At 60.7% G+C, this 57,671-nt stretch carries 49 protein-coding genes, 2 tRNA genes and 3 pseudogenes (2 of these 54 only partly in view); 17 read left to right on the plus strand and 37 right to left on the minus strand.

What is annotated here, in order from left to right:
* Positions 1–402: the 3' portion of a DMT family transporter gene (locus tag V8689_RS26900; protein ID WP_150073421.1), read on the plus strand. It extends 486 nt beyond the left edge of the window; the window shows 402 of its 888 coding nt (coding positions 487–888); the start codon falls outside the window, past its left edge; its stop codon occupies positions 400–402.
* 96 nt (positions 403–498) lie between these two features.
* Here the strand turns inward: V8689_RS26900 and V8689_RS26905 are convergent, their stop codons facing one another.
* Positions 499–1,389 carry an esterase/lipase family protein gene (locus V8689_RS26905; RefSeq protein WP_056782775.1) on the minus strand — a complete coding sequence of 297 codons (891 nt, stop codon included), beginning with the start codon at positions 1,387–1,389 and terminating at the stop codon, positions 499–501.
* A 176-nt stretch (positions 1,390–1,565) separates the two neighbouring features.
* Here V8689_RS26905 and V8689_RS26910 point away from each other — a divergent pair, with 176 nt between their 5' ends.
* A complete protein-coding gene (locus V8689_RS26910) occupies positions 1,566–2,096 on the plus strand; it encodes a ferritin-like domain-containing protein (protein WP_003188119.1) in 531 nt (176 codons plus the stop codon).
* A 113-nt stretch (positions 2,097–2,209) separates the two neighbouring features.
* On the opposite strand, the gene V8689_RS26915 is transcribed toward V8689_RS26910, so the two are convergent.
* Positions 2,210–4,276 carry an AsmA family protein gene (locus V8689_RS26915; RefSeq protein ID WP_056782774.1) on the minus strand — a complete coding sequence of 689 codons (2,067 nt, stop codon included), beginning with the start codon at positions 4,274–4,276 and terminating at the stop codon, positions 2,210–2,212.
* Positions 4,277–4,633: 357 nt separating this feature from the next.
* Between V8689_RS26915 and V8689_RS26920 the strand changes: the two genes are divergently transcribed.
* Positions 4,634–4,954: a hypothetical protein gene (locus V8689_RS26920; RefSeq protein WP_003188116.1), complete on the plus strand. Its 321-nt coding sequence runs from the start codon at positions 4,634–4,636 to the stop codon at positions 4,952–4,954.
* A gap of 151 nt (positions 4,955–5,105) precedes the next feature.
* Entirely contained in the window at positions 5,106–5,738 is a 633-nt protein-coding gene (locus V8689_RS26925) for a TetR family transcriptional regulator (RefSeq protein WP_003188114.1), read from the plus strand.
* 5 nt (positions 5,739–5,743) lie between these two features.
* Here the strand turns inward: V8689_RS26925 and V8689_RS26930 are convergent, their stop codons facing one another.
* On the minus strand, positions 5,744–6,250 hold the full coding sequence (locus tag V8689_RS26930) for a C40 family peptidase (protein ID WP_056782773.1): 507 nt from the start codon (positions 6,248–6,250) through the stop codon (positions 5,744–5,746).
* Positions 6,251–6,590: 340 nt separating this feature from the next.
* Here V8689_RS26930 and ureE point away from each other — a divergent pair, with 340 nt between their 5' ends.
* The 5 genes from ureE to V8689_RS26955 all read left to right on the plus strand — a co-directional run bounded on the left by ureE (position 6,591) and on the right by V8689_RS26955 (position 10,181).
* The gene (ureE, locus tag V8689_RS26935; RefSeq protein WP_056782772.1) at positions 6,591–7,091 is read left to right on the plus strand and encodes an urease accessory protein UreE; all 501 of its coding nucleotides are present in this window, start codon (positions 6,591–6,593) and stop codon (positions 7,089–7,091) included.
* Positions 7,088–7,762 (plus strand): urease accessory protein UreF, encoded by a 675-nt coding sequence (locus V8689_RS26940; RefSeq protein ID WP_056782771.1) that lies wholly within the window; start codon positions 7,088–7,090, stop codon positions 7,760–7,762. The genes ureE and V8689_RS26940 overlap by 4 nt, the downstream gene beginning before the upstream one ends.
* A gap of 14 nt (positions 7,763–7,776) precedes the next feature.
* Positions 7,777–8,391: an urease accessory protein UreG gene (gene ureG / locus V8689_RS26945; protein ID WP_003188109.1), complete on the plus strand. Its 615-nt coding sequence runs from the start codon at positions 7,777–7,779 to the stop codon at positions 8,389–8,391.
* Positions 8,392–8,413: 22 nt separating this feature from the next.
* Positions 8,414–8,986, plus strand: a complete 573-nt coding sequence (locus V8689_RS26950) for a HupE/UreJ family protein (protein ID WP_056782770.1) — start codon at positions 8,414–8,416, stop codon at positions 8,984–8,986.
* A gap of 85 nt (positions 8,987–9,071) precedes the next feature.
* Positions 9,072–10,181 carry an AGE family epimerase/isomerase gene (locus V8689_RS26955; protein ID WP_056782769.1) on the plus strand — a complete coding sequence of 370 codons (1,110 nt, stop codon included), beginning with the start codon at positions 9,072–9,074 and terminating at the stop codon, positions 10,179–10,181.
* A gap of 109 nt (positions 10,182–10,290) precedes the next feature.
* Here the strand turns inward: V8689_RS26955 and V8689_RS26960 are convergent, their stop codons facing one another.
* From V8689_RS26960 to amaB, 9 genes are all read right to left on the minus strand, one after another.
* On the minus strand, positions 10,291–11,196 hold the full coding sequence (locus tag V8689_RS26960) for a cation diffusion facilitator family transporter (protein WP_003188105.1): 906 nt from the start codon (positions 11,194–11,196) through the stop codon (positions 10,291–10,293).
* Between the two features lie 172 nt (positions 11,197–11,368).
* Positions 11,369–12,136, minus strand: coding sequence for an SDR family oxidoreductase (locus tag V8689_RS26965; protein ID WP_005784288.1), 768 nt, complete (start codon positions 12,134–12,136; stop codon positions 11,369–11,371).
* Positions 12,137–12,958: 822 nt separating this feature from the next.
* Entirely contained in the window at positions 12,959–13,675 is a 717-nt protein-coding gene (locus V8689_RS26970; protein ID WP_003188103.1) for an ABC transporter ATP-binding protein, read from the minus strand.
* On the minus strand, positions 13,672–14,547 hold the full coding sequence (locus V8689_RS26975) for an ABC transporter ATP-binding protein (RefSeq protein WP_003188102.1): 876 nt from the start codon (positions 14,545–14,547) through the stop codon (positions 13,672–13,674). Before V8689_RS26975 ends, V8689_RS26970 begins: the two co-directional genes overlap by 4 nt.
* Positions 14,544–15,821 carry a high-affinity branched-chain amino acid ABC transporter permease LivM gene (livM, locus tag V8689_RS26980; protein ID WP_003188100.1) on the minus strand — a complete coding sequence of 426 codons (1,278 nt, stop codon included), beginning with the start codon at positions 15,819–15,821 and terminating at the stop codon, positions 14,544–14,546. The genes V8689_RS26975 and livM overlap by 4 nt, the downstream gene beginning before the upstream one ends.
* Before the next feature lie 2 nt (positions 15,822–15,823).
* Positions 15,824–16,738, minus strand: coding sequence for an ABC transporter permease subunit (locus tag V8689_RS26985; RefSeq protein ID WP_003188099.1), 915 nt, complete (start codon positions 16,736–16,738; stop codon positions 15,824–15,826).
* Between the two features lie 220 nt (positions 16,739–16,958).
* Entirely contained in the window at positions 16,959–18,095 is a 1,137-nt protein-coding gene (locus tag V8689_RS26990) for a branched-chain amino acid ABC transporter substrate-binding protein (protein WP_032893805.1), read from the minus strand.
* A 374-nt stretch (positions 18,096–18,469) separates the two neighbouring features.
* Entirely contained in the window at positions 18,470–19,753 is a 1,284-nt protein-coding gene (gene amaA / locus V8689_RS26995; protein ID WP_056782768.1) for an L-pipecolate oxidase, read from the minus strand.
* Positions 19,754–19,926: 173 nt separating this feature from the next.
* A complete protein-coding gene (gene amaB / locus V8689_RS27000) occupies positions 19,927–21,417 on the minus strand; it encodes an L-piperidine-6-carboxylate dehydrogenase (RefSeq protein WP_056782767.1) in 1,491 nt (496 codons plus the stop codon).
* A gap of 153 nt (positions 21,418–21,570) precedes the next feature.
* Here amaB and V8689_RS27005 point away from each other — a divergent pair, with 153 nt between their 5' ends.
* The 3 genes from V8689_RS27005 to nadE all read left to right on the plus strand — a co-directional run bounded on the left by V8689_RS27005 (position 21,571) and on the right by nadE (position 24,713).
* Positions 21,571–22,461 carry a LysR family transcriptional regulator gene (locus tag V8689_RS27005; protein WP_056782766.1) on the plus strand — a complete coding sequence of 297 codons (891 nt, stop codon included), beginning with the start codon at positions 21,571–21,573 and terminating at the stop codon, positions 22,459–22,461.
* A gap of 206 nt (positions 22,462–22,667) precedes the next feature.
* Positions 22,668–23,882, plus strand: coding sequence for a nicotinate phosphoribosyltransferase (gene pncB / locus V8689_RS27010; RefSeq protein ID WP_003188094.1), 1,215 nt, complete (start codon positions 22,668–22,670; stop codon positions 23,880–23,882).
* Between the two features lie 3 nt (positions 23,883–23,885).
* Complete coding sequence (nadE, locus tag V8689_RS27015; RefSeq protein ID WP_056782765.1) at positions 23,886–24,713, plus strand: ammonia-dependent NAD(+) synthetase; 828 nt, start codon at positions 23,886–23,888, stop codon at positions 24,711–24,713.
* A gap of 136 nt (positions 24,714–24,849) precedes the next feature.
* Here the strand turns inward: nadE and azu are convergent, their stop codons facing one another.
* On the minus strand, positions 24,850–25,296 hold the full coding sequence (gene azu, locus V8689_RS27020) for an azurin (RefSeq protein WP_056782764.1): 447 nt from the start codon (positions 25,294–25,296) through the stop codon (positions 24,850–24,852).
* 333 nt (positions 25,297–25,629) lie between these two features.
* On the opposite strand from azu, the gene V8689_RS27025 reads away from it, so the two are divergent.
* A complete protein-coding gene (locus V8689_RS27025; RefSeq protein WP_005784271.1) occupies positions 25,630–25,812 on the plus strand; it encodes a hypothetical protein in 183 nt (60 codons plus the stop codon).
* 146 nt (positions 25,813–25,958) lie between these two features.
* Here the strand turns inward: V8689_RS27025 and V8689_RS27030 are convergent, their stop codons facing one another.
* From V8689_RS27030 to rnr, 15 genes and pseudogenes are all read right to left on the minus strand, one after another.
* Positions 25,959–26,849, minus strand: a complete 891-nt coding sequence (locus V8689_RS27030) for a transglutaminase family protein (RefSeq protein ID WP_056782762.1) — start codon at positions 26,847–26,849, stop codon at positions 25,959–25,961.
* Positions 26,849–29,335, minus strand: coding sequence for a circularly permuted type 2 ATP-grasp protein (locus V8689_RS27035; protein WP_056782761.1), 2,487 nt, complete (start codon positions 29,333–29,335; stop codon positions 26,849–26,851). Before V8689_RS27035 ends, V8689_RS27030 begins: the two co-directional genes overlap by 1 nt.
* 158 nt (positions 29,336–29,493) lie before the next feature.
* On the minus strand, positions 29,494–32,784 hold the full coding sequence (locus V8689_RS27040) for a DUF2126 domain-containing protein (protein WP_056782760.1): 3,291 nt from the start codon (positions 32,782–32,784) through the stop codon (positions 29,494–29,496).
* Between the two features lie 187 nt (positions 32,785–32,971).
* A complete protein-coding gene (locus V8689_RS27045; RefSeq protein ID WP_314691347.1) occupies positions 32,972–33,136 on the minus strand; it encodes a hypothetical protein in 165 nt (54 codons plus the stop codon).
* Positions 33,137–33,174: 38 nt separating this feature from the next.
* A pseudogene (locus tag V8689_RS27050) lies at positions 33,175–33,291 on the minus strand (NAD synthetase); the annotation flags it as partial.
* A 165-nt stretch (positions 33,292–33,456) separates the two neighbouring features.
* Positions 33,457–33,906 (minus strand): hypothetical protein, encoded by a 450-nt coding sequence (locus V8689_RS27055; RefSeq protein WP_056782759.1) that lies wholly within the window; start codon positions 33,904–33,906, stop codon positions 33,457–33,459.
* Positions 33,903–34,835, minus strand: a complete 933-nt coding sequence (locus V8689_RS27060) for an NAD synthetase (RefSeq protein ID WP_434520654.1) — start codon at positions 34,833–34,835, stop codon at positions 33,903–33,905. The genes V8689_RS27055 and V8689_RS27060 overlap by 4 nt, the downstream gene beginning before the upstream one ends.
* Before the next feature lie 202 nt (positions 34,836–35,037).
* Positions 35,038–37,341: a YgiQ family radical SAM protein gene (locus tag V8689_RS27065; protein ID WP_003188080.1), complete on the minus strand. Its 2,304-nt coding sequence runs from the start codon at positions 37,339–37,341 to the stop codon at positions 35,038–35,040.
* Positions 37,342–37,525: 184 nt separating this feature from the next.
* A complete protein-coding gene (gene dnaB / locus V8689_RS27070; protein ID WP_003188079.1) occupies positions 37,526–38,923 on the minus strand; it encodes a replicative DNA helicase in 1,398 nt (465 codons plus the stop codon).
* 110 nt (positions 38,924–39,033) lie between these two features.
* Positions 39,034–39,480, minus strand: coding sequence for a 50S ribosomal protein L9 (gene rplI, locus V8689_RS27075; protein ID WP_003171376.1), 447 nt, complete (start codon positions 39,478–39,480; stop codon positions 39,034–39,036).
* Between the two features lie 18 nt (positions 39,481–39,498).
* A complete protein-coding gene (locus tag V8689_RS27080) occupies positions 39,499–40,392 on the minus strand; it encodes a hypothetical protein (protein WP_032893827.1) in 894 nt (297 codons plus the stop codon).
* Between the two features lie 36 nt (positions 40,393–40,428).
* Positions 40,429–40,659, minus strand: a complete 231-nt coding sequence (gene rpsR / locus V8689_RS27085; RefSeq protein WP_002551829.1) for a 30S ribosomal protein S18 — start codon at positions 40,657–40,659, stop codon at positions 40,429–40,431.
* Between the two features lie 29 nt (positions 40,660–40,688).
* A complete protein-coding gene (rpsF, locus tag V8689_RS27090; protein ID WP_056782758.1) occupies positions 40,689–41,108 on the minus strand; it encodes a 30S ribosomal protein S6 in 420 nt (139 codons plus the stop codon).
* Between the two features lie 324 nt (positions 41,109–41,432).
* Positions 41,433–42,194, minus strand: a complete 762-nt coding sequence (rlmB, locus tag V8689_RS27095) for a 23S rRNA (guanosine(2251)-2'-O)-methyltransferase RlmB (RefSeq protein ID WP_003188074.1) — start codon at positions 42,192–42,194, stop codon at positions 41,433–41,435.
* Positions 42,191–44,818, minus strand: coding sequence for a ribonuclease R (gene rnr / locus V8689_RS27100; RefSeq protein ID WP_003188072.1), 2,628 nt, complete (start codon positions 44,816–44,818; stop codon positions 42,191–42,193). The genes rlmB and rnr overlap by 4 nt, the downstream gene beginning before the upstream one ends.
* 224 nt (positions 44,819–45,042) lie before the next feature.
* On the opposite strand from rnr, the gene V8689_RS27105 reads away from it, so the two are divergent.
* The 4 genes from V8689_RS27105 to V8689_RS27120 all read left to right on the plus strand — a co-directional run bounded on the left by V8689_RS27105 (position 45,043) and on the right by V8689_RS27120 (position 48,093).
* Positions 45,043–45,129: transfer RNA gene (locus V8689_RS27105), tRNA-Leu, on the plus strand.
* Positions 45,130–45,283: 154 nt separating this feature from the next.
* A tRNA-Leu gene (locus tag V8689_RS27110) sits at positions 45,284–45,370 on the plus strand.
* 144 nt (positions 45,371–45,514) lie between these two features.
* A complete protein-coding gene (locus V8689_RS27115; protein WP_003188071.1) occupies positions 45,515–46,540 on the plus strand; it encodes an extracellular solute-binding protein in 1,026 nt (341 codons plus the stop codon).
* Positions 46,540–48,093: an ABC transporter permease gene (locus V8689_RS27120; RefSeq protein WP_056782756.1), complete on the plus strand. Its 1,554-nt coding sequence runs from the start codon at positions 46,540–46,542 to the stop codon at positions 48,091–48,093. The genes V8689_RS27115 and V8689_RS27120 overlap by 1 nt, the downstream gene beginning before the upstream one ends.
* Before the next feature lie 108 nt (positions 48,094–48,201).
* Here the strand turns inward: V8689_RS27120 and V8689_RS27125 are convergent.
* From V8689_RS27125 to miaA, 9 genes and pseudogenes are all read right to left on the minus strand, one after another.
* Positions 48,202–48,717: pseudogene (locus tag V8689_RS27125) on the minus strand (methyl-accepting chemotaxis protein); the annotation flags it as partial.
* 390 nt (positions 48,718–49,107) lie between these two features.
* Positions 49,108–49,800 (minus strand): annotated as a pseudogene (locus V8689_RS27130) (methyl-accepting chemotaxis protein); the annotation flags it as partial.
* Positions 49,801–50,275: 475 nt separating this feature from the next.
* Positions 50,276–51,565: an adenylosuccinate synthase gene (locus V8689_RS27135; protein ID WP_003188067.1), complete on the minus strand. Its 1,290-nt coding sequence runs from the start codon at positions 51,563–51,565 to the stop codon at positions 50,276–50,278.
* A 54-nt stretch (positions 51,566–51,619) separates the two neighbouring features.
* Positions 51,620–52,807, minus strand: coding sequence for an ATP phosphoribosyltransferase regulatory subunit (locus V8689_RS27140; protein WP_003188066.1), 1,188 nt, complete (start codon positions 52,805–52,807; stop codon positions 51,620–51,622).
* 293 nt (positions 52,808–53,100) lie between these two features.
* Positions 53,101–53,967 (minus strand): protease modulator HflC, encoded by an 867-nt coding sequence (gene hflC / locus V8689_RS27145; protein WP_003188064.1) that lies wholly within the window; start codon positions 53,965–53,967, stop codon positions 53,101–53,103.
* The gene (gene hflK / locus V8689_RS27150; protein WP_032893838.1) at positions 53,967–55,142 is read right to left on the minus strand and encodes an FtsH protease activity modulator HflK; all 1,176 of its coding nucleotides are present in this window, start codon (positions 55,140–55,142) and stop codon (positions 53,967–53,969) included. The genes hflC and hflK overlap by 1 nt, the downstream gene beginning before the upstream one ends.
* 96 nt (positions 55,143–55,238) lie before the next feature.
* A complete protein-coding gene (gene hflX / locus V8689_RS27155) occupies positions 55,239–56,540 on the minus strand; it encodes a ribosome rescue GTPase HflX (RefSeq protein ID WP_003188061.1) in 1,302 nt (433 codons plus the stop codon).
* 12 nt (positions 56,541–56,552) lie between these two features.
* Complete coding sequence (gene hfq / locus V8689_RS27160; RefSeq protein ID WP_003188059.1) at positions 56,553–56,813, minus strand: RNA chaperone Hfq; 261 nt, start codon at positions 56,811–56,813, stop codon at positions 56,553–56,555.
* 94 nt (positions 56,814–56,907) lie between these two features.
* Positions 56,908–57,671, minus strand: the 3' portion of a protein-coding gene (miaA, locus tag V8689_RS27165; RefSeq protein ID WP_434520655.1) for a tRNA (adenosine(37)-N6)-dimethylallyltransferase MiaA. Its footprint extends 208 nt past the window's final position; only the last 764 of its 972 coding nucleotides appear in the window; its start codon lies beyond the right edge, outside the window — the gene reads right to left on this strand; its stop codon occupies positions 56,908–56,910.

The raw sequence follows: 57,671 nt of genomic DNA on the forward strand, positions 1-57,671 counted from the left end.
GCGGTCTACAGCACCCTGCTGAAAAAGTGGCAGCTGCGCCTGCCGCCGTTGGTGCTCCTGTATTTGCAGGTGCTGGTGGCGGTGGTGGTGCTGTTTCCGCTGTACCTGTTCTCGGCCAAGGCAGGGCTGGGTTGGGCGAATATTCCGCTGGTGCTGTATGCGTGCCTGCTGGCGTCGATGCTGGCGCCGTTGGCGTGGATGCACTCGGTGAAGACACTGGGGCCAAGCCGTACCACGCTGTTTTTCAACCTGCTGCCGTTGATTACCGCGCTGATTGCCGCGCTGGTGCTCAAGGAAGAGCTGGCGCTGTATCACTTGGTGGGCGGTTTGCTGACCTTGGGTGGGGTGATTTTGTCGGAGCGTTGGACCACGCCGGTTGGCCGCAGGGTCAGTGTGGCCTGAGCCATCGCTATCGCAGGCAAGCCAGCTCCCACAGGGGAATGCATTCCAAAGGTGGGAGCTGGCTTGCCTGCGAAGAACGATAACGCGGTTCCCCGATTAAACCCCGGCCGCCTTCAGCCGCCGGGCATGCTCGACAAACAAGCGGATCGGCTCAGCCCCCTTGCCCACCAGCCCCAGGGATTGGTTGACGATATCGAAGTGGTCCAGGGCGTAGTCATCGCCGATCACCGTGCCCAGGTGTGAGCTGTAACGCCCGACCAGGCCGTCACACTGACCCTTCTCCCGCACAAAGCTGCGGGCGAACCAGCGGCAGCTGCGATTTGTCCCATCCAGCAAGTTGCGCCCGCGGTCGGTCTTGCCCGGCTGCAAGGTGCCGGACCACGAGTAATAGCGCACGCCATTGACCTCCTCCACTCCCTGCCCACCCCATTCCTGAGGCAACCCCTGGGGATATTGGCGATTGAACAGCGCCACACCCGCGCTGGTCAGGGACTGGTGCGAGGCCGGCAGATCGGCCTTGAAGCGCGGCCCGCGATAGCCGGTTTCCAGCAGGCCCATCACCCAGGCTGCCAAGTGAAACGCTGCGCTCATCAGCCGACCTTTAACGCTGTCGACCGGGTAATGGGTGTGGATATGATCGGCCAGCTCCGAGCCATGATTGGGCCCGGCCACCGAGGTCACCGAGGCCACCCATTGCGGGCGCGTGGCTGCCGCATAGCGAGCGGTGAGCGAGCCCTGGCTATGCCCGATCAGGTTGACCTTGTCGGCGCCCGTCTCGCGCAAAATCCGCTCGATCTGCACCAGCAACTGCTCACCGCGCACCTCGCTGGAATTCAGCGGCGCGACCTGCACGGCAAACACCTGCGCCCCGCCAGCCCGCAGCGCCGGGACGATGCCGTACCAGTAAGGGAACCACCCCAGGCGTACAAAACCCAGCATGCCGGGCACCAATACCAAGGGGTAACGTGTAGCTAACGACTGCGGCATGGGTCGAACGTCCTTGATCAAGACGGAATAAAGTCAGGCTAGCCCACGCCCACGACCAGAAGATGACACCCGCTGGCAAATCCAATAAAACTTTTTGCTCCGCCCAGGACTCACACCTGATAACGACCTCGCCGGCAGAGCGTGGCGTACAACCGGATTAGCCCCAGGAGATTGAAATGACTCAAGCACAATTGACTGACGTTGCAACCCTGCGCAGCCGCGCCCGCCAGAACGTCGAAAACGGCGCCGTGACCGAAGGCTACGACGCCGATCGCGAAGAAATCATTCGCCTGCTCAACGAGTCGCTGGCCACCGAACTGGTCTGCGTGCTGCGCTACAAGCGTCACTACTTCATGGCCAACGGTCTCAAGGCCAGCGTGGCTGCCGATGAGTTCCTGGAACATGCCACCCAGGAAGCCGAGCACGCCGACAAACTGGCCGAACGCATCGTGCAGCTGGGCGGCGAGCCGGAGTTCAACCCCGACCTGCTGTCGAAGAACTCCCATGCGCAATACGTGGCAGGCAACACCTTGAAGGAAATGGTCTACGAAGACCTGGTGGCCGAGCGGATCGCGGTAGACAGCTACCGCGAGATCATCCAGTACATCGGTGACAAAGACCCGACTACCCGTCGCATCTTCGAAGACATCCTGGCTCAGGAAGAAGAACACGCCGACGATATGGCGGATATTCTGCAGGACCTGTAATCACTAACACTGCAACACCCCACTGTGGGAGCGGGCTTGCCCGCGATAGCGTCGGATCAGTTGATAAATCATTGACTGATACTCCGCTATCGCGGGCAAGCCCGCTCCCACAGTTACTTAACAGTTTTTGGCGCCTTGCCTTCCTTCATCTGTTGCAGCAACGGTGCGCACTCATTGGGCTCACCACCGCTTGGGGCCACCAAGGCGAGCAAGCCGGCGGCCGGCCCGGCAATCACACCCAGAGCAACCATGCCGGCACCGCGCAGGGCCAGCGGGATGGCCTTCACGCCGGCATTGGGCTTGATAAACGGCCCGTTGACGTACAGCGGTGAACGCAGGGAGAACAGGCGAAAGCCCTTGGATTCCGGCGTAATGGTCAGGTCCAACTGCTCAGTGGCCATATTCGCGGTGCCATCGATGTAGATGATCGCGTTCTCGGTATCGAACACAAACAGCCGCGTGGTCGCCAGGCCCGTCTTGATGCCAAAGTCCGCCGCTGCGCAGTTGATCTTCACTTCCTCGTCGCCGAACAGGCGGCCCACCACGTAGTTACCGACGTTGAGCCCGGCGATTTCCATCAGGCTACGGCTGATGGCGCCATCGTTGATGAGCATTTTCAGGTCGCCGTTGGACGTGCCCAACAGTGCCGCCACCGAGTTACCGCGCCCGGTAATATCGGCATCGCCGTTGAGTTCACCAAAGCTGGTTTTCATCGGCTCGAAGGTGGGGAACAACTGCTTGAGTTTGAAGTTACGCGCCGTGAGTTTGGCGCGGCCCTCCATCGGTGTGGTGCGGCCGTTCAAGCGAATCTGCGCATCGAGTTTGCCACCGGCCACGCCGAAGCGCAGGGGTTCGAGGCTCAGTTGGCCGTCGTTGAGTACCAGGTGGGTGTAGAGGTCGGTAAAGGGCAAATCGGCACTGTGCACGATGCGCTTGCCGGTGAACTCGACGTCAGCATCCATATCGTGCCAACGCTCGGTGCGGAACTCTTCAACCGGCAGCACTTTGGTCGCCGGCTGTTTGCTTTCACCACCACGGGCTTTTTGCTTGGCATTTGAGTCCGCGCCGATCAAAGGCGCCAAGTCGTCCATCAGCAGTTGGTTGGACACCAGCGCGCCACTGAGCTTGGGCCGTGGCTGGCTGGCGACATAGGCTAGGTCGCCGTGGATGTCGCTGTTGCCGATCTTGCCGTTGAAGTTCTCGTAGCGGAAGGAGGCGCCGCTGGCTTCATGCAGTTTGGCGATCAGGTGACCGTCGGTGGAATAGGCCGGCGAGTCCGGCAGGGTCACGCCGGTCAGCGGGTACAGGTTGCCCAGGCTGCTGCCCGACAGTTTCAGGCGCAGGTCCAGCGCGCCGAGGTTCAGCGGGTCGGTCAGGGTGCCGGCCAGCGCGATGCTGGTGTCCGCGATCTTGACCTGGGCTTGCAGCGGGAACGGCTTGGCCGCGTCCTGCAAGGCCAGCAAGCCACCGATCTTGCCCGTACCCGCAAGCTTCTGCCCGTGGTACTGGCCTTTGACCTTGAGGCCGAACGCGTAGTCCTGGGGCGCCGAGCCTTTTTCCAGGGCCTTCTTGGCATCGGCGTCGCCGACGATTTCGCCGAAGGGGATCGGCTTGCCCAGCGGATCGATGATCACATCCAGCTGGGTCTTGAGGCTTTGATCGTCGAGGGTCACATGGCCTTTGTCGAAACCGATGGCGCCAATGTCCACCACCCAGTTGGACGGTTCGGCATTGGGGTCCTTGGGGTCAAACTTGAAGGTCCAGTTGGCGCGGCCATCCGCCAGGCGCTGCAACTGGGCACTGGGTTCGGTGAGGTCGATGCGCGGGATCACCACACGCTGCACCAGCAAGGCCAGGAGCGATATGCGCAGCTCAACCTTCTTGAGCGTGACCATCTGCGGTTGTTTCGACCAATCGGGGTTACCCAGGGTCAGGTCTTCGGCAATCACATGGGGCCACGGCACCCAGGCGCGCCAGCCGCCTTCATCGGGCTCACGCTGCCACACCACGGCGAGGTTGCCGTTAATGGCGAACGGGCGATGCAGTTCTTCGGAGACCTTGGCATTGAGGGGCGGCTTGATGCGGTTCCAGTCGAAGAACACCAACACCAGTACCACGATGGCCATTAACAGAACGAAGCTGGCGCAGCTCCAAGCGACAATTTTACGAGTGCGCGTCATTGCACAGGACTCCTGAATACGACTGGCTGGGCAACAGCCTTTTAAACAGCTTATAGGACTACGACTGGCAAAGTGCCTGGGGGTTTAACGCAACGGCGGATTTAGCCGAAAAAAGCGATTTTCCTGATCAACCAGACAATTTCCCCCATCGATGACGCACCATTGTTACCCAGGTTCGTGTCGAAAATACCCACATCGGTGCAAAGCCGCGGCCTTGAGAGGCTCGGTCTAGAGCCTCCGGCGAGAACAATCAATTCTGTTGATTATTACCATTGTGTTTATGAACTTTTATATCGACTTATCAAGGGTAACATTAGCCCTGTACCCACTTTATCGCCCTCCCAAGGAGCAACCATCATGAAACGCCAATTACTCGCTACCGTTCTGTTATCTGTCCTGGCTTCCAGCGCTTTTGCCCTGCCAGCCGCTGAACAGGCCACCCCACAGAACAAAGCCCAAGCCGTGCAAACCAGCCAAACCGTAGCTCGCAGCGGTTCGCAAGAAGACGAAAACCGTGACTACGCCAAAGGCGCCGTGGCTGAAAATGGCTACAACCGCCTGCAAGAGAAAGGTCTGGTTGAAGGCGGTGCTGAACAAGCCAACAAACGCGCCTACACCGAAGGCGTTGCTGAAGGCGGTGCCGACCGTCTGCAAGAACTGCATCAAGCACAGAGCTAAGCCTGTGGTGGCCCAGAAAAAAGCCCGATCTGCCGATCGGGCTTTTGCTTTTATATAGACCGCGTCACGCCCCGCCCCTGCCAAGTTCGACGCCGGCAAAGCGCTTTTGCTAGAGTGCGTCGCTGTACTTGCCGACAAAGCTCATCCGCTCATGCTGCCCCGCGCCGAACAAAAGCAACAAACCCGCCTCGCCCTGATGGACGCAGCCCGCCATCTGATGGAGTGTGGCCGTGGGTTTGGCAGCCTGAGCCTGCGCGAAGTGGCCAAGACCGCGGGTATCGTGCCCACCGGTTTCTATCGCCATTTCGCCGATATGGACCAGCTCGGGCTGGTATTGGTCAGCGAAGTCGGCCAGACCTTTCGCGCCACGATCCGCCTGGTGCGCCATAACGAATTCGTGATGGGCGGCATCATCGATGCCTCGGTGCGCATCTTTCTCGATGTGGTCTCGGCCAACCGTTCGCAATTTCTGTTTTTGGCCCGCGAACAGTACGGCGGCTGCCTGGCCGTGCGCCAAGCCATCGCCGCCCTGCGCGAAGACATCACCCGCGACCTGGCCGCCGACCTGACGTTGATGCCCAAGTTGCAGCACCTGGATGCGGAAGGTTTGCATGTGATGGCCGACCTGATCGTCAAGAGCGTGTTCGCCACCCTGCCCGATATCATCGACCCACCGGCCCACGCTTTGCCGGCCCACCTCACGCCCCAGGCGAAGATCACCCAGCAACTGCGCTTTATCTTTATCGGCCTCAAGCATTGGCAAGGGCTGGGCAGCACCGAATAAAGCCATCAACCCGCCGTGTGGAAACGCTTGGCAGTGGTGTAGTGCTTGTTCCAATAGCTATTGCTCAATGAATCGATACGAATGGTTTTGCCGGTGCGCGGCGAATGGATGAATTTGCCTTGGCCAATATAAAGGCCGACATGGCTGACCTGGCCACGCCCGTTGCCTTTGAAAAACACCGCATCCCCAGGCTTCAACGCATTGCGCTTGATGGTCGCCGCCGATGAACGGTGCATGGCCGTGGTGGTGCGCGGTATCTGGATATTGGCCTGGGTCTTGAACAGGTACACCAGGAAGCTGCTGCAATCAAAGCCCTGCTCCGCCGAAGTGCCGCCCCACTTGTAGGGCGTGCCCAGCAACTCATGGGCGCGATCGATCACGTCGTCGATAGAAGCTGGCTTGATACTTTGCAGCGACGAACCGAAGGTGGCGCGGGGCTGAAAGTTGGCCGATGCCGATGAAATAAAGAAGGTCAGGCTGACCAGGCATATACAGAAAATTGATCGAAGCATGATAAACGTCGCGGTGGCATTAAACAGGGCGCATAGCCTAAAGAACCCGCAGGTAATCTCATGAACTCCAAATCCTGATGACTCGTAGGAAAAATCCTAAAAAATGCCTACCGAGAAAAAGATGAAAGAAATTTCATCAAGCTGAGCGCCACCATCAACGCAAAACGCCCTTCGCCGGTGCTATAAACATCCGACACGCACCAAATTGATACACACACCGAATTATCCGACGCCCTATTGAGCAGCATGCCTGCCTGACTACAGGGAATTCCTACTCAATTCCATGATTGGCAAGCCCCTTGCTCTAGGTCTTTCATCGCTCACAGCTGGAAGCTCTCTGATGCTGGTGATACACCGCCGAATCGCCCCCCAATCCCTCTGGGCCGCCGAGTTGCTGCTCAACTTCGAAGCCCGCAGCAAAAGCCGCCTGCGCTGTTTCAGTGCCGACGGTGAAGACGTCGGCCTGTTTTTGGAGCGGGGCCAGCCGCCCTTGCACGATGGCGAATTCCTACAGGCAGAAGACGGACGCGTCGTACGGGTGTGTGCCCGACCTGAACAACTGCTACACGTCACCTGCCGCAATGCCTTTGAGCTGACCCGTGCCGCCTATCACCTGGGCAACCGCCATGTGGCCCTGCAAGTCGGTGACGGCTGGCTGCGCCTGCTCGATGACTACGTGCTCAAGGCCATGCTTGAACAGCTAGGCGCCGATGCGCAGACCATAGAAGCGCCGTTTCAACCCGAGCACGGCGCCTATGGCGGTGGCCATCATCATTCACGCCATGGCGATGAAGACTTCAACTACGCGCCTAAGCTGCATCAGTTCGGCGTGCGTCTATGAACCCAGCCTGGGCGCTGCTACGCCTGGCCAGTCCGCAATTGCCGATTGGCGGCTACAGCTATTCCCAGGGCCTTGAAATGGCGGTGGACAACGGCCGTGTGCAGGATGCCGCGAGCGCCCGACGCTGGATCAGTGACCAGTTGCTGCTCAACCTGGCGCGTTTCGAAGCGCCGCTGCTGCTCGCCCATTGCCGCGCCGCCGCGGAGCAGGACTGGGCGCAACTGGCGCAGTTGTGCGACGAGCACCGCGCCAGCCGTGAGACCCGCGAGCTGTATCAGGAGAGCCGCCAGATGGGCTACTCCCTGCAACAACTGCTCAACGGCTTGCCGGAACTGGACAACAGCGCCCGTGATTTTCTCGCTCAACGCGACGAACCGCACCTGGCCCTTGGCTGGGCCTTGGCCGCGCGCGCCTGGCACATCAGCGCCGACGACGCCCTTGCCGCCTGGCTGTGGAGCTGGCTGGAAAACCAGTTGGCCGTGCTGATGAAAACCCTGCCATTGGGCCAGCAAGCGGCCCAGCGGTTGACCAGTGAACTGCTGCCGCTGCTGCAACAAGCCCAGCAGGACGCCGAGCGCATTAACCCTAACCATTCAGGCAGCGCCGCTTTTGGCCTGTCCCTGGCGTGCATGGCCCATGAGCGCCAGTACAGCCGCCTGTTCCGTTCCTGATTGTGGAGAAGCACATGAACACACAACCCCTGCGCGTCGGTATCGGCGGCCCGGTAGGCTCGGGCAAGACCGCCCTGACCCTGGCCCTGTGCCTGGCGCTGCGCGATCGCTACAACCTGGCGGTGGTCACCAATGACATCTACACCCGCGAAGACGCCGACTTCCTGGTGCGCAACCAGGCCCTGGCGCCGGAGCGCATCATCGGCGTGGAAACCGGTGGCTGCCCGCACACGGCGATTCGCGAAGATGCCTCGATCAACCTGGAGGCCGTGGACCAACTCAACCGCCGTTTTCCTGGCCTGGACCTGATTCTGGTGGAGTCCGGCGGCGACAACCTGTCGGCCACCTTCAGCCCGGAACTGTCGGACCTGACCATCTATGTGATCGATGTGTCTGCGGGCGACAAGCTGCCGCGCAAGGGCGGGCCCGGTATTTGCAAATCCGACCTGCTGGTGATCAACAAGATCGACCTGGCCCCGCTGGTCGGCGCCTCGCTGGAACTGATGAACAGCGACACCCAGCGCATGCGCAACGGCAAACCCTTTGTGTTCAGCAACCAGAAAACCGGGGTCGGCCTGGACGACATCGTCGCCTTCATCGAACGCCAGGGCCTGCTGACCGCCGCCTGATCAACCCATAAGGAACCTGTCCATGAGACTCAACAGACTTTTCGCCGCCGCCGCGCTGCTGCTCGCCCCGGCCCTGGCCTTCGCCCATCCGGGCCATGGCGACAATGGCCTGGTGGCCGGTATCAGCCACCCCCTGGGCGGCCTCGATCACTTGCTGGCCATGGTTGCGGTGGGCCTCTGGGCGGCCCAGCAAAAAGGCGCCGCGCGCTGGGCGCTGCCGTGCACCTTTGTTGGCACCATGCTGATCGGCGGCCTGCTGGGTTTTGAAGGGCTGCAACTACCGGCGCTGGAAAGCGGAATTGCCGCCTCGGTGCTGGCCTTAGGCCTGGCGGTAGCATTGGCGGTACGGCCGCCGCTGTTCGTGGCGGTGGGCGCCACGGCCTTGTTTGCACTGTTTCACGGCGTGGCCCATGGCCTGGAACTGCCGGATATGACCAGCCCTTGGGCGTATGCCGCTGGGTTTGTGGGGGCGACTGCCGTGTTGCACGCTGCGGGTTATGCGGTGGTGCGCTTTTTGCCGGCAGCTGCAGCGCCATTGGTGCGAGTGGCCGGGGCGGCTTCGGCGGCGACTGGGGTTTGGTTGCTGGCGGGCTGAGGAAAAGATCGTTCCCACGCAGAGCGTGGGAACGATCAGCCTGCTACCATGCGCGCCTACACCCCTGCCGTGACGACGCCAGCCAATGCCCATCGCTTCCCCCTCTTCCCTGACGCCTGTGCTCACGCACTTCCATGACCTGATCGTGCCCCTCTGGCAAGGCCCGGGCTGGAATGCCGACCTGGCATTGCCCTTTGAGGCCCTGGACGCCGACCACCAGCCACTGCCCCCCCAGCGCTATCGCGCCATGGCCTGCGCCCGGCAGTTGTACCTGTTCGCCAGTCTGATCGGCGAACCTGGCGCGGCGTTCGCCGAAGAACGTGCGGCGGCGCTGTTTCGCTCCCTGCAACGGCACTTTCATGATGCCGAACACGGTGGCTGGTTCTACAGCATCGACCCCGCCGGCCAACCGCTGGACAAGCGCAAAGACCTCTACACCCACGCCTTCATTATTTTTGCCTGTGCCCATTACTGGGCCAAGGTGCGTGAGCCGTTGGTAGAGTCGGTGCTCAACGCCGCCCTGGAAGTCGTCGCCCAACGCTTTGCCACCGGCGACGGCTTGTACGAGGCGGTACTGGAGCGCAACTGGGCCTCACTCAACACAGGCCCTTTGCAAAACCCGTTGATGCACCTGGCCGAAGGTTTCCTGGCCACCCTCGCGGTGCGTGAAGATACCGAGGTACAAGCGGCCCTGCTGGCATTGGCGACGGCCATGCAGCAACGCTTCATCGACCGCGAGCACGGCGTGATGATGGAAAAACCTGTGGGCGCTGTGGATAACTGGTTTGAGCCCGGGCACCAGTTCGAATGGTTCTTTTTGCTCGAATCTTCAGCTGTGCTGCGCGGCACTGCGCTGCATGGGTCGCTGACACGGGCATTTGCCTATGCCGAGCACAAGGGTGTGGATAAGTTAAGCGGCGCGGTCAGCGGCATGCTCGCGCTGGATGGCACGGTGCGCGACGGTACACAACGGATCTGGGCGCAGGCGGAATACCTGCGGGCACTGACCTTGCGGCCAGGCAGCGAAGCAGTGCTGCAGCGTCAGTTGCAGGCGCTGCAGCAGCGCTTTTTGCATGCCAAGGGTTGGCATGAATGCCTGGATGCCGAGGGTAAGGTGAGCCGACGGGATATGCCTTCGACTACGCCTTATCATTTGGCGACTTGCTATCAGGGTTTGGTCCAGCATCTGGGCTGACCTGCAAGGCCCCATCGCAGGCAAGCCAGCTCCCACATTTTACTGTGCGAACACTATCTAATGTGGGAGCTGGCTTGCCTGCGATAGCCTCACCTCGGGCTAACTGACCTCACGCAATCCACTTGCGATCCCCGGTAAAACTGATCGTCAACCACCGCGCCGCATCCGCCGCCCCCAGCCCTGTGGATATCTCTTCACGCAGCCCATCAAGGGTGGCGACGTTATCCACCGGGTAATCCGCCGGCAGCACCACATGAATCTCGATAAACCGAGCGCGCCCGTGCTTCTGCACATAGGACACGTAGTCGTCGAAACCATGCTTGGCCTGCGCCGCGTCCATCACTTCGCGGACCTTGTCGTCCAAGTGATCCGGCGCGATGCCCAATACTTCGCGCAACGCCGGGCGCAAAATCTTGAATGCCGGCGCCAGCATGCTCAGGGCCAGCAGGATCAGGATCAACGGGTCGACGTAGACCGCCCACTCGCCATATCCCTGGGACTTGAGCAACAGCGCCGCCAGGAAGCTGATCAGCAAGCCCACCGACAGCATCGCGTCCACCAGCCAGCTGATGTTGTCGAACTGGATCAATGACGATTTGAGTGTGCGATTGCGATAGCGCACGTAGAAGAAGTAGGCGAACTCCACGACGGTAAACACCGCCGCATAAATGATCACCAGCCCCAACTCGATTTCGCGCCCGCCATTGATAATGCCGAACACGCCATTGAGAAACGCGTAGATGGCGATCAACAGCAGGAAACTGCCTTCTATCAGCAGCACCATCGGCTCCAGGTGCCAATAGCCGAACTGGAACCGCTCGTTGCTTTTCTTGGCGATCAGCTTGGCCGTGATCAGCATCAACACCTTGATGGCGGTGGCGATCAGCGAGAAAAAGCCGTCGAACAGAATGGATTGGGCGCCGGATATCACACCCGTGACAATCCCGGCGATCGCGACTGCGAACATCAGGATGGTCGATTGTTTGAGCAGTGCCTGCTCACCTCGGTTACTCACATTGCCTCCTGTCAAAACCTTTAAACCGCTGGGTGCGGTGGGGTTTTCAGGCGGGCAGTGTACCTTATGCCGCATTTTGGCCGATTTGCCGCCACTGAAAGCGGGGCGCAGAGCGCCCCAGCGGCATTCCCACGCGGAGCGTGGGAACGATCAGCGTGTGTCGCGCAGGTGCTTAGCCCTTGGCCCCACGCTCAATCGCAAACCCAGCCCAGGTCTGGCTTACCGGCATCAGCTCCAGGCGGTTGATGTTCACGTGGGCCGGGGTGTTCATCACCCAGAAAATCGTGTCGGCAATGTCCTGCGGCTGGATCGGCTCGGCCCCGGCATAGGTGGCGTCATAACGCGCCTGGTCACCGCCGAAGCGCACCAGGGAGAACTCGCTCTCACACAGGCCCGGCTCGATATTGGTCACACGTACGCCAGTACCTTGCAAGTCGCAGCGCAGGTTCAACGAGAACTGCTTCACGAACGCCTTGGAACCGCCGTACACATGGCTGCCCGGGTACGGGTAGTTACCGGCGATGGAGCCCAGGTTGATGATCCCGGCACCGCGGCCATGGGCGATCAGCCGCGGCAGCAGCAGGTTGGTGGTGGTCAGCAGGCCCTTGATGTTGGTATCAACCATGGTTTCCCAGTCGTCGAGGTCGCACTTGGGTGCCGGGTCGGTGCCCACGGCCAGACCTGCGTTGTTGATCAGGCCACGCAGCTTGGCGAACGACGGCGGCAAGTTGGCGATGGCCTCCTCCATGCCTTTGCGGTCGCGCACATCCACCACCAGGCCATGCACTTCGGTCTGCTTGGAAAGCTCTTCGACCAAGGCATTCAAGCGCTCGGCACGACGACCGGTGAGCACCAGTTTCCAGCCGGCCTCGGCAAAGCGACGGGCACAGGCTTCGCCGAAACCTGAAGTAGCGCCAGTGATAAACAGCGTGTCGGACATGGTGTTCTCCTTGCGGGCATCGGGAAAAAAACAGCCAGCAGAATGCCCTTACGCCGCCGTTGCGGCAACCGCTATGCACGCACATGCCTGCGCGACTGGTCATTTTTTAATCAACACTGTTAAAGCCTTATAAACCGTGGCTTGCAGCCATATGCGCGCAGGTTATCCACAACTGCGCCCACAGTCTTTGGGGGCAAGTGCAAATGGCTCAAAGCCGCTGTGCACAAGGGTTGCAGGCGGTTTTAGAAAGTTTTTTGCTTGACCTGAGCGAGCACCTATGTAGCCGCTGACAAATGCAGAAAAACACAACGATGGCTCCAGGCCAGTCATTCCGGCCCCTGCGTGCGTCTTTCCAGAGTTTAGTCACAGACTTATCCACAGGCTGGAAGGACTTATTTCGTTCATATACCTGTGTCTTTAAACAGGTTGACAAACCCCTGGGGCGCTCGTGAAAAACACACTGATCAAAAAACAACCACAGCGCTGTAAGCCACGTCGTTAAAGGCTTTCAGCCAGCTACTCCCACGTTACCCACAGCCGGTTCCACAGTGGATGGGGACAAGTCAAAACTGTGACAAAACAGGGATTTGCGGCGGCTATATGTCGCGCTTTTGAGGTGGGCTGGATTTGTTTTCCACAATTTGGTTGAGCGCTTGTGGACATCGCAAAAACAAATGTGGGAACCGGCTTTGGGTGGGAGCTGGCTTGCCTGCGATGCGGCCACCTCGGTATGTCAGCTAAACCGAGGTGATGCTATCGCGGGCAAGCCCGGCTCCCACATAAGGCCCGGTTCCCACAGAGTTGATGCGCCTGGATCTTAGGTCAGTGACCGCCCAGGTAGGCGTTGCGCACGTCCTCGTTCACCAGCAATTCCTTGCCGGTGCCGGTCAGGCGGATCTCACCGTTGACCATCACATAGGCCCGGTCCGACAAGCGCAGCGCATGGTTGGCGTTCTGTTCCACCAGGAAGATGGTCATCCCGGTGGACGCCAGCTCGCGCAAGGTGGAAAAGATCTGCTTCACCACAATCGGCGCCAACCCCAGGCTTGGCTCATCGAGCAGCAACAGCTTGGGCCGGCTCATCAGCGCACGGGCGATGGCGAGCATTTGCTGCTCACCACCGGACATGGTCATCGCCCGCTGGTTGCGCCGCTCCTTGAGCCTGGGGAACAGCTCGAACATGCGCTGCATGTCCTCGCTGGCAAACTTGTCGCCAATAGGGATGGTGCCCATCAGCAGGTTTTCCTCCACGGTCATGTCGGGGAACACCCGCCGCCCTTCCGGCGACTGCGCAATGCCGTTGGAAGCGATGTAGTGGGACGACTTGTGAGTAATGTCGACGCCGTTGTAGAGGATCTGCCCCGACTCGGCCCGAGGCTGACCGAAGATCGACATCAGCAACGTGGATTTACCCGCGCCATTGGAGCCGATCAGGCTGACGGTTTCGCCTTCGTTGATGTGCAGCGAGACTTTTTTCAGGGCCTGGATCGGGCCGTAGAACACGTCCAGGTCCTTCATTTCGAGGATAGGTGCACTCATACCAGCTCCTCTTCATCCGCGCCCAGGTAGGCGGCGATCACTTTCGGGTCGTTGCGGATCGCGTCCGGGCCGCCTTCGGCGATCACGTTGCCGTGGTCCAGCACCACAATGTGGTCGGAAATACTCATCACCATGCCCATGTCGTGTTCGATCAGCACCACCGTAAGGTCGTGTTCGTCGCGCAGCAGGCGAATCATCGCGCTGAGGGCTTCGGTTTCCTGAGGGTTGAGGCCCGCTGCCGGTTCGTCCAGGCAGATGATCTGCGGCCGCGTGCACATGGCGCGGGCGATCTCCAGGCGGCGCTGCTGGCCGTAGGAAAGCTCGCCGGCCAGGCGGTTGGCGCAGTCCACCAGGTCGACCACTTCCAGCCAGTAGAACGCGCAATCCAGCGCATCACTTTCGGCCTTGCGGTAGCCCTTGGTGTTGAGGATGCCGGCAAGCATGTTGCGGTTGACCCACATATGCTGGGCCACCAGCAGGTTTTCCAGCACCGACATTTCCTTGAACAGACGAATGTTCTGGAACGTGCGCGCCAGGCCCGCGCGATTCACCAGGTGGGTGCCGCCGAACATCTTGTAGTACACGCGACTGAGGAAGCTTTTGGGCGACACGAAGTCGGTGGCTTCAAAGCGTTCACCCAGCAACTGAATGACGTTGGTTTGCTTGCCCCGCACGTTGAGTTCAATCTTGCCGCCACTGGCTTTGTAGAAGCCGGTGAGGCAGTTGAACACCGTGGTCTTGCCGGCGCCGTTGGGGCCGATCAGGGCGAAGATCGAGTTGCGTTTGACCTGCAGGCTCACATCACTGAGGGCCTTGATGCCTCCGAAGTGCATCATCAGGTGTTCGACGGACAGCACGACTTCCTTGCTCATGGCGCTACCCCCTTGCGTGGCGTCACACCGGTACGGCTGATGCGAATCAAGCCACGCGGTCTCCAGATCATCATCACCACCATCAGCACGCCAAACAGCAGCACGCGGTATTCGGAGAAGCTGCGCAGCAATTCAGGCGCCACGGTCAGCACAAACGCGGCGATCACCACGCCGACCGTCGAGCCCATGCCGCCCAACACCACGATGGCGAGGATCAACGCTGACTCAAAGAAGGTAAACGACGACGGGTTGACGAAGCCCTGGTAGCTGGCAAAAAACACCCCGGCCAAACCGGCGGTGGACGCGCCGATGGTGAAGGCCGAGAGCTTGACCAGCACATGGTTCAGGCCCATGGAGCGGCAGGCGATTTCATCTTCGCGCAGGGCTTCCCAGGCGCGGCCGACCGGCATGCGTGTCAGGCGATGCTTGATGTACAGCACGGCCAGCACCACCAGAAACAGCACGATGTAGATGAACATGAACTTGATGTTGGGGTTGTAATCGATGCCGAAAAACTCGTGAAACGGAATGCCGCCATCTTTGGCACGCTTGCCGAACTCCAGGCCCAGGAAGGTCGGTGACGGCACGGGCATACCGTTCGGGCCGCCGGTAAACGACAGCCAATTGTTGAGCACCAGGCGAATGATTTCACCAAAACCCAGGGTCACGATGGCCAGGTAGTCACCGTGCATTCGCAGCACCGGGAAGCCGAGTATGCACCCCGCCAACGCCGCCGCGATGGCCGCCAGTGGCAGCACGGTCCAGAAGCCCAGGCCCAGGTATTGATAACCCAGCGCCAGGCCGTAGGCGCCAATGGCGTAGAAGGCCACGTAACCCAGGTCGAGCAGGCCCGCCAGGCCCACCACGATGTTCAACCCCAGGCCGAGCAACACGTAGATAAGCCCCAGGATCACCACGGTGAGCAGGTACTTGTTGGCAAAGATCGGGAATACGATGGCGATCACGATCAGCGCCGGAATGATCCAGCGCAGCCGCGACTTGTAGTCCGGTGGCAGCACGTGCACGCCGGAGCCGCTGCTCTCAAACCCTTGCAGGATCTTCACGCCCTTGGGGGTTTGCAGGAACAGGCTCAGGGCAAAGCGCCCGGCCATGACAATGGCGACCAGCACGGCAACCCGCGCAGGTTCCAGGTTGAAGCTGTAGCCATCGAGCACCACGCCGACAATCGGGCCGAACACGATCAGCGAAATCAGCCCCGCGAGTACCGTGTCGACCACACTTTTCTTGATATCAATGGATTTGGCAGCAGACATGTTTACACCTTAGCCACGAGTGGGCGACCAAGCAGGCCCTGGGGACGGAAAATCAGAATCACCACCAGCAGGGAGAAACTGAACACGTCTTTGTAGTCAGAGTTGATCAACCCCGAGAACAGCGACTCGGAAATACCGAGGATGATCCCGCCGAGCATCGCCCCAGGCAGGGAGCCGATGCCGCCGAGTACCGCTGCGGTAAACGCCTTGATGCCGATGATGAAGCCGGCATAGAAGTCGAAAGTGCCGTAGTTGAGGGTGATGAGCACGCCGGCCAGGGCGGCCATGGCGGCACCGATGACAAACACGTAGGAGATCACGCGGTCGGTGTTGATGCCCAGGATCGAGGCCATCTTGCGGTCTTGCTGGGTAGCGCGACACATGCGGCCCAGCTTGGTGTATTTGATGATGTAGGTGAGCAAGGCCATGCCGGCAAAAGCGGCGACCAGGATGAACACTTTGGTGTAGGTGAGTTGTACAAACCCGGTGCCGATATCGACGCGCCAGGCGCCGGCCAGCAGGGTGGGAATGCCTTGTTGTTTGGCGCCCTGGGCGATCTGCGCGTAGTTCTGCAGGATCAGCGAGATACCGATGGCGCTGATCAGCGGCGCCAGGCGGGTAGAGTTACGCAGGGGTTTGTAGGCGACACGCTCAATCACCCAACCGTACACGCCGGTGACGACCACGGTGAAGATCAAGGTACCGAGAATGAGCAGCGGGAAGGATTCGATGCCGAAGTAAGCCAGCAGTGCCAGACTGATCGCCGCGAGGTAAGCGGAAATCATATAAACCTCGCCGTGGGCGAAGTTGATCATGCCAATGATGCCATAGACCATTGTGTAGCCGATGGCGATCAGGCCATAGACCGACCCGAGGGTCAGGCCGTTGACCAGTTGCTGCAGGAAAATACCATCCATAACGCAATCTCACGCGGTGAGCACCTGCACACCGGTGGGTGTGCGGCGCTTCTGGAGGAAAAGACAGGTTTGTTGCAATAGAGCAGGCAACCAGGCCCTCTGTGGGAGCTGGCTTGCCTGCGATAGCGGTTTCACATTCAACACAGGTGTTGGCATTGAGTCCGTCATCGCGGGCAAGCCCGGCTCCCACAAGGACCGAGGAGTTCAAGCCGTCGCGTTATTACTTCTGCTTTTCCAACTGATGGTATTTGCCGTCTTTGTCCCACTGGTAAACCACATAGTCAGAGACTTTCAGGTCGCCCTTGGCATCCCAGGCTTTTTCGCCCATGACGGTTTTAACCGGGTTGGCCTTGAGCCACTTGGCAGCGTCTTCGCCCTTGTTGGACTTGGCACCGTTGAAGCCAGCGGCCAGGGCCTGGATCGAAGCGTAGGCGTACAGGGTGTAGCCTTCAGGCTCGGTGCCGTTCTTGCGGAACTCTTCCACCACGGTCTTGCTGTCTGGCAGCAGGCGCGGGTCGGCACCGAAGGTCATGTACACGCCATCGACGTACTGCGCGCCGCCGGCGGTGGCGACCAGTTCGTCGGTGACCACGCCGTCATCGGACATGAACTTGACGTCTTTCAAGCCCGCTTCACGGATCTGGCGCACCAATGGGCCGGCTTCCGGATGCAGGCCGCCGAAGTACACGACGTCGGCGCCCAGGGAGCGGATCTTGGTGACCAGGGCGCTGAAATCTTTCTCGCCTCGGGTCAGGCCCTCTTCCAGCACCGGCTTGACGCCGCGCTTGGTCAACTGGGCTGCGGTAGCGTCGGCCAGGCCTTTGCCGTAGGTGTCCTTGTCGTTGATCACCGCGACTTTCTTGCCCTTGAGCACATCGACGATGTAGTCGCCGGCGACGATGCCTTGCTGGTCGTCACGCCCGCACATGCGGAACATGGCGCCCAAGCCGCGTTCGGTCACTTGTGGGTTGGTGGAGCCCGGGGTGATGGCGATGATGCCCGCTTCGTCGTAAACCTCAGACGCCGGGATGGTGTTGGATGAGCAGAAGTGCCCGACCACGCCGATCACTTTGTCCTGGTCGGCCAGGCGGTTGGCCACGGCTACGGCCTGCTTGGGTTCGCAGGCGTCGTCGCCCGCCACCAGTACGATTTTCTCGCCGTTGATGCCGCCGGCCTTGTTGATCACTTCGGCTGCCGCCTGGGCACCCTTCATGTACTGCTCACCGAAAGCGGCGTTGGCACCCGTCATCGGGCCTGCCACACCAATTTTCACATCAGCTTGAACAAACGTAGAAACACCCAGCGCCGCAGCAACGGCGAGGGCCAGAAAACCTTTCTTGTAAAACGTCTGGGACATGAGTGGTGCTCCGATATTTTTGATTTTTGGCACGACAACTTGCATTCAAACCTTTCACCGAAAGCTCAGAGCAAGCCGCGTGCCATTACGTTTTTATTCTTCAAAAAGACACGGTGTCATTGTTATTACAGGCGTTTCGACGCCTTTTGCCAGGACGTGCAACCGTCTAGCGTCTACAGGTGCAACCAACACTGCAAAAAAGTACAACCCTGGCAGGTCGCACCTGCAACCACAGGCATAAACGACAGTTCCTACAGCTGTAACAACGTACGTAACGGAACTGCACATTTACAGTGCGTGATTGCTACGACTTGCACCAATACAGATGGGTAGCCTGCTAAGAAAATGCAGGCTTCTGAGGGGTATTTCGCTGATCAGATCACGATCCTCAGGCATTGCCCGGCGTGGTAGAGCGAGAAGCCGGCTTCATACAGGCAACTGCGCAGGCCCACGGCGGCCAGGGGTTGCATGGGCGCAAAAGGGATCGGTAAGGCATGGGGGTCCTGGTGACACAGGTAGTCGGCAAACGCCTTGCCCACCACGCTGCCGGTGGTCACCCCGCGCCCGTTATAACCGGTAACCGCCACCAGGCCGGGGGCCGGTTCGAACAGGCGCATCAAGTGGTCGGGGGTAAACGCGATGCAGCCGGTCCAGGTGTATTCCCACTGCACCGGTTTGAGGTACGGGAAGTAATGTTGCTGCACCCGATCGGCCCACGCTTTGAGAAACCATGCCGGTTTCTGGTTGCCATTGCCCAGGCTGCCGAGTAACAGGCGGCCATCGGCATCGCGGCGAATGCTGCTCAGGACCTGGCGCGTGTCCCAGGAGCCCTGGCCGCCGGGGAGGATCTGCTTGGCCGCTTCATCGGTCAGCGGCGCCGATGCCACCTGGTAGTAATAACCGGGGAAAAAGTTACGCCGCAGTTCGGTCCATTCGCCTTCGGTGTAGGCATTGGAGGCGATCACCACCTGGGCGGCCTGTACCGCGCCCTCGGCGGTCTGCACCGACCAATAGGCACCTTGGCGCTCAAGCTGGGTGACCGGCGAATGATCAAACAATTGCCCGCCCAGCCCCACGGCGGCATTCGCCAACCCCGTGGTGTAGGCCATGGGGTTCAAGGTGCCGGCGCGCCGATCAAGCAATGCGGCGGCGATTTTGCGGGTACCGGTGGCGTGCTCGCAGGCCTGGCCGGTGAGTAACTCAACCGGTGCGCCACGGCGTTTCCACTGCTGCTCACGGCTGCGCAAGTCCGCCTCGCCACGGGCGTTGTGCGCCATGTGCAAGGTGCCTTCACGGCGCAATTGGCAGTCGATGTTGTACTTGTCGATCAGGCTGAACACCAGGGACGGCGCCGCACCCAACATGCGGTTGAGCTGGCTGCCCACCGCTGTACCGAAACCGGCCTCGATCTCGTCCGGTGGAATCCACAGGCCGGCATTGACCAGCCCGACGTTGCGCCCCGAACCGCCGTGGCCGGTGCGATGGGCCTCCACTACGGCGACGCTTTTACCCTGTTCCAGCAAATGAATGGCCGCCGACAAACCGGTGATGCCGGCGCCGATCACGCACACATCCACCTTGACCGCACCCTTGAGCGCGGCCCGGTCGGGGCGGCCTGGGGTGAGGTGTTCCCATAAACATGTTTCGCGCAGTGCCATTGCCAGACTCCGATGAGACCCAACAAACAAATACTCTTTTGAATGGGGAACCCAATCACCTGTGGGAGCTGGCTTGCCTGCGATAGCGGCGTATCAGTCACCAAAACTATCGCCTGAACCACCGCTATCGCAGGCAAGCCAGCTCCCACATTGATCTCACTCCGACCTGAGGCTCAGTCGAAAGTAATGCCTTGTGCCAACGGCAGCTCCAGCGAGTAGTTCACGGTATTGGTCTGCCGGCGCATATACCCGCGCCACGCATCCGAGCCCGATTCACGCCCGCCGCCGGTCTCTTTTTCACCCCCGAAGGCGCCACCGATCTCCGCGCCACTCGGGCCGATGTTGACGTTGGCAATGCCACAGTCGCTACCCACCGCCGACATGAACTGCTCGGCTTCACGCACGTCGGTGGTGAAGATGCAGGACGACAAGCCTTGCGGCACGGCGTTGTTCAGGCGCAGGGCCTCGGCGAAGTCGGTGTAGCCAACCACGTAAAGAATCGGTGCGAAGGTTTCGCTGCACACCACGTCGCTTTGCTCGGGCATCTCCACGATGGCCGGCGATACGTAGTAGGCGTTGGGGAATTTGTCTTGCAGTTGGCGCTTGCCGCCGAACACCTTGCCGCCTTCGCTCAAGGCTTGCTCAAGGGCGTCCTGCATGTTGTCGAAGCTGTGCTTGTCGATCAGCGGGCCGATCAGGTTGCCTTCCAGCGGGTGGCCGATGCGCACCTTGGAATAAGCGGCCTTGAGGCGGGTGACGATTTCTTCCTTGACCGACTCATGGGCGATCAGCCGGCGCAGGGTGGTGCAGCGTTGGCCGGCGGTGCCCACTGCGCTGAACAGGATGGCGCGTACGGCCATATCCAGGTCGGCGCTCGGGCCGAGGATCATCGCGTTGTTGCCGCCCAGTTCAAGGATGCTGCGGGCGAAACGCGCGGCGACTTTGGGTGCCACTTCACGACCCATACGCGTGCTGCCGGTGGCGCTGATCAGGGCGACGCGCGGGTCATCCACCAGCGCAGCGCCGGCGTCGCGGCCGCCGATGATCACTTGGCTGAGGTACTCGGGAGCACCGTCGAATTTTTTAAGCACCCGCTCGAACAAGGCCTGACAGGCCAGTGCGGTGAGCGGGGTCTTTTCCGACGGTTTCCAAATCACCGCGTTGCCGCACACCAAGGCCAGCGCAGTGTTCCACGCCCACACGGCCACGGGGAAGTTGAAGGCGCTGATCACGCCGACCACGCCCAGCGGGTGCCAGGTTTCACGCATATGGTGGCCTGGGCGCTCGGACGCGATGGTCAAGCCGTACAACTGGCGCGAAAGGCCGACGGCGAAGTCGCAGATGTCGATCATTTCCTGCACTTCACCCAAGCCTTCCTGGGTGATCTTGCCGGCCTCCCAGGAAACGAGTTCACCCAGGTCAGCCTTGTATTCGCGCAATACGTCGCCGAACTGGCGCACCAGCTCGCCACGTCGCGGTGCCGGCACCTTGCGCCAGGCTTGGAATGCATGCTCGGCGCGACTGACCTGTTGCTCCACCTCGGCGGCGCCTTCCCAATGGACACTGCCGATACGGCTGCCATCAATCGGTGAATGCACGGGTTGTTTCCCGGCCTGGTACAGCGCCGGGTTTACCCCGAGACGATCAAGCAATGCGGCAACCATGGGTCACTCCTTCAATCTGCATACAAAAATTCGCGCCGCAATACACACGGCGATCCTGGCCCTATTTGTAGCTGGCCCAAGACTTGCCAACAAACGACGATTAGGCGAGATATCATTCCCTTTATTCATGCAAAGAATAAAAAGAGGCATGCCGTGCTGAACAAAAGACATTTGCCCTCGATCACCGCCCTGCAGTGTTTCGAAGCGGCCACCCGCCACCTGAGCTTCACCCGCGCCGCCGAGGAACTGAACCTCACCCAAAGCGCGGTGAGCAAACAGGTGGCGCAGTTGGAAGAACTGTTGCAACACCTGCTGTTTCGCCGCGTGCGCCGGCGCTTGCAGATGACCCCGGCGGGCGACTTGTACCTGGTGGAAGTGCGCAAGATCCTCACCCAGGTGGAAATGTCTACCCACTACCTGCGCTCCTACGGCGGCGAAACCGAAGTGCTGCGTGTGTCCACGCCCTACACCTTCGGCGCACGCTGGCTGGTGCCGCGCCTCAAGGGTTGGCGTTTACGCCACCCGCAGATCCACCTGGACCTGTGCAATGAACAGGACCCGGACGAGTTACTGCAAGGCAAGGCCGACATGGCGTTCTACTTCGGCCAGGGCGCACGCCCTGGCACCGAGAGCCTGAAACTGTTCAGTGAAGAGCTGATACCAGTTTGTTCGCCCGACAGCCTGCCCGCCGAGCCTTTCACCGACCCCACGCAACTGAGCGAGCTGGTGCTGCTGCAAAACGCCTCGCGCCCCCAGGGCTGGCATGACTGGTTCGCCAGCCAGGGCTTTCATACCGAGCACAGCTACCATGGGCCGCGGTTCGACACGTTCTATATGTGCATCCGTGCGGCGCAGGTCGGGTGTGGCGTGGCGCTGTTGCCGCGCTTTCTGGTGGAGGAGGAATTGGCCGAGGGCAAGTTGGTCATTCCCTGGCAGCATGGGATGCCGAGCCAGGATGCTTACTACTTGGCGTATCCTGAGCATTCGGCGGAGGTGCCCAAGGTGCGCGAATTTGTGAAGTGGATGATGGAGCAGGTTATTTAGGCGCCTGGACAACCGCCATCGCAGGCAAGCCAGCTCCCACATTGGAATGCATTTCAGAGGTGGGAGCTGGCTTGCCTGCGATGACGCCAATAGCCTCACTGAAAAAATCACTGGCAATCCCCCACAGGTCTATGCGCCACTAACCCCCTTCCTCAATTGTGCGTAAAGGCCGGCCTCCATCGCCGACCCGTCTGGAGATTCCCGTTATGAGCGAGAGTGTGTTTGCCGATCGCATCGTGCAGAACCTGCTCGACACCGACTTCTACAAGCTGACCATGATGCAGGCGGTGCTGCACAACTACCCGAACGTGGAAGTTGAATGGGAGTTTCGTTGCCGTAACAGTGAAGACCTGCGCCCTTACCTGGCGGAGATCCGTTACCAGATCGAGCGCCTCGCCGAGCTGAGCCTGAGCCCCGATCAACTGGGGTTCCTGGAACGCATCAGCTTCATGAAGCCGGACTTTCTGCGCTTCCTCGGGCTGTTTCGCTTCAACCTGCGATATGTGCAAACCGGCATCGAGAACGGCGAATTGTTTATCCGCCTGCGCGGGCCGTGGCTGCATGTGATCCTGTTTGAAGTGCCGATGCTGGCCATCGTCAGCGAGGTGCGTAACCGCTACCGCTACCAGACCGTGATCCTTGAACAGGCCCGCGAGCAGCTGTATCGCAAGTTCGACTGGCTGACCGCCAACGCCAGCAGCGACGAGCTGTCGGAGCTGCAAGTGGCGGACTTCGGCACGCGCCGGCGCTTTTCCTACCGTGTGCAAGAGGAAGTGGTCAGCGTGCTCAAGCACGATTTCCCTGGGCGTTTTGTCGGCACCAGCAACGTGCACCTGGCCCGCGAATTCGATATGAAGCCGCTGGGCACCATGGCCCATGAATGGATCATGGCCCACCAGCAACTCGGCCCGCGCCTGATCGATAGCCAGATCGCCGCCCTTGATTGCTGGGTGCGCGAGTACCGTGGCCTGCTGGGTATCGCCCTCACCGATTGCATCACCACCGACGCGTTCCTGGGCGACTTCGACTTGTACTTCGCCAAGCTGTTCGACGGCCTGCGCCATGACTCCGGTGATCCGATCCAGTGGGCAGAAAAAGCCATCGCCCACTACCACAAGCTGGGCATCGAACCGATGAGCAAGACCCTGGTGTTCTCCGACAGTCTGACATTGCCCAAGGCGTTGGAAATATTCCGGGCGTTGCGTGGTCGCATTAATGTGAGCTTTGGCATCGGCACCAACCTGACCTGTGATATTCCAGGGGTGGAACCGATGAGCATCGTGCTTAAAATGACCGCCTGCAATGGCCAGCCCGTCGCGAAGATCTCCGATGAAGCGGGCAAGACCCATTGCACCGACCCGAATTTTGTCGCCTATTTGCGTCACGTTTTCAAAGTACCTGCCCTATCCAGCAAGGAGTGAATCATGCAAGCCGTACAGCGTGAGATTGCGCAACAGCTCAAGGTGCAAGCCCCGTTCAAAGACCAGGCCGCCCTTGAAGCCGCAGTTGCCCGGCGCGTGGCCTTTATCCAGGACTGCCTGCGCAATTCCGGGCTCAAGACCCTGGTGCTCGGCATCAGTGGCGGTGTCGATTCCCTGACCGCAGGCCTCTTGGCCCAACGTGCGATGCAGGAACTGCGCGCCAGCACCGGTGATGAGGCGTACCGTTTTATCGCCGTGCGCCTGCCCTACGAAACCCAGTTCGACGAACACGACGCCCAGGCTTGCGTGGACTTTATCGAGCCGGACGAACGCCACACCGTGAACATCGGCCCGGCAGTAAAAGCCCTGGCCAAGGAAGTGGCTGCCTTTGAAGGCAAGGCCGCAGCGTCCCGTGACTTCGTGCTGGGCAACACCAAGGCACGCATGCGCATGGTGGCCCAGTACACCATCGCCGGCGCGGCCGGAGGCTTGGTGATCGGCACTGACCATGCGGCGGAAGCGGTGATGGGCTTTTTCACCAAGTTCGGTGACGGGGCCTGTGACCTGGCGCCGTTGAGCGGGCTGGTGAAGCATCAGGTGCGTGCCATTGCTCGCCACTTTGGCGCGCCGGAATCGCTGGTGGAGAAGGTGCCGACCGCCGACCTCGAAGACCTGTCGCCGGGCAAGCCGGACGAGGCGTCACATGGCGTGACCTATGCCGAGATCGATGCGTTCCTGCAGGGTGAGCCGGTGCGTGAAGAGGCGTTCAGGATTATCTGCGAGACCTATCGCAAGACTGAGCACAAGCGGGTGATGCCGTTTGCGCCTTGAGGTGAACCCGACAGTTCTGTGTTGATTTGCAGATCGCCATCGCAGGCAAGCCAGCTCCCACACTTGACCGTATTCCAACATGGGAATGCGGTCGAATGTGGGAGCTGGCTTGCCTGCGATGAACGGTAACGCGGTCTTACTTCAGAACCACAGCACCTTTCATCATCGAGATGTGGCCTGGGAACGAGCAGAAGAAACTGTACTTCTCATCAGCCTTCAGCTTGGAGACGTCGAAGGTCACCGAGTCTTTCTCGCCAGCGCCGATGATCTTGGTGTGGGCGATGATGCGCTCATCACCGGCTTTCAGGTAATCCTTGTCGATACCAGCAGCCATGCCATCGGTAGCCACAGGCTGCATATTGGCTTCGGTGGTCAGCACCCAGTTATGCCCCATCACGTTCTTTGGCAAGCTGCCCGAGTGAGTCAGCTCGACGGTGAACTGCTTGCAGCTCTTGTCGATAGTGATTTCTTTGGTGTTGAAAGACATCTGGTCAGTGGAGTCGACAGTGACCTTGCACTCTGCAGCAAGCAACTGGCCGCTCGCCAGAGTCAGCAGGGAAACAGCAACGAGTTTGGCAAACATGTGAATCTCCAAGGCAGGGTTTTAAAAACGCGGATTGCGGTAAGGGTGCCTCAATCAGGCTTGAGTTCTTATGATCTGAATCAACAGATTGTATACAACTTTAGGCTATCAGCTTCATCAACACAATCAACCAGCCAAACTGCCGCACCCTGCCTATGATCGGCCCACCACTCACGGGAGTTCATGCCATGCACCTTAATCACCTGTTCAACGGCCTTCTGGCTGCCTACGCCTGCGGTAAGTGAAAGCAAAGGGCACCCTGAAGCTGCTACCATGACGACCCGAGGCAGCTGCGCGCCGCCCACCCTCACCTTCGACCCTAGAGGATCGCCCATGGCCAAACCTAATTACTCCTTCGCCAAACGTCAGAGAGACTTGGCCAAGGAACAGAAGAAAGAGGAAAAGCTGCAACGCAAGAAAGCAGCTGCAGACGAAGAAGCCGGCGCACTGAACCCGGATGCCGAAGGTGAAGCGGCAACTGACGAGACCGAAACCCCGAAAGACCCCGCAGAATGATCGTTCCCACGCTGATCGTTCCCACGCTCCGCGTGGGAATGCATCCCCGGACGCTCCGCATCCCGCTCCAGGCTTGAAGCCGGCGCAAGGGTGACGCAGAGCGTCACAGCAGGCATTCCCACGCGAAGCGTGGGAATCATCGTTTTTTATTCCAGCGGCATCACCGTCACCCGCACCTCCGGGTCGTGGCTGCCTCCCCCCAGAATCACCCCCCGCAAAGGCGACACATCGGAAAAATCCCGGCCCCAGGCCAGGGTGATGTGCTCCAGTGCCGGCTGCACATTGTTGGTCGGGTCAAAATCCACCCAGCCTGATACCGGGCAAAACACCGAAACCCACGCATGGGACGCATCCGCGCCAATCAGCCGTGGCTGGCCGGGCGGTGGCTGGGTGAGCAGGTAGCCACTGATATAGCGCGCCGCCAAGCCCCGCGAACGCAGGCAGGCAAGCATCAGGTGAGCGAAGTCCTGGCACACGCCGCGACGGCGCTCCAGCACTTCCACCAGCGGCGTGGCGACCTGGGTGGCTTCGGCATCGAAGGTAAATTCGCTGAAGATCTTCTCCATCAATGCCTGCGTGCCCAGAAGTAAAGGCTCGCCGGGCGGGAAGCAGCTTTCGGAGAATTCGACGAAAGTTTTCTTCAGATGCACATAGGGCGACTCGAAGCGATAACGGCAGGCTTCGATCACCTCGGCGCTCAGGGGCTGGCTGCTGTAGGTCAGGCTGTCGCGGGTATGGTCCCAGGGCGGCGATCGCTGAAAGTCCAAAACAGGCCGCGCCAGCACTTCCACGGTCAACCCGGCGTTCACCAGTAATTCGTCATGAGGCCGTTCGAACGCCAGGCGGGTGATCGGGTTGCCGAACACGTCCAGTTCGTCGCGGCGTGAGGTGGGTTCCGGGCTGATATCCAACTGCTGCCAGGTGCACTTCTGCCAGGCGCACGGCCGTGGCCACAGGTGCGCCAGTTGCTGGGCCAGGGACACCGGGCTGTCGTAGTGGTAATGGGTATCGTGGAAAATCTGATAGCGCGCGCTCATTACACCGACACCGTTTGTTGGCTGACATCATCCACGTGGGCAAAATGACGCAGCGCCAGGCGATCAGACATTTGCCCGCTTTCATCGGCCACCGCTTGCAGCAAGTCGGCCAGGCCGTCCAGGGCGGCACGCACGCTGGTTTCGCCAAACAGGCCGTTCTCCAGGCAGCCCAGGTCAAAACGCGCCAGGCGCTCGACCAACGGCGCCAGCCCGGTTTCACGGGGCACGCCGAAATCATCATTGAGACGGCGCAGGGTGCGGCTCACCAACTTGAGCTGGAACAGCACCGCGTGGGGGTTCTGCTCGTCAAGCAGCAGCAGGTCGAGCACCGGGATCAACTGCGGCACCGCCAGGTAGCGCGAGCGGTAGGTGATGCTGCTGTTGCCCAGCTCCAGCAACCATTCCAGCCCGGCCTGATCGAACACCGCCACACCGCGCAGGAACGCCGCAAGGCTGCTGCTCAGAAACTGTAGACGCTCGATGCGCCGGCCCATCATCAAGAAGCGCCAGCCTTCATCGCGGGTCATGTCGTCCAGGGCAAACCCGGACAGCGCCGCCAGGGACATCACCAGGCGATTGAGAAAGTCGAGCAGCTCGCCAAAGTCTGCAGTGTCGCTTTCCAGTTCCATGGCTTCGCGTTGCAGCTCCACCAGGGCCTGCCAGTTTTCCCGGGACAACTTGCCGCGCACCTGGGACGCCGCCCACTGCAAGCGCTGCAAATTGGCGCGCAGGCTTGAAGGCCAGTCATCACCCAGCAAGGCCGCGAGCAGACGCTCAGGCAGCTCGCCCTCCTCCGGCAACAGGCGCAGGCTTTCGCCGAGTTCGACGGCGGCTTGCAACGCCAGCGGATCGTCGCCATCGACATACCGCGCCAGCACGATGCGCAGCCAGCGCGCACTGTCATCGCAGCGCTCGCAGTAACGACCGAACCAGAACAGGTTTTCCACCACCCGCGAGGGCAAATAGGGATCGCGGCGCACCAGGTCATAGGCGCCAATGGTGCGTTGGGCGCGCCACTGCTCGCCACCCGGCACGCGTTCGCCGAGCACCCAGGTGTCCTTGCTCGCCCCGCCGCGTTGCATCGATACCACCTCGGCATCAGCGTCGGCCGCCACACGGGTCAGGCCGCCGGGCAGCACCCGATAACCGTCATCACTGGCCACGGCGTAGACCCGCATGCCGATGGCGCGGTGTTGCAAGTGGTCATCCACGGTGTGCCAGACCGGCGCCTGAGACAACTGCGCCAGCTCTTGGGCGACATAGGCATAGGGCCGCGCACGCATGCGTTCGGCCAGGGCCTGGCGCTGTTCGTCATCAAGGTCGCGACCAAACACCGGGGCGAAACTTTGCGAGGGGAATGCCGGCTTGATCAGCAGCTCCGGGAGTTTTTCCAAGGCTTCGGCAAGCACCGGCGCTTCGCCGCACCACCAGGTGGCGATCGACGGCAGGATCAAGGCTTCACCGAACAAAAACTCGTTGATCTTGGGCAAAAAGCCCAGCAACCCCGGGGACTCCAGCACGCCACTGCCCAAAGCATTGGCCACCAGCACATTGCCTTGGCGCACGGCATCGAGCAGGCCCGGCACGCCCAGCGCCGAGTCGGTGCGCAGCTCCAGCGGGTCGCAGAAATCATCATCAAGGCGACGCATGATCGCGTGTACCCGGCGCAGGCCGCTGAGGGTTTTCAGGAACACGGTGCTGTCGCGCACGGTGAGGTCGCCGCCCTCGACCAAGGGATAGCCGAGCTGGCGCGCCAGGTACAGATGTTCGAAATAGCTTTCGTTGAAACGCCCCGGCGTGAGCAACACGATCAGTGGCGGCTGGTCATCGCCAGGGGCCTGGCGCGCCAGGGTTTCCTGCAACGTGCGAAAGAAACCGGTGAGGTGCTGCACCTGCATATCCCGGTACAGGTCCGGGAAGGCGCGGGACACGATGGTGCGGTTTTCCAGGGCGTAGCCGGCGCCCGACGGGGCTTGGGTGCGGTCGGCGGTGACCCACCAGCGGCCATCCGGGGTGCGTGCCAGGTCGACTGCGTACAGATGCAGGAACGCACCGTCAGGCGGCTGGATACCCTGGCACGGCCACAGAAAGTTGTTATGCCCGAACACCAGTTCGGCCGGCAGCAAGCCTTCCTTGATCAGGCGCTGCGGGCCATACAGGTCGGCCAGCACCGCATTGAGCAGGCGCGCACGCTGGGCGATGCCAGCCGACAGTTGCTGCCACTCCTCGGCGGCCAGCACATGGGGCAACAGGTCAAGCTCCCAGGGGCGATCGGCACCCTTGGGGTCGGCGTAGACGTTGTAGGTGACGCCGTTTTCCTGGATCTGGCGCGTCAGCAACGCCTGGCGCTGGGCCAGTTGTGCGGGCGTGCTGCGTTGCAGGTGATCGAACAAGCGTCGCCAATGGGCACGCACAGCGCCGCTGGCATCCAGCAGTTCGTGATAGGTGCCCGCGGTGAGCGGGTAACGGTCGAGCAAGTCGGACATGGAACGCTCGGCAGAGGCAAGGGAAGTCAGGTTAACTCAAATTCACTACGATCCGATGTGGGAGCTGGCTTGCCTGCGATAGCGGTGTATCAGTCACCAGAACTATCGACTAAACCACCGCTATCGCAGGCAAGCCAGCTCCCACACTGGGATCATGTTCATTCCTTATTTTTTGTAAAACGCCGCAAATCCAGGGTCATTGGCAACTCATCGTTTACCGTTACAGTCGGCACCACAAGCTTGCCCGGGCTATGCCCCAAGCGGAAAAACCGCGCCATGCGCCGGCTCTCCGCCTCATTGGCATTCACCGGCAGGCTGTCGTAATTGCGCCCGCCCGGGTGCGCCACGTGGTATTGGCAGCCGCCCAACGAGCGCTGCATCCAGGTGTCGAGCAGGTCGAATACCAGCGGCGCATGCACGGGGATGGTCGGTTGCAGGCAGTTGGCCGGTTGCCAGGCGCGGTAACGCACGCCCGCCACGAACTCGCCGACGCGGCCGGTGGGTTGCAGCGGCACCGGTACGCCATTGCAGGTCAGCAGGTAGCGTTGCGGCGGCAATCCGCTCAACTTCACTTGCAGGCGCTCCAGGGACGAATCCACATAGCGCACCGTGCCACCCACCGCGCCCTCCTCGCCCAGCACGTGCCAAGGCTCCAAGGCCTGGCGCAGTTCCAGTTCGATACCGCTGACGGCGTAGTCGCCCACCTTGGGGAAACGGAACTCCAGATGCGCCGCGAACCATTCGGCCCGCAGTGGGTAGCCGGCCGCGTTCAGTTCGACGATCACGTCGGCAAAGTCCTGCTCGATAAAGTGCGGCAACAGGAAACTGTCATGCAGTTCAGTGCCCCAGCGCGCCAGCTTCGGCGGCGCATAGGGCTCGCGCCAGAACCGCGCGACCAGCGCTCGCAGCAACAATTGCTGGGTCAGGCTCATGCGCGCATGGGGCGGCATTTCAAAGGCGCGCAGTTCCAGCAGGCCCAGGCGGCCAGTGGCGCCGTCGGGTGAGTAGAGTTTGTCGATACAGAATTCGGCACGATGGGTATTGCCCGTCACGTCAATCAGCAGGTTGCGCAACAGGCGATCCACCAACCATGGCGGGCACTCCTCGCCCGGCTCCGGCATCTGCGCGAAGGCGATTTCCAGTTCATACAGCGCATCGTTACGCGCCTCATCCACCCTGGGCGCTTGGGAGGTGGGGCCGATAAACAGGCCGGAGAACAAATAAGACAACGCCGGGTGGTTATGCCAGTAGCTGATCAGGCTGCGCAGCAGGTCCGGCCGGCGCAGGAAGGGCGAATCCTTGGGCGTCGCACCGCCCAGCACGAAGTGGTTACCGCCACCGGTGCCGGTGTGGCGCCCGTCGATCATGAACTTCTCGGTGGTCAGGCGGGTTTGCCGGGCCTCTTCGTACAGGAATTCGGTGCGCTCTACCAACTCGTCCCAGGTGGCGGACGGCTGTACGTTGACCTCGATGACACCGGGGTCTGGCGTGACCCGGAAATTGCTCAGACGTGTATCCGCTGGCGGCTCGTAGCCTTCCAGCAGCACCGGGCAATGCAGCTCTTCGGCGGTGGCCTCAATGGCAGTCACCAGCTCCAGGTAATCCTCGACGCGCTCCAGCGGCGGCATAAACAGGTACAGGCGACCTTCCCGTGCTTCGGCGCACAGCGCGGTACGGGTCAGCCAGTCGGCGGACTCGTCGACCTTGGGCACACGCTCATCACCCGGCGCGGGCTCGCCATGGTTTTGCAACTGGGCGCTGGTCGGCAGATCCGGCTGATCCTGGTTAGGGTCGGTCGGATGCACAAACGGATACTCCGCCGCAGTCACCCAGGGCTGCGAAGCGAGCGGCAGGCGATAGCCCAGCGGCGAATCCCCAGGCACCAGACGGCAATGGTTGTCGCGCAGGTACCAACGCCCACTCTGCCAGCGGTCATTGGCCGCAGTACGTGCCAGCGGCAGCACCTGGCCAATGACTTTATCCAGGCCCTGGCTGAAGACTTTACGCAGGCGTTCACGCTCCAGGTCGTCGCTCAGGCGCGGGTCCTGGGCGGTGACGTTCTGGGGCAGCGCCCCTTCGCGCCACAGGTAGTAGAAATTGTCTTCGAACGCCGGGAACACGAAGCGCGCCGGTAGTTTGAGGCGCTCGGCGACGCTGGCCAGGAAACGCCCGGCCATCACCCCATCGGCGCCGTAGTCCTCTTGCTCATCGGCGATCAGCGCGCTGTTGTGCCAGATCGGCACGCCATCGCGGCGCCAATAGCAGTTGAGCGACCAACGCGGCAATTGCTCGCCGGGGTACCACTTGCCTTGGCCGAAATGCACCAGGCCCTTGGGCGCATAGTGCTGGCGCAGGCGCTGGAACAGCTCGGCCGACAGGCGTCGCTTGTCCGGGCCCAGGGCTGCAGTGTTCCACTCGGCGCCGTCGGGGTCGTCGATAGAGACGAAGGTCGGCTCGCCGCCCATGGTCAGGCGTACGTCGTCCACGAGCAGGTCGCCGTCGATCTGCCGGCCCAGGGCCTGGATCGCCAACCATTGTTCTTCGGTGTAGGGCTTGGTCACCCGTGGCGCTTCCCAGATCCGTTCCACCGACATCTCATGGGTGAACTCGCATTCGCACGGCTCCACCAACCCGCTGATCGGCGCGGCGGACGATGGATCGGGGCTGCAGGCCAAAGGGATATGCCCTTCACCGGCAAACAACCCGGACGTGGCATCCAGGCCAATCCAGCCCGCGCCGGGCAAATACACTTCACACCAGGCGTGCAGGTCGGTGAAGTCCACCTCGGTACCGGACGGGCCATCGAGGGCTTTGACGTCGGCGGTGAGCTGGATCAGGTAACCGGAGACAAATCGCGCCGCCAACCCGAGGTTGCGCAGCAATTGCACCAATAACCAGGCCGAGTCGCGGCACGAGCCGGACGCATTTTCCAGGGTGAATTCCGGGGTTTGCACGCCCGGTTCCATGCGAATCAAGTAACCGATATCGGCGGCCAGGCGCTGGTTGAGGCCGACGAGAAAATCCACGGCCGGTAGCGGCGTGCGATCGATTCCCGCCAGATACGCAGCCAACCTCGGCGTCAGCGGCAAGGTTTCCAGGTACGGCGCCAGCTCGCGCTGCTCATCGGCGGCGTAGCTGAACGGGATATTTTCGGCGTAGGGTTCGAGGAAAAAATCGAACGGATTGAACACCGCCATCTCGGCGACCAGGTCGACTTCGATGCGCAACTCGTCAGTCTTTTCCGGGAACACCAGGCGCGCCAGGTAATTGCCCTGAGGGTCTTGCTGCCAGTTGATGAAATGCTGCTCGGGCAGCACTTTCAGCGCGTAGGACAGTATCCGCGTACGGCTATGGGCCGCCGGGCGTAGCCGCACGATCTGCGGGCCGAGTTCGACAGCACGGTCGTAGCGGTAATGCGTAACGTGGTGCAACGCGACATGAATCGACACGGCGGCCTCCTGCGAGCCAGGGCATAAGCACAACGCGCGCAAGACTTATGCCAGAGCAGCAGTCATTGCACTAAAACGTCGGGCCCGGTGCAGTACAGCACCAAAACGGCGCCAACGTTGCGGCTATGGTGCATGCGCTGCACACATTTGTAGCGCCGGGCTGAGTGCAGGTGGTGAATCTACCCAGTTAAGGCGTGGTACGCCTGGTATTCAGGGCTTGGCGCAGTTGGCGAATTTGCACAAGTTTTGCCCGCATTTCTCGCTGCCCGCTGCTGTTGAGCACCAGCAGGCCAAACAGCGGGAAAATCAGCGACAAGCTATAGAGAACTCTGTGTGGGTTGTACTGAATCATTGATACACAGTAGTTCCTTGGTCAGCTTGGTCCTCTCCTTCTGCATCGATGGTCGCAAACAGCCGTGGCAGGTTGATCAGGCTCTCGATGCGCTGGCGCGCCATAAACTGAGAGCGGTTGGAATGCATGCCGATGTTGAACAAGGCGTTGCCCATAAGGTTCTTCCTTGAAATTTAGAGTGCCCAGACCGGCCTCATCGCAGGCAAGCCAGCTCTCACACTTGAAATGCATTCCCCTGTGGGAGCTGGCTTGCCTGCGATGGCAATCTGATGAGCGCCACCCTCACAAACAGGCCACCTACCGCCAATGAATCTACCCAATCAACGGGCTTTGCGTTGCGCAATCGCCGCTTGGCGCAGATGACGTATTTCGAGTAATCGCTGGCGCATTTCACGATGGCGCTTGCTGTTGAGCAGCAACAAACCCAGCAGCGGAAACAACACCGCCGAGCCGTACACCAGGGTATTGAGGCCGTATTGAATCATCGGCAACACGAACAGCAGGCAACACACCAGGTAGCCCGCCACCAGCCGGGTTGCCCAGGGACACCCGCGTGCGATCATCACATTGCCAAACACCAACACCGCCACCAGCACGAGGATTGCAGCCCCAGAGTAGTCGGCCTTGAGCGTCGGTTCAACCCCGCGCAAATAGGTCACGCCCGCCGTGGAGACCGCCACTGAGCCAGAAAAGATCGCCATGAAGATGGTACCCATGAACACCGGAAAATAACGCGCAAGGAAACTGCGCCTATCGGGAAAACCCTTCATTCCGTCAGTTCCTCATACAGGCCAATGGCAAGCGTCGACGCCGAGCCGACGTGGCCGGTTCGATAGCTGCCCCAGATACCCAACATGCCGCCCAAGGCGTCCTTGAGTTGGGTGAGCGTGGCATGGCGGATTTCCGTGGAGCTGTAGCGTTTGGGCAACGTGCCGGCGCGCTGCTGCAGCTTGAGCAACTTGGGGGTCAGGCTCGGGTCTTTGAGGCTGAGCAATTCCTGGGTCAATTTCTTGCGTTCCTGGCGATTCAAGCCCTTGAGCAGCTCATACCAACTCTTGCCCAACGCAGTGGCCTTTTTGGCCTTGAGCAGCCTTAATGTGGTGAAGGCACCCGTTCCGATCCCCACCAACGATGCGGCATCGAGAATCGGTGACACCGCGCCATACCACTGGGCGTCGTCCATGCGGTCGTTGGCTTGCGGGTCAAGGATCTCGTTATAGGTACGGGCCACGCCAAATCCGCACTGAGCACTGCTGGCCAGCGCGGCCGTGACGCCAATGCCCACCACAAAAGCACTGGCACCGGCGGTGAACGGTACGGCGACGCTGCCACTGAACACCACGATCCAGCCGATCACCGCTGCGCCACAGGAAAGGCCCATATCAAAGGCTTCCTTCTGGAGGCGCCCTTCACGGGGGTCGGTCTTCACCTGCTCGACAAACTGCGCCGGCGAGATGTACTTCTGCGCCTCGCGCAAAATGACACGCTTGGGTTTGATGCTGCAGATGGGCTTGAATTCGCGCAGGGTGATTACGTTGAAGTCGGCGTCGATGTACACCACGCCAGCGCCGACAATGCTGGGGTCGGCGTCGATGACGGCGAACAGCCGCGGCAGGTTGATCTGGCTTTCAATGCGCTGGCGCGCCATGAATTGGGAGCGGTTGGAGTCCATGCCGATGTTGAGCAAGGGGTTGCCCATAAGTGTTCTTCCTTGAAATTGAGAGTGCCCAGACCGGCCTCATCGCAGGCAAGCCAGCTCCCACAGGGGAATGCATTCCAAAGGTGGGAGCTGGCTTGCCTGCGAAAGCAATCTAATGGGCGCCACCTTACCAAACAGACTCAGCACCGACCAGAAAGCAAAACGCCAGCACGAGGCTGGCGTTTTGCATTTCAGGCGTCGATCAACGCGGCACAACCGGCTTGCGCGTAGGCTTGCCGCCCTTGCCCTTGGCCGCATCACTGCGCTCCTTGGCCGCCTGCTTGTTGCGCGCCTGGGCCGCTGCCTTGGCTTGCTCGCGCTTGTCCCACGGGTTGCTGCCGTCGCTGCCACGGGGTGGCAGGCCGGTGTGCTGGGTGAGGATCTTGGTGGTGGTTTCCTTGGCGACCTTATGGCTGCCTGCCGGCGTCGAGTTCTTGCGCCGGGCGCTCTGGTAGCTGTCGGTGGACGGCTGGTGCAGCGGGATTAACTGGTCCTTGCCCGACCCGATCAGGTCGGCACGGCCCATGCGGGTCAATGCTTCACGCAGCATCGGCCAGCCCTTCGGGTCGTGGTAACGCAGGAACGCCTTGTGCAGGCGGCGCTGCTCCTCGCTCTTGACGATGGTTACCGCGTCGCTCTTGTAGGTGACCTTGCGCAGCGGGTTCTTGCCCGAGTGGTACATCGCGGTGGCGGTGGCCATCGGCGACGGATAGAACGCCTGCACCTGGTCGGCACGGAAGCCATTGCCCTTGAGCCACAGGGCCAGGTTCATCATGTCTTCATCGGTGGTGCCAGGGTGGGCGGCGATGAAGTACGGGATCAGGTACTGCTCCTTGCCCGCTTCCTTGGTGTACTTCTCGAACATGCGCTTGAACTTGTCATAGCTGCCAATGCCCGGCTTCATCATCTGGTTGAGCGGACCTTCCTCGGTGTGTTCCGGGGCGATCTTGAGGTAGCCACCGACGTGGTGGGTGACCAGTTCTTTGACATATTCCGGCGACTCGACGGCCAGGTCGTAGCGCAAGCCAGAAGCGATCAGGATCTTCTTCACACCCGGCAACGCACGGGCACTGCGGTACAGCTGAATCAACGACGAGTGGTCGGTGTTCAGGTTCGGGCAGATGCCAGGGAACACGCACGACGGCTTGCGGCACGCGGATTCGATCTCCGGGCTCTTGCAGGCGATGCGGTACATGTTTGCGGTCGGGCCGCCGAGGTCGGAGATCACGCCGGTGAAGCCCGGCACTTTGTCGCGGATCTCTTCGATTTCGCGAATGATCGACTCTTCGGAACGGTTCTGGATGATGCGGCCTTCGTGCTCGGTGATCGAGCAGAAGGTGCAGCCGCCGAAGCAGCCACGCATGATGTTCACCGAGAAGCGGATCATGTCGTAGGCCGGGATCTTCTCCTTGCCATACGCCGGGTGCGGTACGCGGGCGTAGGGCATGCCGAACACGTAGTCCATTTCTTCGGTGGTCATGGGAATGGGCGGCGGGTTAAACCACACGTCCACTTCACCGTGCTTCTGCACCAGGGCGCGGGCGTTGCCTGGGTTGGTTTCCAGGTGCAACACGCGGTTGGCGTGGGCATAAAGCACCGCGTCGCCGCGGACTTTTTCCACCGACGGCAGGCGGATCACGGTTTTGTCACGAGTCATGCGCGGGCTGGCCAGAATCTGCACAACCTTGGCTTCTTCCGGATCGTCCACCGGGCCTTTTTCTTGCTCGATGGCGCAGGCCTGGGTGTCCTGGGTATTCACGTACGGGTTGATGATCTTGTCGATCTTGCCCGGACGGTCGATGCGCGTGGAATCCACTTCGTACCAGCCCGCCGGCGTGTCACGGCGGATGAAGGCGGTGCCGCGCACATCGGTGATGTCTTCGATCTTGTGGCCCCACGACAAGCGCTGGGCAACTTCGACGATGGCCCGCTCGGCGTTGCCGTACAGCAGGATATCGGCGGTGGCGTCGATCAGGATCGAATTGCGCACGCGGTCTTGCCAGTAGTCGTAGTGGGCGATGCGGCGCAGGGAAGCTTCGATGCCGCCGAGTACGATCGGCACGTTCTTGTAGGCTTCCTTGCAACGCTGGCTGTACACCAGGCTAGCGCGGTCCGGGCGTTTGCCGGCCATGCCGCCAGGGGTGTAGGCGTCATCGGAGCGGATTTTCTTGTCGGCGGTGTAGCGGTTGATCATCGAGTCCATGTTGCCGGCCGCGACGCCGAAGAACAGGTTCGGCTCGCCGAGCTTCATGAAGTCGTCTTTGGACTGCCAGTTCGGTTGCGCGATGATCCCGACGCGAAAGCCCTGGGACTCCAGCAGCCGGCCGATGATCGCCATGCCGAACGAGGGGTGGTCAACATAGGCATCGCCGGTGACGATGATGATGTCGCACGAATCCCAGCCAAGCTGATCCATCTCCTCCCTGCTCATCGGCAGGAATGGCGCAGGACCGAAACATTCGGCCCAGTACTTGGGATAGTCAAATAACGGCTTGGCTGTTTGCATGACGGTGACCGGTGTGAAGATGAAAAATCGCGGGCGCGGAATATAGCACAAAATTTGACCAATTCCGACGACAGTAGTCGGAATTGTGGTGGTCCCATCGCAGGCAAGCCAGCTCCCACAGGAGAACGCATTCCACATGTGGGAGCTGGCTTGCCTGCGATGAGGCCCTTACAGGTGCTTGAAACTACTCGTCGTCGTCGAAGTTGTAGCTGCCCGGCGCCAGGTTCTCGAAACGCGTGTACTTGCCGATGAACGCCAACCGGATAAACCCGATCGGGCCGTTCCGCTGCTTGCCGATGATGATTTCGGCAATGCCTTTGTGTTCCGTCTCGGGGTGGTACACCTCGTCGCGGTACACGAACATGATCACGTCGGCGTCCTGCTCGATCGCTCCGGATTCCCGCAAGTCGGAGTTCACCGGACGCTTGTTGGGACGTTGTTCCAGGGAACGGTTGAGCTGGGACAGCGCCACCACCGGGCAGTTGAATTCCTTGGCCAGCGCCTTCAAGGAACGAGAGATTTCAGAAATCTCGTTGGTACGGTTGTCGCCACTGGACCCCGGGATCTGCATCAACTGCAGGTAGTCGATCATGATCAGGGCAATGTCGCCATGCTCACGCACCAGGCGGCGGGTACGCGCGCGCATTTCGGACGGGCTGATACCGGCGGTGTCATCGATGAACAGCTTGCGGTCATTGAGCAGGTTGACCGCCGAGGTCAGGCGCGGCCAGTCGTCGTCTTCCAGCTGACCGGAACGTACTTTGGTCTGGTCGATACGGCCCAGCGACGAGAGCATACGCATGATCAGCGATTCGCCTGGCATCTCGAGGGAGTACACCAGCACGGCCTTGTCGCTGCGCAACACGGCGTTTTCCACCAGGTTCATCGCGAAGGTGGTCTTACCCATGGATGGACGGCCGGCGACGATGATCAAGTCGGACGGCTGCAGGCCGCTGGTCTTTTCGTCGAGGTCGGTGTAACCGGTGGAAATCCCGGTAATGGCAGCATCGGTGTTGAACAAGGTGTCGATGCGGTCGATGGCCTTGGTCAGCAGGTCGTTGACGCTGACCGGCCCGCCGGTTTTCGGGCGGGCTTCGGCGATCTGGAAGATCTGGCGCTCGGCTTCGTCAAGGATCTCGGCGGCAGTGCGGCCTTCGGGGTTGAAAGCGCTGTCGGCGATTTCGGTGCTGATGCCGATCAACTGGCGCAGCGTGGCACGCTCGCGGACGATCTGGGCGTAGGCCTTGATGTTGGCGACGGACGGCGTGTTTTTCGCCAGCTCACCGAGGTAGCCCAGGCCGCCGACCTGGGAGGTCTGGCCTTCCTTGTCCAACTGCTCGGCCAGGGTCACCACGTCGATCGGCGAGTTCTGGTCGGCAAGCTTGGCGATGGCGCGGAAGATCAAGCGGTGGTCATGGCGATAGAAATCACCGTCCGAGACTTGATCCAGCACGCGTTCCCAGGCGTTGTTGTCCAGCATCAAACCACCGAGCACGGCCTGTTCGGCCTCGATGGAATGCGGCGGCACCTTCAGGGCAGCGGTTTGCAGATCGTATTGCTCAGGAGCGGAGATTTCGTTCATGGCCACTTGGAATTTGGGGTGTGTAGAAAAACAAAAGGCACGACCTGTAAACAGGATCGTGCCCGATGTTAACCGGCTGGCACGCGAGGTGCCAGTCAGTTAGGTGCGACTTAAGCTGCTACCACGACAACGCGTACGGTGGCTTCAACTTCGGCGTGCAGGTGCACGGCTACGTCGAATTCGCCTACGTTGCGGATGGTGCCGTTCGGCAGACGAACTTCGCTCTTCTGCACTTCAACGCCGGAGGCGGTCAGTGCATCAGCGATGTCGTGGGTGCCGATCGAACCGAACAGCTTGCCTTCGTCACCAGCGGTGGCAGTGATAGTCACTTCCAGCTCAGCCAGTTGGGCAGCGCGAGTTTCGGCCGACGCTTTTTTGTCTGCTGCGGCTTTTTCCAGCTCAGCACGACGCTCTTCAAACGCAGCCAGGTTGGCAGCGGTTGCAGCGGTGGCTTTGCCGTATGGCAGCAGGTAGTTACGACCGTAGCCGGCCTTAACGTTCACTTTGTCGCCCAGGTTGCCCAGGTTGGCGACTTTTTCCAGAAGGATCAGTTGCATGTGAAAATCCTCTAACTTTTAACCTTCACCGTTCGCGTTATCGGCGTCTTTCGACGCCAGACGACCGCGAAAATCAATCAGGCTGTCAACAATGGCCAAGACCACGAGTAACGGATAGATCAGCTGCATGAACAGCACCAGCGTGACGTACAACCCCACCAGCCAAAACTTGGCCAATCGCTTTTGCGCAGCAAGCCCATGAATCAGGGCCAGCCCGGCAAACACCAGCGGTACGCTGCAAATCGGCGCCAGCAAGGCCATCTGTGGGCCGAAGTTCGGCCCGACAACCATGCACGCCAGCAGCAACATCGCCGGCCCCGCTGGGATTCTGATACTGCGAAACTCGCGACCAAAACCACCCGGGTTGTACAACAACGCCTGCCAATAACGCCCAAGAATCAGGCTCAGCACGCTGACGACCTGCAACAAAGCCGCAATCAGGCCGGTCAGGACCGGGGCAATCAGTGACGCAAACCGCGCTCGCTCATCTACCGACAACTGCTGGTAGAGATCCCCGAGGGCCAACGGCAGGATCTTGACGATCTCCTGCGCCAGCGCCTCGATTTGCGGGCGGAAAGCCGCGCCAAGCATCACTGAGTACACCAACCCCAATGCCACGCTGACCAGCAGCGTGCGGACCCAGGACTCACTTGCGCGCAAAACCAACGCAAGGCTCGATGACCCCAGCAGTACCAGAAGTACCCGTGGATCACCCATTTGCAGCCACCAGATCAAGGCCGGCAACAAACCCAGGGCAAGAACGCCAAGGGCGTCCTTCAAACCGCGCCGCAGTAGCACAAGGCAACCTGCGGCAGCACCCAACCAATAAAGCAACGGCAATGCCGCACATCCAGCCACTACCAGAGTGGCCTGCACGCGACCGCGCATGATGAACTCAGCTAAGGCGCGCATGCATTCAATCCCTTACTACTTGTCGACTGCCCGGTCTCAGCGGCCGTGGCTGTCGGTGTAGGCCAGCAGGGCCAGGAAGCGGGCGCGCTTGATAGCGGTGGCCAGCTGACGCTGATAACGTGCTTTGGTACCGGTGATACGGCTTGGAACGATTTTGCCGGTCTCGGATACGTAGGCTTTCAGAGTGTTGAGATCTTTGTAATCGATCTCTTTCACGTCTTCAGCGGTGAAGCGGCAGAATTTACGACGACGGAAGAAACGTGCCATTTGATAGGCTCCTTAATAAGGTCCGTGGATTACTCGTCAGCGTTATCGCTGTCGTTCTCTTCGCCTTCAGCGCTATCAGCGCCTTCGTGCTCAGGACGATCGCGACGCTCACGGCGCTCACTGCGGTTTTCTTCAGCCTTGAGCATCTCGGATTGGCCGGTAACGGCTTCTTCGCGACGGATGACCAGGTTACGGATCACTGCATCGTTGTAGCGGAAGTTGTCTTCCAGCTCGGCCAGGGCCTTGCCAGTGCACTCAACGTTCAGCATCACGTAGTGAGCCTTGTGAACATTGTTGATTGCGTAGGCCAGTTGACGACGGCCCCAATCTTCCAGACGGTGGATTTTGCCGCCGTCTTCTTCGATCAGCTTGGTGTAACGCTCAACCATGCCGCCGACTTGCTCGCTTTGATCCGGGTGGACCAAAAAGATGATTTCGTAATGACGCATGAATGCTCCTTACGGGTTGTAGCCTGCCGCTCAAAAACGGTCAGACAAGGAGTGAATGACACTTATGGATCTTGCCGCAGGGGAGGCACATCGGTGCCTGCCAGGAAGGCAAGGGGCGCAATTGTAGAGAAGGGGAAGAACAGGCGCAAGGCAATTGGTGATTATTTGAACAACCCCAAGCGCCACAAACACAAATGTAGGAGCGAGCTTGCTCGCGAAAAACTCACAGACACCGCGCTCATTCAGGAAGCCCGCGTTATCGTTGACGTTTTTCGCGAGCAAGCTCGCTCCTACATTAGGATTGGGGCAAGCCCCACATGTTGATTACTTCTTGGGCTTGGCCTTGGCTTTCGCACCACGCTGACGCTGGGCTTCAAACAGGCAAACACCCGTCGCCACCGAAACGTTCAGGCTGCTGACGCTACCGGCCATCGGCAGGTGCACCAGGTAATCGCAATGCTCACGGGTCAGACGGCGCATGCCTTTGCCTTCGGCGCCCATGATCAGGATGGTCGGGCCGGTGAGGTCCTGATCATAGATGCTGACCTCGGCCTCCCCCGCCGTGCCCACGACCCACAGGCCGCGCTGCTGGAGCTTCTCCAAGGTACGCGCCAAGTTGGTCACGGCCACCAGCGGAATCACTTCCGCCGCGCCGCAGGCGACCTTGCGCACTACCGGCGTCAGGGTCGCGGACTTGTCCTTGGGCACGATCACGGCCAGCGCACCGGCAGCATCCGCCGAACGCAGGCAAGCACCGAGGTTGTGCGGGTCGGTCACGCCGTCCAGCACCAAGAGCAACGGCGCGCCTTCGGTACGGTCGAGCAGCTCGTCGAGCATCGCTTCGCCCCACACCTGGCTCGGGCTGACGTCGGCCACCACGCCCTGGTGAACGCCTTCGACCCACACGTCCATTTCACGACGTTCGGCCTGGCCGATGGCAACCTTGTTTTGGGTGGCCAACTCGACCAGCGCCTGCACGCGCGGCTCGCTGCGACCTTCGGCTAACCACACCTGCTTGACGCGCTTGGGGTGGTGACGCAGCAGTGCTTCTACGGCGTGTACGCCGTAGATTTTTTCCAGACTCATGACTTGGCCTTAGGTTTGCGCGACCCGCCGCTTTTTGCGGGAGCCGAACCCGCTTTTGGCGGGCCTTTACGATGTTTACTTGGCTTGCTCGACGGTTTTTCCGCCCCTTGGGACTTTCCCCCAGACGCCGCTTTACCACCGCTTTTGGCTTCGTTGAGCAACTGCTGCTTCAACTCGCGGCTCTTGCGCAGCTCGGCGTTTTTCGCCGCGGCGTCGCTTGGGCGGTAGGCTTCAGGGGCCTTGTCCTTGGCGGAAGAACGACGACCGGCCTTGGCAGGTGCAGGCTCGGCAGTAGTTTTCGCCGCGGCCGTTTTGCCTTTGGACGCAGGCGCTGTGGTTTCACCACGCTTTTTACGACCCGCAGGCTCAGCTGGTTTGTCAGGCATGCCGAAGTCGATCTTGCGCTCGTCCAGGTCGACACGCATGACCTGCACTTCAACGGTATCGCCCAGGCGGAAGCTGCGGCCGGTGCGCTCGCCCGCCAGGCGGTGGTGCACAGGATCGAAGTGGTAGTAGTCACCCGGCAAGGCGGTGACATGCACCAGGCCCTCGACGTAGATGTCGGTCAGCTCGACGAACAGGCCAAAACCGGTCACGGCGGTGATCACACCTGGGAACGACTCGCCCACACGATCCTTCATGAACTCGCACTTGAGCCAGTTCACCACGTCGCGGGTGGCTTCGTCAGCGCGGCGCTCGCTCATGGAGCACTGCTCGCCCAGCTGTTCCAGGGCCGCTTCGTCGTACGGATAGATCCGTGCTTTCGGAATGGTCATGGCACCGGCGCGCTTGACGTGCGGGGTGTTCTGCTTGGAATGGATCACGCTGCGGATCGCCCGGTGCGTGAGCAAGTCCGGGTAACGGCGAATCGGCGAAGTGAAGTGGGTGTACGCCTCGTAATTCAGGCCGAAGTGGCCCTGGTTATCGGCGCTGTACACCGCCTGGCTCAGCGAGCGCAGCATCACGGTCTGGATCACGTGGTAATCCGGACGGTCCTTGATGCTGGCCAGCAGGGCCTGGTAATCCTTCGGCGTCGGGCCGTCCTTGCCTTTGTGCAGGGACAGGCCGAGTTCGCCGAGGAAGGCACGCAGTTTTTCCAGGCGCTCCGGCGGCGGGCCGTCGTGCACGCGGTACAACGCAGGAATCTCGTGCTTCTTGAGGAACTCGGCAGTGGCCACGTTGGCCGCCAGCATGCATTCCTCGATCAGCTTGTGCGCGTCGTTACGGGTGGTCGGGGTGATCGCCGCAATCTTGCGCTCGGAGCCGAAGACAATGCGGGTTTCCTGGGTTTCGAAATCGATCGCGCCACGGGTATGACGGGCACCCAGCAACACCTTGTACAGCGAGTACAGCTGCTTGAGGTGCGGCACCACGCCAGCGTATTCGGTACGCAGGGCCTTGGCTTCGCTGGTCTTCGGCGTTTCCAGGATGGTGCTGACCTTGTTGTAGGTCAGGCGCGCCTGGGAGTGGATCACGGCTTCGTAGAACTGGTAGTCGGTCATTTCGCCGGTTTTGGAGATGGTCATCTCGCACACCATGGCCAAACGGTCGACTTTCGGGTTCAGGGAGCACAGGCCGTTGGACAACTGCTCAGGCAGCATCGGGATCACGCGCTCAGGGAAGTACACGGAGTTGCCGCGCACCTGGGCTTCGTTATCCAGGGCCGAACCGATCTTCACGTAGCTGGAGACGTCGGCAATCGCCACGTACAACTTCCAACCGCCGGAGAACAGGCGCAGCTTGCCTGGCTTGGCTTCGCAGTAGACCGCATCGTCGAAGTCGCGGGCATCTTCGCCGTCAATGGTGACGAACGGCAGATGGCGCAGGTCGATGCGTTTTTCTTTGTCTTTCTCTTCGACTTCCGGCTTGAGCTTGGCGGCTTCCTTGAGCACAGCCTCAGGCCAGACGTGAGGGATATCGTAGGTGCGCAAGGCAACGTCGATTTCCATGCCCGGCGCCATGTAGTTGCCGACCACTTCAACGATATCGCCCTGGGGCTGGAAGCGCGCCGTTGGCCAGTGGGTGATTTTCACCTCGACGAACTGGCCGACCTTGGCTGCGCCATTGCGGCCCGGGGTGATCAGCACTTCCTGCTGGACCTTCGGGTTATCCGGCACAACGAAGCCGATGCCGCCTTCTTCGAAGTAACGGCCGACGATGGACTCGTGGGCACGGGACACCACTTCGACGATCACGCCTTCGCGGCGGCCACGACGGTCCAGGCCAGAAACCCGCGCCAGGGCACGGTCGCCATCGAACACAAGGCGCATTTGCGCCGGGCTCATGAACAGATCGTCGCTGCCGTCGTCCGGGATCAGGAAGCCGAAGCCATCACGATGGCCGGCAATGCGACCCAGGATCAGGTCCAGCTTGTCGACCGGTGCGTAAGTGCCACGACGGGTGTAGATCAACTGAGCATCGCGCTCCATCGCACGCAGACGGCGGCGCAGGGCTTCGAGCTGGTCTTCGGTGGTCAGACCGAATTCTTCAACCAGCTGCTCGCGGCTAGCAGGCGAACCACGATCGGCGAGGTGCGCCAGGATCAGTTCGCGGCTAGGAATAGGGTTTTCATATTTTTCCGCTTCACGAGCGGCCTCGGGATCGAGGGACTGCCAATCGGCCATTAGAGAGTTTTCACCTTGTCTATATGCGGGTTAGTTTGGCATACGCGTATTGAAACGGGAAATTTCAGGTATCAACAAGCGTTTAAAAGCCCTTTGCGACCCCCGGCGCGCACCTTGCACGACCACTGGCGAAATTTTCCAGGCTTTTTTCATGGCAGGGGTTTACAGCTCAAATATCGCTCCGTATAGTGCGCGCCATCGACGACGGCAACGTTGTTGATGCTGCCCAGGTGGTGAAATTGGTAGACACGCCAGCTTCAGGTGCTGGTGATCGCAAGGTCGTGGAAGTTCGAGTCTTCTCCTGGGCACCAAATTCAGATCAAACCCGCGAAAGCGGGTTTTTTCGTTTCAGGCCTTTGATTTTTAACGGAAAAATTGATTTATATTTTTCGAATCAGGGGTTTACAGATCAAAAGCCCCGCCGTATAGTTCGCCCCATCAACAGCGGCAACGTTGTTAGATAATGCCCAGGTGGTGAAATTGGTAGACACGCCAGCTTCAGGTGCTGGTGATCGCAAGGTCGTGGAAGTTCGAGTCTTCTCCTGGGCACCAAATTCAGATCAAACCCGCGAAAGCGGGTTTTTTCGTTTCCGGGGTTTGAAAACTTCCCCAGTGATTTCCCCCTCATCCGCACTTGAGAAGATTTATCGTTTATCCTTGCAATGATTTGTTGCATATAAGCGAGGAACCCTTCGGATGATGATCCGTGACAACCGACTCAAGACATCCCTTCTGCGCGGCCTGACCCTCACCCTACTCAGCCTGACCCTGCTCTCGCCCGCCGCCCATTCTGCCGACAAGGTCTCCCTGACCCTGTACAACGGCCAACACAAAGAAGTCGGCGATGAACTCGCCAAGGCCTTCGAAGCCAAGACCGGCATCCACGTCAACGTGCGCAAAGGCAGCAGCAACCAGCTGGCCAGCCAGGTCGTCGAAGAAGGTGAGCGCTCCCCTGCCGACGTCATCTACACCGAAGAATCACCGCCCCTGAATAAACTCGGCGAGCAAGGCCTGTTGGCAAAAATCGATGCCAGCACCCTCGATGTGCTGCCCAAGGATTACGTGGGCAAAAACGGCGATTGGATGGGCGTGACCGCACGCACCCGCGTCGTGGCCTTCAACCCGAAGCTGATTGCTGAAAAAGACCTGCCCAAGTCGGTACTGGATTTCGCCGGCCCCGAGTGGCAAGGCAAGGTTGGCTTCGTCCCCACCAGCGGCGCGTTCCAGGAACAAGCCGTGGCGATCATTAAGCTGCACGGTCGCGAAGCCGCCGAAGAATGGCTGACCGGCTTGCGCGCCTTCGGCAAGGTGTACAGCAACAATATGGTCGCCCTCAAGGCCGTGGAAAACGGCGAAGTGGCCACTGTACTGGTGAACAACTACTACTGGTTCGCCCTGAAAAAGGAAAAAACCAATCTGGATTCCCAGCTGCACTACTTCACCGATGGAGATGCCGGCGGCCTGATCACCGTGTCCTCCGCTGCCGCACTCAAATCCAGCAAACATCCCAAAGAAGCTCAGCAATTGTTGGCATTCATGGCGAGCGAAGAAGGCCAGCGCGTGATCACCAACACGTCCGCCGAGTACCCGCTGCGCAAGGGCATGGAATCGAACCGTGGCCTCAAGCCATTTAGCGAGTTGCAGCCGCCGAAAGTCACCCCCGCAGACCTGGGTAACGCCGAAGAAGCCCTGGAACTGGAACGTGACGTTGGCCTGAACTGATGAACCCATCGCTCTCCGTCGCGGGGTTCACCCCCCGTCGCAAACGCCCGTCGATCTGGCTGCTGCTGCCCGTGCTGTTGCTGGTTGGCCTGAGCCTGTTGCCGCTCGTCTATGTCGGGCTCAAAGCCTGGCAAGCGGGTTGGACGGAGGCGGTGCATCTACTGTGGCGGCCTTATGTGTTCGGGCTGCTGCGCAACACCCTGGCGCTGATGGTCGGCGTGACTCTGGCCTGCGGCTTGATCGGCCTGTCCTTGGCGTGGCTACTGGAGCGCAGCAACCTGCCAGGCCGGCGCATCTGGGGCGTGATCCTGTGCCTGCCGTTTGCGGTGCCGGCGTTTGTCAGCAGTTTCACCTGGGTGTCGCTGAGTGCCCAGTTTGAGGGGCTCGGCGGCGCGATCCTGGTGATGAGCCTGTCCAAATACCCGCTGGTGTTTCTGCCGGTGGCGGCAACGCTGCGCAATCTTGACCCCTCCCTGGAAGAATCGGCCCGCACGCTTGGGCTCAACCGCTGGGGCGTGTTCTTTCGCATCACCTTGCCGCTGCTGTGGCCATCGCTGCTGGCCGGCTCACTATTGATCGCACTGCACATGCTGGTGGAATTCGGCGCGCTGTCGATCATCGGCTTGCAAACCTTCACCACTGCGATCTATCAGCAGTTCGAACTGGAGTTCAGCAATGCCAATGCGGCGATGCTCTCGGCAGTGCTGCTGCTGATGTGCCTGACCCTGCTATGGCTGGAGCTGCGCGTACGCGGCAAAGGCCGGCACGTGCGCATCGGCCAGGGCGCGGCGCGACACGCCGAGCAGGTTCGACTGGGCAAGTGGGCGTCATTGGGCCAGGTGTATTGCCTGGCGCTGGCGATCATTGGCAGCGGCATCCCACTGGGCATGCTCGGGTATTGGCTGGCAGTCGGCTCGTCGGCAGCGTTTCCGATGGCCGAGATCGGTGAGGCGCTGCTGTCATCTCTGGCACTCTCCCTGGGCGGCGCCGCGTTGTGCCTGGTACTGGCAGTGCCGGTTGGGCTGCTGGTGGTGCGCTACAAAGGCCAACTGGCGATCTGGGCCGAACGCTTGCCGTACTTACTGCATGCCCTGCCCGGGCTGGTGATTGCGCTGACCCTAGTGTATTTCGCCCTGCATTACGTGCCGGCGCTGTACCAGACCTCGGCATTGCTGCTGATTGCTTATGCGCTGCTGTTTTTGCCATTGGCGCAGGCGCCGATTCGTACAGCGCTGAACAAGGCGGCGCCACAGTTGGAAGAGGCGGCGCGCACGTTAGGCGCATCTTCCTTCAGTGCGTTTTGCCGGGTGACGCTGCCAATTATCTTTCCTGCGCTGGGGGCGGCGTTTGCCTTGGTGTTCCTGGATGCGATGAAGGAATTGACGGCGACATTGCTGCTGAGCCCGACCGGGCTGAATACCTTGGCGACGGCCGTCTGGGCGCATACCTCGAATGTGGAATTTGCGGCGGCGGCGCCGTATGCAGCGTTGTTGATTCTGGTGTCGGGGTTGCCGGTGTATCTGCTTACGACGCGGATGTATTTGAGCCGCTGAAACAGCTATCGCAGGCAAGCCAGCTCCCACAGTTGACCGCGCTCCAACTTTGGAATGCAGTTGAATGTGGGAGCTGGCTTGCCTGCGATGAGGCCCGTCCAGACAACCTCAAGCCCTGAACTGCCCCAAACTCGCCTTCAACTGCGCCGCCAACCCATCCAGCACCTTGCCACTGGCCGTCGTCTCCACCACCGCCTGCGCCGCACGCTCGGCCTGGGCATGGATCACCTCGACGCGCCCACGCACCGCATGCGCGCCCTGAGCCTGATGCTCAGCCGCACGCGTCGCCAGGCCGATGGCAGCATGCACCTGCTCCACCGAAGCCTGTACCGTCTGCTGCAAGCGCACGCTGTCGCGCAGCACCAGCAGCCCGTCATTGGCCTGACGCCCGGCCTTGCCGATGGTTTCCACCGCTTCACGCGCCCCCTGCTGCAACGCGACGATATGCGCCTGGATATCGCCCGTGGAGCTTTGAGTCTTGCTGGCCAGCGCACGCACTTCGTCGGCCACCACCGCAAAGCCGCGCCCAGTCTCGCCAGCCCGTGCCGCCTCGATGGCCGCGTTGAGGGCGAGCAGGTTGGTTTGCTCGGCGATGCCGTGAATCACGGTCAACACCACTTCAATCTGTTCGCTTTGCTGCGCCAGCCGTTCGATCACCTGGGAACCGGCCTGCACTTGCCCCGCCAACGCCTCGATCAAGCTGCCGACTTCGGCCGAAGTTCGTGAGTTTTCATCCGTGGCCTGGCGAATATCCACCACCTGCTGCAAGGCCGCCTGCATGGCGTTGCTTTCGGCCTGGGCCTCGTCGGCCATTTGCGACAAAGCGCGCAAACTCTCGGCCACTTCATCACGCTGCAAGCCCGCCGCCGCATCGGCGCCGGCATTGCGCAACGTCATGGCGCCGATTTCCACGCCGGTACGCTGGGCCACGTCACCCGCCTCGCGCACGATGGGCTGCAACTTATCCACAAAGCGATTGACCGCCGAGGCCATGTCGCCGATTTCATCCTTGCTGTTGATCTGCACGCGCTTGGTGAGGTCGCCCTCGCCGGCCGCCAGGTCATCCATCGCGGCAATCAGCAGCTTCAGGCGATTGACCACGCGCCGGCCCAGCACGATAGCGATCAGCAGCAATACGCCAAGCCCCACCAGTGCCAGGCCCATGCCGATGCGCCAGCGCAGTGTGCCCGCCGCGTCTTGCACGGCGCTGGCGGTGTTGGCCGTCATTTGCGTGGCAGTGGCTTGCGCCGATTGCAGCCGGGCACCCATGGCGCTGGCACTGTCAGCTGCGGCGCCCTTGAGACTGTCACCCACCAGTTGGTCGCCGCTGGCGATCAGCGCGGCAAAGCGCTTATCCAAGGCTTGCAGGTCAGCCTCAACCGCTGCGGTCGACACGCCCATGCGCACCTTGCCGATTTCCACACCGTTGGGGCTGATAGAGGCTTCGACGTAATACACGGACGGGTCTGTCTTGGCCGCGTCCAGCACCTTATCCAAGGCACGCTCCCCCGCACCCTTTGCCAGCAGGGCCTGGTTGATCGGGTTTTCGCGGTTCAGGTATCGGGTCAGGTGCTCGCCTGCGGCGTCGTCGTACACCACGAACAGCACATTGGGGTTGCGCTGGGCCCGGCGGGCAAACTCTGAAAGGGTCGGCACGTCACTGTCCCACATGGCACGGGGCGCGACCGACGCTAGCAGTTGCGCCATGTCATTGGCGGAGTCCTGCAGGTCTTTTTCCAACGTCGCACGCAACTGCTTTTGCTCTTCCTGCAAGCGCGTGGAAAGCCCGGCTGTCAGACGCTGGCGCGTGCTGGCGGACAGGCTGTCCAGGCTGGAGGTGACTTCCTTGCCAGCCTGAGCCAGTTCGCCAGACAACTTCTGGCTATCAATGCCCAGGCGATTGCCCAAATCGGCCTCCAGCGCCGTCACCGTGCTCCGCGTCAGCGCGACGGCTACCAGCACTTGCACCAAAAGAGCGATACCAAGGGTAACGAACACCGGCCGCAACAGACGGCTTTGTAACAACGAGAGAACGGCAGACACTGGAAATCCCTCCACCACGGGTGCCACTAATTTGATAGCACCTCGAAAGAGGGAAACACAGCAAGGGTCGTGCCGCTTGCCAGGCAGAAACGACAAAGGGCTCCCTAAGGAGCCCTTTGTCTGTTACATCAACAGCTTATTACGCGAACGGGTGACGCAGAACGATGGTCTCGTTGCGGTCCGGGCCCGTCGAAATAATGTCGATCGGCGCGCCAATCAACGCTTCGACGCGTTTGATGTAAGCACGAGCGTTGGCTGGCAGCTCTTCCAGGGTCTTGGCGCCCACGGTCGATTCAGTCCAGCCCGGCACTTCTTCGTACACAGGCTGCAGGCCCACGTAGCTATCAGCGTCGGTCGGGGCAACGTCGTTACCTTCAGCATCTTTGTAGCCGGTGCAGATGTTGATGGTTTCCAAGCCGTCGAGTACGTCCAGCTTGGTCAGGCAGATGCCCGAGATGCTGTTCACATCGATAGCGCGACGCAGGATAACGGCATCGAACCAGCCGCAACGACGAGCACGGCCAGTGGTGGCGCCGAATTCGTGACCTTGCTTGGCCAGGTGCGCGCCGACGTCGTCAAACAGCTCAGTCGGGAACGGGCCCGAACCTACGCGAGTGGTGTAGGCCTTGGTGATACCCAGGATGTAGTCCAGGAACATCGGGCCGACGCCAGAACCGGTGGCAACGCCGCCAGCGGTGGTGTTGGAGCTGGTCACGTACGGGTAGGTGCCGTGGTCGATGTCCAGCAACGAACCCTGGGCGCCTTCGAACATGATGTCCTTGCCAGCGCGACGCAGGTCGTGCAGCTCGGCCGTCACGTCCAGCATCAGCGGCTTGAGCAGCTCAGCGTATTCCTTGCACTCGGCTAGGGTCTTTTCAAACTCGATGGCGGGCTCTTTGTAGTAACCGACCAGCATGAAGTTGTGGTAATCCACCAGTTCACGCAGTTTGTCTTCAAAGCGCGGCATGTTGAGCAGGTCGCCCACACGCAGGCCACGACGTGCAACCTTGTCTTCGTAGGCCGGGCCGATGCCGCGACCGGTGGTGCCGATCTTCAGCTCGCCACGCGCCTTTTCACGGGCCTGGTCCAGCGCAACGTGGAAGGACAGGATCAGCGGGCAGGACGGGCTGATACGCAGGCGCTCGCGCACCGGTACGCCTTTTTCTTCCAGCTTAGTGATCTCGCGCAGCAGGGCGTCAGGTGCGACCACCACGCCGTTGCCGATCAGGCACTGCACGCCTTCGCGCAGGACACCCGACGGGATCAGGTGCAAGACGGTTTTTTCGCCATCGATGACCAGGGTGTGGCCAGCGTTGTGGCCACCTTGGTAGCGCACTACGGCGGCAGCATGTTCGGTCAGCAGATCAACGATCTTGCCTTTGCCCTCATCACCCCATTGGGTGCCCAGGACTACGACATTCTTACCCATAACACTTGTCCTCATTCGCGCAAACTTGGTGCCGGCGATGGCCGGCAGGAAAACTCAAGAAGCCAGTGGCGATACTTGCCAAAGCCCGTTCTGCTGAATCAATTGCCGGTCGCAGTCCGCTTCACGGGCGGCGGCCAATGGCTGCCCAGGCAAGGCCTGGACTACACGCTGACCCTCACGGCGTAACTGGCAAACCTGCTGCCAGAGCGCTGCGTCCGTACTGTCGGGCATCCAGATGCCACCAGACGGCAGCTCGACCTCAGCACGCCCCAGGGTCACCAGGGTTTTCAAATCGGTGGAAAAACCAGTGGCCGGACGCGCACGACCGAAGTCGGCGCCGATATCGTCATAGCGACCACCTTGGGCGATGGCCTGGCCAACACCCGGAACGAACACCGCGAACACCACACCGGTGTGGTAGTGGTAGCCGCGCAATTCACCCAGATCAAAATACAGCGGCAGCTCCGGGAACCGCGCCGACAGGCGCTCGGCAATTGCCAGCACATCATCCAGTGCCGCCAATACCGGTGCCGGCGCATTGGCCAGGCGCTCACGCGCAGCCACCAGCACTTCACGGCCGCCGCACAGGTCTACCAGCGCCCGCAGCATGCCAGCCAGCTCAGCAGGCACACCTTCGGTGAGGGCGATCACTTCATCGATCGCCTTGCGCTGCAGGGCATCGAACAACTGTTGCTCCACTTCACCGGACAACCCGGCAGCGCGCGCCAGGCCACGGTAGATACCGACGTGGCCCAGGTCCATGTGCACATCCGGCACATCCGCCAGTTGCAGCATGGCCAGCATCAGGCTGATCACTTCAACATCGCTGCTCGGGCTGGCATCGCCGTACAACTCGGCGCCCAACTGGATCGGGCTACGGGAAGACGACAACGCACGTGGCTGGGCATGCAGTACGCTGCCGGCATAGCACAGGCGGCTCGGGCCTTCGCGACGCAGGGTGTGCGCATCGATGCGCGCCACTTGCGGCGTGATGTCGGCACGGAACCCCATTTGCCGGCCCGATTGCGGGTCGATGACCTTGAAGGTGCGCAGATCCAGGTCCTGGCCCGCGCCGGTCAGCAGGGATTCCAGGTACTCGATATGGGGAGTCACGACAAACTCGTAACCCCAGCTCTGGAACAGATCCAACACCTGGCGACGCGCTACTTCAATGCGCGCAGCTTCTGGTGGCAGTACTTCTTCGATGCCATCTGGCAGCAGCCAGCGGTCTACCGTTGCCATTACGCCATTCCCCTTTGATCCGGGCGGCCAGCCCTCGGCCGAGCCTTGAGTGAAGCAGAAAATACCCGCCCCTTGCATAAACCACGCGCAAGAGCGACGTGACGAACGGCCTGCAAACGGCCTCGTCGGGCACTTTCCTCGAAAAACCTGTCACGCCTGCCGAATCAAACATGCAGACGCAAAAAAGCCGGGAATTTCCCGGCTGCCGCATCATACACCCGTTTTCTGAAAGGATCACCCCGCCAGGCATTTTAGCCGCCCGACGGAGTGCACCTTACAGAATCACGGGCTGGTTACTTGGACTTTTCCAGGTAGCGGAAGAAGTCGCTGCTTGGGTCCAGCACCAGTACGTCGGTTTTGTTCGCGAAGCTTTCGCGGTAGGCGCGCAGGCTACGGTAGAACGCGTAGAACTCCTGGTCCTGGCCGTAGGCCTTGGCGTAGATCGCCGCAGCTTGAGCATCGCCATCACCACGCGCCTCTTCAGACTCGCGGTAGGCTTCTGCCAGCAGTACACGACGCTGACGGTCGGCATCGGCACGGATACCTTCAGCCAACTCGTTACCCTTGGCGCGGTGCTCACGAGCCTCACGCTCACGCTCGGTGCTCATACGCTCGAACACGCTGCGATTCACTTCCTTGGGCAGGTCAATGGCCTTGACGCGAACGTCGACCACTTCAATACCCAGCTCTTTTTCCGCCATGGTGTTCAGCGAACGGGTGATGTCAGCCATCAGCGCATCACGTTCACCGGATACCACCTCGTGCAGGGTGCGCTTACCAAACTGGTCACGCAGGCCCGATTCCAGACGACGGGACAAACGCTCGTCGGCAATCTGCTTGAGGCCGGAAGTCGCGGTGTAGAAGCGCTCGGCATCCTTGACGCGCCACTTGGCGTAGGCGTCAACCATCACGGCTTTCTTTTCCAGGGTCAGGAAGCGCTGTGTCGGTGCATCCAGGGTCATCAGGCGGGCGTCGAACTTGCGCACCTGGTTGACGTAGGGGACTTTCACATGCAGGCCCGGCTGGACATCCGCCTGGACCACGCGACCGAATTGCAGCAGCACCGCACGCTCGGTCTGAGCGACGATGTAGAAGCAGTTCCAGGCAGCGATGACCACGACGACGCCCACAATCAGGGCGGTCAGCGATTTATTGCTCATCAACGGCTCTCCCTGGTACGTGTTTGCTGTTGCAGCAAGTCAGCGGCCGCACGGGCGCTCGCTTCGTTGGCAGCGGCATTCGAACCGGTGGACGGTGCGCCAGTGCCGCTACGACCACCTTCGATCATCTTGTCCAGCGGCAGGTACAGCAGGTTGTTCTGCCCACCTTTGCTGCCGGTCACGAGAACCTTGCTGGTGTTGCTGAAGACTTCCTGCATGGTGTCCAGGTACAGACGCTCGCGGGTCACTTCAGGTGCCTTGCGATACTCGGCAACCAGCTTGGTGAAACGATCTGCCTCACCCTTGGCGCGGGAGACCACTTCGTCGCGGTAACCGTTGGCATCTTCAAGGATGCGCTGGGCCTGACCACGGGCTTCCGGCACAACGCCGTTGGCATAGGTTTCAGCCTGGTTGCGCGAACGCTGCTCGTCTTCACGGGCACGGATCACGTCGTCAAAGGCTTCCTGCACTTCACGCGGTGCCGCTGCGCTCTGTACGTTCACCTGGGTAACGGTGATACCGGTACGGTAAGTGTCGAGGAAGCGCTGCAGACGCTCCTTGATTTCGCTGGCCATCAACTCACGACCTTCGGTGAGCACCTGGTCCATGGCGGTGGAACCCACCACGTGGCGCAGGGCACTTTCGGTTGCGTGTTGCAGGCTGATTTCCGGCTGATCAACGTTCAGCACGAAGTCTTGCAGGTTGCTGATCTTGTACTGCACGGTCAGCGGCACTTCGACGATGTTCTCGTCTTCGGTCAGCATCTGGCCCTGCTTGGTGTACGCACGCTCACGCGTCACGTTCTCCATGTACTTCTTGTCGATCGGCGGGAAATAGATATTCAGGCCCGGGCCGACAGTCTCGTAGTACTTGCCGAAGCGCAGCACCACAGCTTGCTCCTGCTCGTCCACCACGTACACGGCGCTGTAGAGCCATACGGCCGCCAGCACGACAAGACCCAGGCCCAGCAGGCCGTAGCCACCGCCCTTGCTTGTGCGACCGCCGTCGTCACCACCACGTTTTTTCCCACCACCGAACAACCCATTCAGGCTTTCCTGCAGCTTTCGGAAGGCCTCGTCGAGATCCGGTGGCCCCTTGCGGTCGCCATTATTGCGGCGCTTACCACCCCAAGGATCCTGATTATTCGAGTTGCCACCCGGCTCATTCCAAGCCATAGCGCTCTCCATCTGATAAAGCAAAGACGCACCCACGGCGCGCCGACCAATGCTACAGAATGCCTGCTACTGCGGCACAACCGCTTTCTCAGGCTTTTATTGCAAAGTGTGTTGTTCGATGAACTCTGCCGGTACAACACCCTCTCGGCTGACCAGCCGATTGAGTTCCGAGCGTGGCAATCGAACAGCCAGCAAGCTGACACCTTCTTCGTCGTGTTCTTCTTTCTGTACCGCGCCCAGCTCGAAAAACTGTGCACGCAGTCGAGCAAAACGCTGCGGCAAGCGCAAGGTGCCGACGAACAAATCGCTGCCGAGCAATTCGGCAATGGCTTGTTCCAGCAGCTCCAAGCCACTGCCGTCACGCGCCGACAGCCAGACCCGCTGGGGCTTGCCGTTCTCGTCGCGCTGGATCTGTGGCTCAACGCCTTCAAGCAAATCGAGTTTGTTATAGACCTCGAGGATCGGCAAGTCCTGGGCACCAATCTCGCCCAGCACCACCATCACCTGTTCAATCTGCAACATGCGATCCGGTTCGGCCGCATCGATCACGTGCAAGAGCAGGTCGGAATTGCTCGACTCTTCGAGCGTAGACCGAAATGCCTCCACCAGCTTGTGGGGCAAGTGACGAATGAAACCCACGGTATCGGCCAGCACAATCGGCCCCAGGTCGTCGATGTCCAGACGGCGCAGGGTCGGGTCGAGGGTGGCGAACAGTTGGTCGGCCGCGTACACATCCGACTTGGTCACGTTATTGAACAGCGTGGATTTACCGGCGTTGGTGTAGCCCACCAACGACACCGTCGGGATATCCGCACGGGAACGGCCACGTCGCGACTGTTCGCGCTGGCTGCGTACTTTTTCCAGGCGGCCCTTGATCTGGCGCAGGCGAACCCGCAGCAGACGCCGGTCGGTTTCCAACTGGGTTTCACCCGGGCCACGCATGCCGATACCGCCACCCTGACGCTCAAGGTGAGTCCAGCCGCGGACCAGGCGCGTGCTCATGTGGTCAAGCTGGGCCAGTTCAACCTGGAGCTTGCCTTCATGGGTGCGGGCGCGTTGGGCGAAAATATCGAGAATCAGACCGGTACGGTCGATCACGCGACACTCGAAAACACGTTCGAGGTTACGTTCCTGACTGGGCGTGAGGGTGTGATTGAAGATCACCAGATCGGCTTCTTCGGCATGAACCAGGTCGCGCAGTTCCTCGACCTTGCCGCTGCCAATCAGGTATTTGGCGGTTGGCCGATGACGCGGTACGTTAAAAAACGCAACGGTCTCGGCGCCGGCCGAATTTGCCAACTCCTGAAACTCCTGCGGATCTTCGCGCGCCTCAGGGTCCTGTCCATCCAAGTGAACGAGGATTACTCGCTCACCACCACCGTGGCGCTCAAAGAACAAAGGAGACTCCTATCAGGCGTTACCTGGCTCAGCGTCACCCTGTTCATCACCTGCTGCGCTAGGCAGACGGATTGGACGAACTGGAACGACTGTCGAGATAGCGTGCTTGTAAACCATCTGGCTGACGGTGTTTTTCAGCAGGATAACGAATTGGTCGAACGACTCGATCGTACCTTGCAGTTTGATGCCGTTGACCAGATAGATGGAAACCCCAACTTTCTCTTTACGTAAAGTATTCAAGTAAGGGTCTTGTAGCGAATGCCCTTTTGACATGTGCCGCACTCCTTTAAGGATCAATAATAAAAAATCGGAAAATAGATAGCTTATGGCCGTCACACCCCCAAGGATAGACGGCAATTGCAAGGACTCAGCTCAATATGGAGACCGTTCCCAAGTATTTCAAGGCGCGTGACAGATTGTCGCTGTCCAGGCTGTCCAACCAGTGCAAATCGCTCCAGCTGCGCAGCCAGGTGAACTGGCGCTTCGCCAATTGGCGCGTGGCAATGATGCCGCGCTCCTGCATTTCGGCTGACGTCAGCTTGCCATCCAGATGATCCCAGACTTGGCGGTAGCCTACAGCACGTATCGAAGGCAGCCCTGCATGCAGGTCACCTCTTGAACGCAATGCTACGACCTCGTCCACAAACCCCTGTTCCAACATTAGTGTGAATCTTTGTGCAATTCGTTCATGCAACACCTGGCGGTTTGCCGGAGCGATGGCCAGATTCGCCACAGTATAGGGCAATTGTGACTGTCCAGATGCGCCTGCATCAGCACTTTGCGCACTTTGTTTCAGCCGATGTTCAGTCATGGTCCGGCCACTGACGCGCCAGACTTCCAGGGCGCGGGTGAGCCGCTGGGGGTCATTGGGGTGAATGCGTGCCGCAGACACCGGGTCTACCGCCGCCAACTGGTCGTGCAGGGCTTGCCAGCCAAGGCGCGCAGCCTCTTCTTCCAGCTCTGCACGCACCTGGGCATCGGCAGGCGGCATATCGGCCAGGCCTTCCTGCAACGCCTTGTAGTAGAGCATGGTGCCGCCCACCAGCAGCGGAATATTGCCCCGTGCGGTGATCTCGGCCATGGCTGCCAGGGCGTCGGTGCGAAAATCCGCCGCCGAATAGCTCTGCGCCG

It is taken from the genome of Pseudomonas sp. AK181, from assembly GCF_051122975.1.
Classification (GTDB): Bacteria; Pseudomonadota; Gammaproteobacteria; order Pseudomonadales; family Pseudomonadaceae; genus Aquipseudomonas; species Aquipseudomonas lactis.

Bases quoted from the DNA above. Each gene is read 5' to 3' on its own strand.
- V8689_RS26905 (WP_056782775.1), bottom strand. From the start codon at position 1,389: ATGCCGCAGTCGTTAGCTACACGTTACCCCTTGGTATTGGTGCCCGGC.
- V8689_RS26910 (WP_003188119.1), top strand. From the start codon at position 1,566: ATGACTCAAGCACAATTGACTGACGTTGCAACCCTGCGCAGCCGCGCC.
- V8689_RS26915 (WP_056782774.1), bottom strand. From the start codon at position 4,276: ATGACGCGCACTCGTAAAATTGTCGCTTGGAGCTGCGCCAGCTTCGTT.
- V8689_RS26920 (WP_003188116.1), top strand. From the start codon at position 4,634: ATGAAACGCCAATTACTCGCTACCGTTCTGTTATCTGTCCTGGCTTCC.
- V8689_RS26925 (WP_003188114.1), top strand. From the start codon at position 5,106: ATGCTGCCCCGCGCCGAACAAAAGCAACAAACCCGCCTCGCCCTGATG.
- V8689_RS26930 (WP_056782773.1), bottom strand. From the start codon at position 6,250: ATGCTTCGATCAATTTTCTGTATATGCCTGGTCAGCCTGACCTTCTTT.
- ureE (WP_056782772.1), top strand. From the start codon at position 6,591: ATGCTGGTGATACACCGCCGAATCGCCCCCCAATCCCTCTGGGCCGCC.
- V8689_RS26940 (WP_056782771.1), top strand. From the start codon at position 7,088: ATGAACCCAGCCTGGGCGCTGCTACGCCTGGCCAGTCCGCAATTGCCG.
- ureG (WP_003188109.1), top strand. From the start codon at position 7,777: ATGAACACACAACCCCTGCGCGTCGGTATCGGCGGCCCGGTAGGCTCG.
- V8689_RS26950 (WP_056782770.1), top strand. From the start codon at position 8,414: ATGAGACTCAACAGACTTTTCGCCGCCGCCGCGCTGCTGCTCGCCCCG.
- V8689_RS26955 (WP_056782769.1), top strand. From the start codon at position 9,072: ATGCCCATCGCTTCCCCCTCTTCCCTGACGCCTGTGCTCACGCACTTC.
- V8689_RS26965 (WP_005784288.1), bottom strand. From the start codon at position 12,136: ATGTCCGACACGCTGTTTATCACTGGCGCTACTTCAGGTTTCGGCGAA.
- V8689_RS26970 (WP_003188103.1), bottom strand. From the start codon at position 13,675: ATGAGTGCACCTATCCTCGAAATGAAGGACCTGGACGTGTTCTACGGC.
- V8689_RS26975 (WP_003188102.1), bottom strand. From the start codon at position 14,547: ATGAGCAAGGAAGTCGTGCTGTCCGTCGAACACCTGATGATGCACTTC.
- livM (WP_003188100.1), bottom strand. From the start codon at position 15,821: ATGTCTGCTGCCAAATCCATTGATATCAAGAAAAGTGTGGTCGACACG.
- V8689_RS26985 (WP_003188099.1), bottom strand. From the start codon at position 16,738: ATGGATGGTATTTTCCTGCAGCAACTGGTCAACGGCCTGACCCTCGGG.
- V8689_RS26990 (WP_032893805.1), bottom strand. From the start codon at position 18,095: ATGTCCCAGACGTTTTACAAGAAAGGTTTTCTGGCCCTCGCCGTTGCT.
- amaA (WP_056782768.1), bottom strand. From the start codon at position 19,753: ATGGCACTGCGCGAAACATGTTTATGGGAACACCTCACCCCAGGCCGC.
- amaB (WP_056782767.1), bottom strand. From the start codon at position 21,417: ATGGTTGCCGCATTGCTTGATCGTCTCGGGGTAAACCCGGCGCTGTAC.
- pncB (WP_003188094.1), top strand. From the start codon at position 22,668: ATGAGCGAGAGTGTGTTTGCCGATCGCATCGTGCAGAACCTGCTCGAC.
- nadE (WP_056782765.1), top strand. From the start codon at position 23,886: ATGCAAGCCGTACAGCGTGAGATTGCGCAACAGCTCAAGGTGCAAGCC.
- azu (WP_056782764.1), bottom strand. From the start codon at position 25,296: ATGTTTGCCAAACTCGTTGCTGTTTCCCTGCTGACTCTGGCGAGCGGC.
- V8689_RS27025 (WP_005784271.1), top strand. From the start codon at position 25,630: ATGGCCAAACCTAATTACTCCTTCGCCAAACGTCAGAGAGACTTGGCC.
- V8689_RS27030 (WP_056782762.1), bottom strand. From the start codon at position 26,849: ATGAGCGCGCGCTATCAGATTTTCCACGATACCCATTACCACTACGAC.
- V8689_RS27035 (WP_056782761.1), bottom strand. From the start codon at position 29,335: ATGTCCGACTTGCTCGACCGTTACCCGCTCACCGCGGGCACCTATCAC.
- V8689_RS27045 (WP_314691347.1), bottom strand. From the start codon at position 33,136: ATGATTCAGTACAACCCACACAGAGTTCTCTATAGCTTGTCGCTGATT.
- V8689_RS27055 (WP_056782759.1), bottom strand. From the start codon at position 33,906: ATGAAGGGTTTTCCCGATAGGCGCAGTTTCCTTGCGCGTTATTTTCCG.
- V8689_RS27060 (WP_434520654.1), bottom strand. From the start codon at position 34,835: ATGGGCAACCCCTTGCTCAACATCGGCATGGACTCCAACCGCTCCCAA.
- V8689_RS27065 (WP_003188080.1), bottom strand. From the start codon at position 37,341: ATGCAAACAGCCAAGCCGTTATTTGACTATCCCAAGTACTGGGCCGAA.
- dnaB (WP_003188079.1), bottom strand. From the start codon at position 38,923: ATGAACGAAATCTCCGCTCCTGAGCAATACGATCTGCAAACCGCTGCC.
- rplI (WP_003171376.1), bottom strand. From the start codon at position 39,480: ATGCAACTGATCCTTCTGGAAAAAGTCGCCAACCTGGGCAACCTGGGC.
- V8689_RS27080 (WP_032893827.1), bottom strand. From the start codon at position 40,392: ATGCGCGCCTTAGCTGAGTTCATCATGCGCGGTCGCGTGCAGGCCACT.
- rpsR (WP_002551829.1), bottom strand. From the start codon at position 40,659: ATGGCACGTTTCTTCCGTCGTCGTAAATTCTGCCGCTTCACCGCTGAA.
- rpsF (WP_056782758.1), bottom strand. From the start codon at position 41,108: ATGCGTCATTACGAAATCATCTTTTTGGTCCACCCGGATCAAAGCGAG.
- rlmB (WP_003188074.1), bottom strand. From the start codon at position 42,194: ATGAGTCTGGAAAAAATCTACGGCGTACACGCCGTAGAAGCACTGCTG.
- rnr (WP_003188072.1), bottom strand. From the start codon at position 44,818: ATGGCCGATTGGCAGTCCCTCGATCCCGAGGCCGCTCGTGAAGCGGAA.
- V8689_RS27115 (WP_003188071.1), top strand. From the start codon at position 45,515: ATGATGATCCGTGACAACCGACTCAAGACATCCCTTCTGCGCGGCCTG.
- V8689_RS27120 (WP_056782756.1), top strand. From the start codon at position 46,540: ATGAACCCATCGCTCTCCGTCGCGGGGTTCACCCCCCGTCGCAAACGC.
- V8689_RS27135 (WP_003188067.1), bottom strand. From the start codon at position 51,565: ATGGGTAAGAATGTCGTAGTCCTGGGCACCCAATGGGGTGATGAGGGC.
- V8689_RS27140 (WP_003188066.1), bottom strand. From the start codon at position 52,807: ATGGCAACGGTAGACCGCTGGCTGCTGCCAGATGGCATCGAAGAAGTA.
- hflC (WP_003188064.1), bottom strand. From the start codon at position 53,967: ATGAGCAATAAATCGCTGACCGCCCTGATTGTGGGCGTCGTCGTGGTC.
- hflK (WP_032893838.1), bottom strand. From the start codon at position 55,142: ATGGCTTGGAATGAGCCGGGTGGCAACTCGAATAATCAGGATCCTTGG.
- hfq (WP_003188059.1), bottom strand. From the start codon at position 56,813: ATGTCAAAAGGGCATTCGCTACAAGACCCTTACTTGAATACTTTACGT.